At 37.7% G+C, this 57,671-nt stretch carries 21 protein-coding genes (1 of these 21 running past the window's edge); 12 read left to right on the forward strand and 9 right to left on the reverse strand.

All coding sequences use genetic code 11. The features are described 5' to 3' along the window. The 5 genes from mnmG to BBH99_RS19690 all read right to left on the reverse strand — a co-directional run. Window positions 1–1,713, reverse strand: a 1,713-nt coding sequence (gene mnmG, locus BBH99_RS19670) for a tRNA uridine-5-carboxymethylaminomethyl(34) synthesis enzyme MnmG (RefSeq protein ID WP_066699801.1), incomplete at its 3' end; no start/stop codon positions are given. 147 nt (window positions 1,714–1,860) lie between these two features. After that, window positions 1,861–2,280: an rRNA maturation RNase YbeY gene (ybeY, locus tag BBH99_RS19675; RefSeq protein ID WP_066699803.1), complete on the reverse strand. Its 420-nt coding sequence runs from the start codon at window positions 2,278–2,280 to the stop codon at window positions 1,861–1,863. A gap of 4 nt (window positions 2,281–2,284) precedes the next feature. Beyond that, entirely contained in the window at window positions 2,285–4,441 is a 2,157-nt protein-coding gene (locus BBH99_RS19680; RefSeq protein WP_066699805.1) for a patatin-like phospholipase family protein, read from the reverse strand. Between the two features lie 2 nt (window positions 4,442–4,443). Continuing rightward, a complete protein-coding gene (locus BBH99_RS19685) occupies window positions 4,444–6,888 on the reverse strand; it encodes a bifunctional UDP-N-acetylmuramoyl-tripeptide:D-alanyl-D-alanine ligase/alanine racemase (RefSeq protein ID WP_066699807.1) in 2,445 nt (814 codons plus the stop codon). A 185-nt stretch (window positions 6,889–7,073) separates the two neighbouring features. After that, entirely contained in the window at window positions 7,074–7,661 is a 588-nt protein-coding gene (locus BBH99_RS19690) for a thymidine kinase (RefSeq protein WP_066699810.1), read from the reverse strand. 61 nt (window positions 7,662–7,722) lie between these two features. On the opposite strand from BBH99_RS19690, the gene BBH99_RS19695 reads away from it, so the two are divergent. The 4 genes from BBH99_RS19695 to fabG all read left to right on the forward strand — a co-directional run bounded on the left by BBH99_RS19695 (window position 7,723) and on the right by fabG (window position 12,317). Continuing rightward, window positions 7,723–9,207, forward strand: coding sequence for a hypothetical protein (locus BBH99_RS19695; protein ID WP_066699812.1), 1,485 nt, complete (start codon window positions 7,723–7,725; stop codon window positions 9,205–9,207). A gap of 2 nt (window positions 9,208–9,209) precedes the next feature. Further along, entirely contained in the window at window positions 9,210–9,884 is a 675-nt protein-coding gene (gene rsmI, locus BBH99_RS19700; protein WP_066699814.1) for a 16S rRNA (cytidine(1402)-2'-O)-methyltransferase, read from the forward strand. 7 nt (window positions 9,885–9,891) lie between these two features. Continuing rightward, window positions 9,892–11,403 (forward strand): WG repeat-containing protein, encoded by a 1,512-nt coding sequence (locus tag BBH99_RS19705; RefSeq protein ID WP_123873227.1) that lies wholly within the window; start codon window positions 9,892–9,894, stop codon window positions 11,401–11,403. Between the two features lie 170 nt (window positions 11,404–11,573). After that, window positions 11,574–12,317: a 3-oxoacyl-[acyl-carrier-protein] reductase gene (fabG, locus tag BBH99_RS19710; RefSeq protein WP_066699818.1), complete on the forward strand. Its 744-nt coding sequence runs from the start codon at window positions 11,574–11,576 to the stop codon at window positions 12,315–12,317. A 71-nt stretch (window positions 12,318–12,388) separates the two neighbouring features. Here fabG and BBH99_RS19715 read toward each other — a convergent pair whose 3' ends face one another. Beyond that, window positions 12,389–13,426, reverse strand: a complete 1,038-nt coding sequence (locus BBH99_RS19715; RefSeq protein WP_066699820.1) for a GMP reductase — start codon at window positions 13,424–13,426, stop codon at window positions 12,389–12,391. Between the two features lie 61 nt (window positions 13,427–13,487). Here BBH99_RS19715 and BBH99_RS19720 point away from each other — a divergent pair, with 61 nt between their 5' ends. The 3 genes from BBH99_RS19720 to BBH99_RS19730 are packed head-to-tail and all read left to right on the forward strand — an operon-like array spanning window position 13,488 to window position 15,888. After that, complete coding sequence (locus BBH99_RS19720; protein WP_066699824.1) at window positions 13,488–14,228, forward strand: prolipoprotein diacylglyceryl transferase; 741 nt, start codon at window positions 13,488–13,490, stop codon at window positions 14,226–14,228. 10 nt (window positions 14,229–14,238) lie between these two features. Next, the gene (locus tag BBH99_RS19725; RefSeq protein WP_066699826.1) at window positions 14,239–14,466 is read left to right on the forward strand and encodes a hypothetical protein; all 228 of its coding nucleotides are present in this window, start codon (window positions 14,239–14,241) and stop codon (window positions 14,464–14,466) included. 18 nt (window positions 14,467–14,484) lie between these two features. Next, a complete protein-coding gene (locus BBH99_RS19730; protein ID WP_066699829.1) occupies window positions 14,485–15,888 on the forward strand; it encodes a radical SAM protein in 1,404 nt (467 codons plus the stop codon). A gap of 236 nt (window positions 15,889–16,124) precedes the next feature. Here the strand turns inward: BBH99_RS19730 and surE are convergent, their stop codons facing one another. After that, window positions 16,125–16,913 carry a 5'/3'-nucleotidase SurE gene (gene surE / locus BBH99_RS19735; RefSeq protein WP_066699831.1) on the reverse strand — a complete coding sequence of 263 codons (789 nt, stop codon included), beginning with the start codon at window positions 16,911–16,913 and terminating at the stop codon, window positions 16,125–16,127. A gap of 315 nt (window positions 16,914–17,228) precedes the next feature. Continuing rightward, complete coding sequence (locus BBH99_RS19740; RefSeq protein WP_123873228.1) at window positions 17,229–17,399, reverse strand: lmo0937 family membrane protein; 171 nt, start codon at window positions 17,397–17,399, stop codon at window positions 17,229–17,231. Between the two features lie 338 nt (window positions 17,400–17,737). On the opposite strand from BBH99_RS19740, the gene BBH99_RS19745 reads away from it, so the two are divergent. After that, window positions 17,738–19,867, forward strand: a complete 2,130-nt coding sequence (locus tag BBH99_RS19745; RefSeq protein WP_066699835.1) for a carboxy terminal-processing peptidase — start codon at window positions 17,738–17,740, stop codon at window positions 19,865–19,867. 55 nt (window positions 19,868–19,922) lie between these two features. Here the strand turns inward: BBH99_RS19745 and BBH99_RS19750 are convergent, their stop codons facing one another. Beyond that, window positions 19,923–20,426 (reverse strand): superoxide dismutase family protein, encoded by a 504-nt coding sequence (locus tag BBH99_RS19750; RefSeq protein ID WP_066699837.1) that lies wholly within the window; start codon window positions 20,424–20,426, stop codon window positions 19,923–19,925. Window positions 20,427–20,672: 246 nt separating this feature from the next. Here BBH99_RS19750 and BBH99_RS19755 point away from each other — a divergent pair, with 246 nt between their 5' ends. From BBH99_RS19755 to BBH99_RS19770, 4 genes are all read left to right on the forward strand, one after another. Next, entirely contained in the window at window positions 20,673–21,311 is a 639-nt protein-coding gene (locus tag BBH99_RS19755; protein WP_066699839.1) for a 4'-phosphopantetheinyl transferase family protein, read from the forward strand. Window positions 21,312–21,497: 186 nt separating this feature from the next. After that, entirely contained in the window at window positions 21,498–22,064 is a 567-nt protein-coding gene (locus tag BBH99_RS19760; protein WP_066699841.1) for a hypothetical protein, read from the forward strand. Window positions 22,065–22,289: 225 nt separating this feature from the next. Continuing rightward, on the forward strand, window positions 22,290–24,059 hold the full coding sequence (locus tag BBH99_RS19765) for a fibrobacter succinogenes major paralogous domain-containing protein (RefSeq protein WP_066699844.1): 1,770 nt from the start codon (window positions 22,290–22,292) through the stop codon (window positions 24,057–24,059). A gap of 465 nt (window positions 24,060–24,524) precedes the next feature. Continuing rightward, a protein-coding gene (locus BBH99_RS19770; RefSeq protein WP_083188886.1) for a non-ribosomal peptide synthetase crosses the window boundary here: on the forward strand, window positions 24,525–57,671 show its 5' portion. It continues 11,076 nt past the right edge of the window; the window shows 33,147 of its 44,223 coding nt (coding positions 1–33,147); the start codon lies at window positions 24,525–24,527; its stop codon lies beyond the right edge, outside the window.

The raw sequence follows: 57,671 nt of genomic DNA on the forward strand, positions 1-57,671 counted from the left end.
TTCCGGAATTTTAATATTTTCGAGACGATTTAATTTAGCTACGTTTTCTTTTTCCTTTTCAATATACCCTTTATATTTGATATTGATCTCTGCTTGTTCTCTTACTTCGTCGTTGTATTGAGAAGAAGTTTCTTTAATAAAATCAATTCCATCAAGTTTATCTAAAGTCATATTAGGTCTTGTAAGAATTTGAGCGGCTCTGTAAGCCTGATCTACAGGACTGCTTTCTATTGACTCTAAAATAGGGTTGATAACGCCTGGTTTTAAAGAAGTTTCACGTAAAAACTCTTCAAGTTGCTGACTTTCAGATATTTTTGTTTCTACTTTTCTTAATCTCTCTTCTTTTGCCAGTCCAAGTTGGTATGCTTTCTCAGTTAATCTGATATCTGCGTTATCCTGTCTTAATAAAAGTCTGTATTCGGCACGTGAAGTAAACATTCTGTATGGTTCTTCAGTTCCTTTTGTAATCAAGTCATCAATTAATACTCCAATATAAGCTTCATCTCTGTTCAGGATAAATTCATCTTTTTCATGAACTTTATTGTGAGCGTTGATTCCGGCAATCAGCCCTTGACCTGCTGCTTCTTCATATCCTGTAGTTCCATTGATCTGTCCTGCGAAATATAAATTGTCAATCAATTTTGTTTCCAAGGTATGCTTCAATTGGGTAGGAGGGAAGTAGTCATATTCAATGGCGTATCCCGGACGGAAGACTTTTACATTTTCAAATCCTGGAATATGTTTCATGGCTTTGATCTGAACATCCTCCGGAAGAGAAGAACTGAATCCGTTTACATAGATCTCAACAGTTTTCCATCCTTCCGGTTCTACGAAAAGCTGGTGTCTGTTTCTTTCTGCAAAACGATTAATCTTATCTTCAATACTTGGACAGTATCTTGGGCCTAAACTTTGAATCGTTCCGTTGAACATTGGACTTCTATCGAAACCTTCACGAAGAATATCGTGTACCGTTTCGTTCGTATATACAATATGACAACTTAATTGTTTGGTTAATTTCGGAGTATCAAGATAGCTGAACTTTTGTGGTTTTTCATCTCCTCTCTGTTCTTCCATTTTTGAATAATCCAAACTTCTTCCATCCACTCTTGGTGGAGTACCGGTTTTCATTCTTCCGGCTTCGAAGCCTAAGCTTACCAATTGTTCGGTGATCCCAAATGCTCTTGGTTCACCCATTCTTCCACCACCTAGTTGTTTGTCTCCAACGTGAATTAATCCGTTAAGAAAAGTTCCGTTGGTAAGGACTACAGATTTTGCTTTAATCTCAATTCCTAAAGAAGTAATTACTCCGGTTACTTTATTATTTTCAACAACCAGTTGTTTCACCATATCCTGAAAGAAATCAAGATTGGGAGTATTCTCTAAAGCCAGTCGCCATTCTTCGGCAAAAAGCATTCTGTCATTCTGGGTTCTTGGGGACCACATAGCAGGACCTTTTGAAAGATTCAGCATTTTGAATTGGATGGCAGATTTGTCTGCTACGATTCCGGAGTATCCACCCATTGCGTCAATCTCTCTTACGATTTGTCCTTTTGCGATTCCACCCATTGCCGGGTTGCAACTCATCTGTCCGATGGTCTGCATATTCATTGTAATCAATAGCGTTTTTGAACCCAGGTTGGCTGCCGCTGCTGCTGCTTCGCATCCTGCGTGTCCTGCACCTACTACGATCACATCATATATTTCTGAAATCATTTTTTATCTTGCTGTTTAAGCTTTAAACCTTCACTTTAACTACTAATGTTTCACGTGAAACATTTTTGAAGAATGCACTCTAGATAAACGTATATTGTTGCTAGAATAGAGTACTTTAGATGTCGGACTTTAAGTGATTATTTAATTTTAATTCTTAGAGTCTCTATATTTCGTTAAGTACAGATCTTCCATTCTCCGCATCTCTTTTTCCTCTTCTTCCGTCTTGTCTTTATAGCCTATAAGGTGTAAAACTCCATGGGCTAAAACCCTTCTTAATTCATCTTCATAATCTCGGGAAAGGGTAGAGGCGTTATCAGAAATGCGCTGCAAAGATACGAAAATCTCAGCGCTTATTGTCTTGCCTTTTACATAATCAAAAGTGATAATATCTGTATAATAATCATGCTGTAAATAATCCTGATTAATCTTCAAAAGATATTCGTCATCACAGAAAATGTAGTTGATTTCTCCTAGTTTTTTTCCTTCTGAAAGTATTAAATCTTCCAGCCATTGTTTGTAATCTGTATCTACCGACTCCGGTAAATTTTCATAAAAGAATTGTATCATTGTATTAAAACCAGTGTCCTAAAATAACACTGAATATGCCTTTTTGATTGTTTTTAAGTGAGTGGCTGAAGTTCACTTTAATCTGCCCGAAAGGAGATTTGTATCCAGCCGTAATGCCCAGCGAGCTATAATTTACTTTAACTGCATCTTCAAATTTAATGTCATTGGAAAGGTTGGCAAAGCTAAAATTCCCAATGATAAAATAGTTTTTATTAAACCTAAACTGAACATCATTAGATGCCAAAATTACGTTATTCGTATGCAATTGGGCAAAGTAAAATCCTCCAAAACGCTTGAAGTTGATAATATTCTGCTCAAATATTCCGCCCAATCTGTATTGATAATAGGCTGGAAGATCTTCTCCAAGAGTAATTCCACCAAATAAATTAAGGCGGTAAGTAAATTGTTTTCCCAAAGGAATATTGATTTTTAAATCTGCTTTTATCTGAACGATTCTTTTTTCAACTTCAGATTTTAAAAGATCTACAACTTTTCCTTCAGCAGCAAAATAGACTCCTTTAGTTGCAAATTCCTTGTCATCCTGCGTATCTGTCTTCAGGAATATATAAGGATTTAAAAATCGGCTGTAGCGTCTGTTATCACCATTAATTTCAGCTTTAAAGTAGTCGTGGCTTATACCACCACCAATAGCGTATTTATCCTTCCATACAGACTGTATATACGCTTCGTTCCTCATCCATTCCCATTTGTCAATTATGTTATTATCTGCATTTTTCAGGTCGAAACTCATTCCTGATGAGTAAATACCAAATCCGGGAATATAGCCGTTATCAATAAAATAATTAAGGTAATATCTTAATTTGTCACCTACCACTACATCTACTGAAAGGTTGGAATTTTTAAATAAAAGTCTTTTGGCTGAATAGTTCAGTAGTAAACCTGTTTTAAAAACTTCATCATAATGCAATCCGAATTTTAAGAAATGCCGGGCATCGTCTTCAGTAACATAAAGTTTTAAATAATTGGCATCATTCTCCTGGACAATATCATAGTTAATGAATTTATAGTTGTTGGTGGCAACAAGTTTATCCACCATTTTATTGATATTTCCATAGGTCTGCAAAGAGGGTAGACGTAATCCCATCTTTCCGAGAGTATAGTTTTTACCATATATTTTACTTCCTTCTATAGAAATACTGTCTATCTTATATACATTGGAATATATTGGATTTACACGCTGTCTGAGACGGTCAAACGAACGTTTTGGTAATTGATCCAGTATTTGAGAATATTTTAAACCTTCCACATAGCCGCTGTCGAGAATTTTTTTCTTCTCGTCGTAGCTTGTAGCAGACATTCCTTTAAGGTTAGGTTTAATGTTGATGTCAGTATATTTATATTGTTTTCTTGTATCTCTTTTGATCCCGAAATCAATAACCTGGTTAAGGATGGATATAATATTGTTTAAATCCTCTCTTTTGGATAGATCCTGGTTCAGGTCCACACCAATCACAATATCAATTCCACGGTCTTTTAAGGGCTTTGAAGGATAGTTTACCGTCATAGCTCCATCAATATAAATACTGTCTCCAATTTTAACAGGATCCATTAAAGAAGGAAATGCAGAGCTTGCCATAATAGACTGTACTAAATCTCCTTTCTCGAAGATCTGCATATTACCACTTTCGAGATTTGTTGCGACACATAAAAAGGGAATAGGCATTTTAGAAAAGTCTTCAATATTGGCAACATTTTTAAAAAGTTCCTTTAAAAGATAAACATTTCTCTGCCCGGTGCTGATGGAAGAAGGAAGTGTAATTTTCCCATTTTTTAAGGGAATGGATAAAAGATATTTGTCTACAGATTTATTGAAAAAGCTGGCTTCCTGTCTGGATTTCGGATCCATTATCAAAGAATAGAAATCCGTATCCATTACGATTTTTTCTATTTCTTTACCGGAATATCCGGAAGCATACAGGCCGCCAACAATAGCTCCCATACTGGTTCCGGCAATATAATCCACTTTTACTCCTAATGAATCTAATACTTTAAGCACTCCTACATGTGAAAAACCTTTGGCACCACCACCGGCAAGCGACAGTCCTATTTTGGGGTTCTTCGGAATCACAAGGTCTTTTTTTACCTGAGATTGGATCCACACTAATGGGAATATGAAAAGAAGAATCAGGAGTTTTCTCATAGTTAATCTTTTATATAGATCCGTTTCACCCGAGGCGAAATGGAGGTTAATACTTCATAGGTTATCGTTTTGCAGTAGCCTGCGAATTCTTTTAAACTTGGTTTGGCATTAAAGACGGTTACCATGTCACCTTCCTTTACATTCGGAACATTTTCCACGTTAATCATCATCATATCCATGCAGATATTTCCAACAATCGGAGCTAATGTTTTGTTGACGCTCAGGCTTCCCACCTGGTTTCCAATCAGTCTTGGGATACCGTCAGCATATCCAACCGGTATGGTAGCGATCTTTGTGGGATGGTCTGCTTTAAATCTTCTGCTGTACCCAACAGATTCACCATCTTCAACCATTGATATCTGTGAAATTACGGTTTTAAAACTTACCACAGACTGTAATTGTTTCTGAATTTCAGTATCCGGAGATTCTCCAAGCATTCCGATACCAATTCTTACCATGTCATATTGATGATCCGTATAACTTGTAATTCCGGAAGAATTTAATATATGTCGAAGAGGAGCATACCCCAGTTTTTCTATCAGATAGCTGGAGTTTTTATCAAATGTCTTTAATTGACCAAATGTAAACTCTTTTTCTTCAGGCATATCCGAAGAGGATAAATGACTGAATATACTCTGAACTTTAAGATTTTTCTCACTTAAAGTTTCACTTAGCTGATCCAGTTCAAAATCTTTAAATCCAAGACGGTGCATCCCCGTTTCCAACTTAATATGAATAGGATATTTTTTGTCATACCCGGATTTCTGTACAGCTTCATAGAACAATTCTAAAACCCTGAAACTATAAATCTCAGGTTCCAGGTTGTATTCTATGATGGTTTGGTAGCTGTGCTGCTCAGGATTCATCACAACAATAGGAGTGGTGATCCCTTTTTTACGAAGTTCAACCCCTTCATCAGCAAAGGCAACTCCCAGATAATCGATGTGGTGGTGCTGTAAAAATTCTGAAATTTCATAACTCCCCAAACCATAAGCATTGGCTTTTACCATGGCCATCATTTTTGTGCCTGGCTTAAGCAGCGATTTGTGGTAGTTGATATTATGAAGAATGGCATTCAGATTAATCTCTAAAACAGTATCATGCTTTCTGAGTTCCAGAATATCTTTCAACTTTTCAATTTCAAATTTTCTGGCTCCTTTCAGAAGAATGATCTGATTTTCTATTTCAGAAAGATGTTTACTTTCGATGAGTTCTCTGGTATCAATGAAAGTATAGGTTTTAGATTTAAATAATTCACTGAACTTTGAAATTTCATCACCGACCAGGAATACAGAATCAAAATTTTGTTCATTCACCAATTCTGAAACTTCGTCATATAATTCCTGAGAATTGGTATTCACTCCTACGATGTCAGTTAAGACCAGAGATTTTTTAGGTTTATTATATTCCTTTAAAAATTGAAGGGCAGTTTTCAGAGAATCAAGGTCAAGATTGAAAGAATCGTTGATGATAATATTTCCCTTAATTCCTTCGATCGCTTCAAGCCTCATTTCGACGGCCTTTAAAAGGTTGATTTTTTCAACGATCTTTTTATTTTCGACCTGTAACACCTTAAGGACTGCGATAAGCGCCGTAGCATTGGTTAACGTGGATTCGTCTCTCTGATGAGCCGGAAAACTGATTTCTTCGCCAAAATAATCAACAATGATATTCTCATCCTTCGTATTTTTTTTGATGAAGACCTGATTTTCTTTTTTGAACCCGTAAGAGATTAATTTTTTGTCAGTGTATAATTTTTTAATTTTTTGATCTACTATAGAATGGTCACCATTATAAATGATGATTTCAGAATCTTTGAAAAGTTTAATCTTTTCATCAATCAGTTCCTCCTCGGAAGAAAAATTGGCCGCATGGGCATTTCCAATATGTGTTAACAATCCGATCTGCGGATGGAAAATATTTTCCAGTTTTTCCATTTCATTCGGATGAGAAATTCCTACTTCAAAAATTCCCAGTTCATGAGAATGGTTAATTTGCAGAAGAGAAAGGGGAAGCCCAATCTGAGAATTAAAACTCTTCGGACTTTTTACGGTTGGAAATTCGTTCCACAGACATTGATATAACCATTCCTTTAAAATAGTTTTACCATTACTTCCTGTAATTCCGATGGATCGTAAATGAGAATTTTCAAAGTGATACTTGGCTAATTGCTGCAGAAAATCCACGGAATTTTTAACAATGATCCACGTTATGTTTTCAAACTGCGGATACTTATGTTCAGAAATAATGATATTGATACCTCTGTCTATTGCAGCTTCAATGAACTTTTCACCAGAATTTTTATGGGTGTTAATAGCAATAAAGGCAGTATTTTTAATAGAATAAATAATCCTGCTGTCATACGCTATATTTTTAACCACTAAATTCTTGTCTCCAATAACTTCTGCATTGGTGATCTCTGCAATTTGTTGTACTGTATAGTTCATTGGTACCCTTTCTGCTTTATTTTAATACGAAACGGCAAAAAGGTAAAATTGCAAAGAGGTCAGAAGAGCTCATTATTGTAAGCAGATCTCCTTTTTGAAATTTTACAATATTGCTTTTTCGTTTTTCATTTATATTATATGAAGTGAATATACTTTTATTGGATTTGAATTTTTATTCCAGTGAATTACTTCCTTTTTGAAAGCACTTCATCAATAAAAACACGACGGCTTACGGCTTCGTAGCTTTCGGTCTCTCCAAGCTCTACCAGATCATCTCCCTGGGAGGTTCTCATAGAGTAGTTGGCAAGGTTACCCGTTCTCTTGCAAATAGCATGCACTTTTGTAACATATTCTGCAGTAGCCATTAAATTGGGCATTGGCCCGAAAGGACGTCCCAGAAAATCCATGTCTAGTCCTGCAATAACGACTCTTATGCCACTATTGGCCAGCTGATTTGCTATCTCAACAATACTTTCGTCGAAAAACTGTGCTTCATCTATTCCTACTACATCGCAATTGGAGGCCAGCAGAAGAATTTCGTTCGGATTATCTACTGCGGTACTGCGGATTTTATTCTGATTATGAGAAACAACGTCCTCTTCAGAATACCGGATATCCAGTTTCGGTTTAAAAATTTCCACATTCTGTCCTGCCATTTCTGCTCTACGTAATCTTCGGATCAACTCCTCGGTTTTACCCGAAAACATAGAGCCACAAATCACTTCCATCCAACCACTTTGTTTGGAATGATTAATTGTATTTTCTAAAAACATTTGTTAAATTAGCCGTATATTTTCAACATCAAAAGTAAGCAATTTTAATAAGAATCTTATCATGCAAAACATCCAAGATTTAAAGGAAAAGATTTTATTTGAGTCCAAGAATATCATTGATAATCTTGACAAAATAAATAACGTAGACGAATTACTTTCCAAGCAGGATCTTGTGGATGAGCTTGCTAACAGGATTTCTTTTTTGAAGCTGCTGGAAAAAAATATCGAATATTTTGTAACGGAAGAACCTGTACTGAACTCAGACAGTCATTCTGCTTCTTTTACTTCCGGTGAGACCGATCATCATCATGATTCAGGAAATGAAGTAACAGAAGAAGAAGCTATTTTTAATAATGAACTGAATGAAATTGATGAGCATGAAAATGACAGTTTTATTACTGGAGCTGATGAAGAAGAAGCTTTCAATAACCAATTGAATGAGATTGTTGAAAATGAATTTCATGAAAATATCATCAGTTTTGTAGCTGAAAATAATGAAGAAAGAGCGGTTGAAAACGTGCAGACTTCAACTATTTCTGAAGATATAACGGAAGAAGAGGCCATATTCAATAATCAGTTGAACGAAATTGAGGAAGATGAGCATTCCATTGCCCCTGAAGCTGTTTTAAGCTTTGTGGATGAAGAAAAAATCCTTGCCGATGCACACCCTGATTCAGATGAAGATATCAATGAAAATATGTTCGAGAATGAAGTGACAGAAGAAGAAACAATCTTTAATAATCAGCTGAATGAGATAGATGACGATGATGAAGCTGAGCATAAAAAACAGGTAGATTTTGCAGAATCAAGAGATACTAAAGAAAATAAAGTAAGAGAAACCATTCCAAGTATTTTTGATACTGAAATGCTTGATGATGAAATGCTGATTGAAGAGAGCGAAGAACAATTTGTAGCTTCCAATATCTCTTTAGAACAGGGAGAGTTAGCTACCGAAAATTCCAATGTGGAAAATATCGTGAATGATATTAAAAATGACCATCCTGAAGAAGAGAAAAAACAAGAAAATGTTCTTGCTGAAGTCTATGACCGAAGAAAAATTGTTGAAATAGATAAACCTGTTCCCGAAGAAACAGACAGACATCCTTCTGATGAGAGTTTTGAAAATTTAGACGAATATCATCAGGAGAAAAAAATAAAATTAGCCAATATTAAAGGGTTGAAAGCTGTTCAGACCCTATTTGATGATGATCCGCTGGAAAGAGAACTTCCAAAGGAAAACCAGTTTGAGCCTGTAAAAGAAGATACCGGAAGTATTCTGAAGTCTAATATTCCTACGAACTTTATGGAAGCTGATAAGCCCAAAACGGAGTTTAAGCTGGATTTAAATGACAGAATTGCTTTCTCAAAAATGCTATTTGAAGGCAGCCAGGCAGACCTGAATGAAACAGTAGCTCATCTGAACCAGTTCAAAACATTGGAAGAAGCCAAGGAATACCTGAGCGATCTTTATTATGAAAGAAAATGGAACAAAGTGGATGAATATGCCCAGCGACTTTGGATATTGGTGGAAAATAAATTCTTATAATTTTGAGCGGAATCCTATATTTTGTTCCCACACCCGTTGGGAACCTGGAAGATATGACTTTCAGGGCAGTAAATGTCCTTAAAGATGTTGATTATATTTTATGTGAAGATACCAGAACTTCCGGAATACTTTTAAAACATTTTGAAATCTCCAAGCCATTAAAATCCTATCATTTACACAATGAACATCAGGCAACAGAGAAAGTAATTACAGACCTTAAAAATGGTCAGAATATCGCCATCATTACCGATGCAGGAACACCCGGAATTTCAGACCCGGGATATTTATTGGCCAAAGCCGGAGCAGATAATAATATTGAGATGATCTGCCTTCCGGGAGCTACAGCTTTAATTCCGGCTTTAGTGGTTTCCGGGCTCCCCAATAATGAATTTTTGTTTGCCGGATTTTTACCGCAAAAGAAAGGAAGACAAACCAAATTGAAGCAGCTTGCCGAAGAAAAGAAAACCATTGTTCTGTACGAAAGTCCACACAAGATCAATACCACATTAGAACAGATCAAAGAATTCTTTGGTGAAAATACCAGAGCAAGTTTAAGCCGTGAAATCTCCAAGAAGTTTGAAGAAACCAAACGCGGAACAATCAGTGAGTTAATTGAATTTTCCAAGAGTAAAACTTTAAAAGGAGAGATCGTTCTTATTGTCAATAATTCTATTTAATTTTTAATTGAAAAAACTAATTTTTGTATTGTGTTCTACAGTTTGTATGGCGCAAACTAATCAATACACTAAAGTTCTTCTTTCCAAAAAAACAGGAAAGGAGGTAAGTTCGTATTCTGATGGATTTGGAATAGCCTATGATCCTGTTTCCAAAAAACAAGGTATTGTAGATTCCAAAGGAAATATAACCTTTGAATCACCTTCCAGAGGTAGCCTTTCCCATATTTTTAAAAACAGGTTTATTCTTTATTCCGAGGAAGGAAACAGAAGAAAATCTGCAATTATTGATGAAAAAGGAAATGAGCTGATTCCTTCGGAAGATCAGGACTTCAATACGCCCTGGTGGAGCAAAGAACGTATTATTGCTTCCAAACAGGGAAAAGAAGCTGTTTATGATTATAATGGAAAGCTCATCATTCCGGATTCAGATAAAATCCGATTTGCAGGGAAAGATGCTTTCTTTGTTTTGAAGGACAAAAAATGGTTCCTGTATGACTTTAATGGGAAACAGCTGAGCGACAGAGAATTTAAAGACGATTACAGCTTTGAAAATGGCAAGGCTCTTATCAGTAATGAAGAAAATCAGAGTGAGATCATTGGGAAAAACGGTCAAACTTTGCATAAGTTCTCAAAAAATGTGGTAGATATGAATGGCTATCCTTATCTGATTACCCAAAATAAAATAACAGGAAAATATGGTCTGATAGATGTTGAAGATAATACCATTGCTGACGAAATTTACAGTGATATCACACCGGAATACTTTGGCAAAAAGGAATACATTTATCTAAGAAAAAATAATAAAGTAACTATTTTCTGCAAGAAAGACCAGAAGCTCTATCCTAATAATTTTAAATATGTATATCCATTATCCAATCATCTTTTCAGGGTTTACAGCGATAAATCAGGCCAATCCGGTATAGTAGACCTGAAAGGGAATCTAGTGGTTCCTCAGGAATATGATTTTATTAAAAATTTTACAGTCTCAGGGAAGGATTTTATTTATCTTAAAAAAGGAAATGAGGAAAAGTTTTTGGATAATGAACTGAAAAATATCCTGAATGAAGGGGATCATGTAATTGGTTTTTATCCTGAAAATTTGATCATCAAAAGACAGGATCAGTACTACAGGTTTTTGACAGCCAGTAAATCTGTACTTGAACTTAAGCACGTGAAGCAAGTAAGAAATCAAGATCTTGAATACTTTACCATCCTGAACGAATATTCAAAACCCCTTGTATGTATGGATGATGCTGGCCTTTATGGGATTCTGGACGGGAAAGGTAAGGAACTTGTTCCGTTTGCCTATGAAGATATTATTGCTTTTGAAAACTTTGAAAATGAAATTGTTGTCAAAAAAGAAGGGAAATATGGGGTATTAAATTTTCAGAATGAACCTTTAACGGATATTGTTTACGAAAAATTTACCTGGATGAAAGAAGTTTTGAAATTGAATAAAGATAAAAAAACAGACTTTATTTATTTCACCAGATTTAGAAATGATGCTGTGGAATTATAGCAAAATCATAGAAATTGAACAAAAAAGTTCAGTATTTTTATGTTTTCAATGCGTTGAATAACAATTTATAATATCTTTGCAAACCGATTAATTCTGAAAAAGAATTATGATACTAAGTAAGTCAGCTTTCATCAGCTGAATGAGTTATAAAAAAATAATCGTCAAGAGATATGAAATTATTAGAAGGAAAGGTAGCACTAATTACCGGAGCTACAAGAGGAATCGGGAAGGGTATTGCTGAAATGTATGCTCAACAGGGAGCAAAAGTAGCATTTACTTATGCCGGTTCTGTAGACAAAGCCAAAGAATTAGAAGCAGCTTTAAGTTCTGTAACCCAAATTAAAGGGTATCAGTCTGACGCATCAGATTATGATGCAGCTCAAAAATTGGTAGAAGAAGTAATGGCGGAGTTTGGGCAGATTGATATTTTGGTAAACAATGCCGGGATTACAAAAGATAACTTATTATTGAGAATGTCTAAAGAAGACTGGGATCAGGTAATTAAAGTAAATCTTGATTCAGTTTTTAATCTTACAAAAGCGGTTATTAAACCGATGATGAAAGCAAGATCAGGATCTATTATCAATATGACTTCAGTAGTGGGTGTAAAAGGTAATGCCGGGCAGGCTAACTATGCAGCTTCTAAAGCAGGTGTAATTGGATTTACAAAATCTGTGGCACTAGAATTAGGTTCCAGAAACATCAGATGTAATGCTATTGCTCCTGGATTCATTGAAACTGAAATGACAGCTGTATTGGATGAGAAAACAGTTCAGGGATGGAGAGAAGGAGTTCCTTTGAAGAGAGGAGGACAGCCTGAAGATATTGCTAATGCTTGTGTATTCTTCGGAAGTGATATGTCATCATACATTACAGGGCAGACATTAAATGTAGACGGTGGAATGTTAATGTAAAAAATACAAAGAGGCTACACAGGTAGCCTCTTTTTTATTTATGCATATTTCTTCAATACATTCAAAATTTATCAGTTAAAAACCTGATTTTCCTGCTCCTGAACCCTGATAAATGTGGTTCTTTTAGAAAGTTCTTTAAGTTTGGATGCCCCTACATAAGTACAGGTAGAACGTACTCCTCCTAAAATATCCTTCACGGTTTCAGCAACTGCCCCTTTATACGCTACTTTTACGGTTTTTCCTTCAGAAGCCCGGTATTCTGCTACTCCGCCAGAATGTTTATCCATAGCCGTTTTTGAACTCATTCCATAAAATAGACGGTATTTTTTACCATCTTCTTCAATCATTTCACCACCACTCTCATCATGGCCGGCAAACATCCCGCCTAACATGACGAAATCAGCACCGCCACCAAACGCTTTAGCAACATCTCCAGGAACTTTGCAGCCTCCATCTGCAATAATATGACCTCCTAAGCCATGAGCAGCATCAGCACATTCAATGATAGCAGATAACTGCGGATAGCCAACTCCGGTTTTTACACGGGTGGTACATACAGAACCAGGCCCTATACCCACTTTAATGATATCTGCACCTACCAAAAGAAGCTCTTCCACCATTTCTCCGGTCACTACATTTCCTGCAATGATGATCTTATCAGGAAAATTAGCCCTTGCGGTCTTCACAAACTGAACGAAATGCTCAGAATAACCATTGGCAACATCTATACAGAGAAACTCAATTTTTGGATGCTTTTCGAGGATGATTCTGATCTTTTCTTCATCTGCTTTTCCGGTACCTGTACTTAATGCAATATACTGATGAATACTTTCAGGCTGGCTTTGCAGGAACTGATCCCATTCTTCAGGAGTATAATGTTTGTGTACCGCAGTGATAATCTTGTCTTTTGCCAGTTCAACAGCCATTTCAAAAGTTCCCACGGTGTCCATATTGGCCGCGATAATAGGAACTCCATTCCATTTTTTTTTGGTATGTTTGAAGATAAATTCTCTTTCCAGATCTACTTCAGAACGGGATTTTAATGTGGAACGTTTAGGGCGGAACATTACATCCTTAAACCCCAGTTTTATGTCATATTCTATACGCATTTTGTAATTATTTGTCAGAATAAAGGTAGTAAATAATCTGAAAAGGATTATTTTTGAAGCAATGGATTTTCCTGTAACCTTTCATATTTTCGGCCAAACTATTCTTGCGCATCCTCTTTTTGAAGCAGTTGGAATGTTTCTTGGCATGCGGTATTATTTTTATCTTAAAAGAAAATCAACGGAGAAACTAACGTTCAATACTTCCGCAGCTGTTTTGATAGGGGCAACGGCTGGAGCATTATTGGGTTCAAAACTCATTGGAAATCTGGAAAATCCTTATACAATATTTGAAAACTTCAGTTTCCAGAAATTTTGGTCCAGCAATACTATTGTGGGAGGACTGGCCTTTGGATTGTTGGGCGTGGAACTTGCTAAAAAAGCAGTTAATCACAAAGAAAGCACAGGAGATTTAATTGTTTTTCCTTTGATGTTGGCAATTATTATCGGAAGAATAGGGTGTTTTCTTACAGGAATTCATGAAGAAACCTATGGTATTCCCACAGATTCTGTTTTTGGAATGCATTTGGGAGATCAATTTCTAAGACATCCTGTTGCCTTGTATGAGATAGGCTTTCTGATTATGCTTTGGTTAGTTTTGAAGTTTATTCAGAGACAAAAGAAATATCCGTCAGGTTTTCTTTTTCAGATCTTTATGCTCAGTTATTTTACATTCAGATTCTTTCTAGACTTTATTAAACCGAGGGTGGAAATTGCAGGAAACCTTGGAACGATTCAAATAGTATGTATTTGTGTAATAATTTACTACATTTATAGTATTAAAAAAACTCAAACTACCCATTAAAATATTCAAGATGAAACCTTTAACACTTTTAGAAGTTGGTGATCTTACCGGCCTGGTGATCATTATTATTGGTATGATAATCCTGGGCGCCCTGTTTTTTTCTGTCATTGTTACATTTATTGTGAAGCTGATTTATGAAAGCAAGGATAACAGAAAATTCAGCAGAAAACAGTTTATACAGACTTTTGTTATTTGTTTATTGGTCTGTGGGCTCATCAGCGGATATATCTGTGGATAAGCATTTTAAAAATTAATTATGCCAGTAAGAAACTATACTTATTACGATTATACAATCAGTCTTTGCCCGGAATGTCTGAAAAGAGTAGGAGCGAAGATTATCATAGAAGATGAAGCCGTTTTCATGACCAAAAGATGTCCGGATCATGGCTTTTTCAAAACAAAAATTGCTTCTGATGTTCATTATTACAAGAATATAAGAAACTATAACAAAGCTTCGGAAATGCCTCTTCATTTCGGAACAGATGTAGAGTACGGATGTCCTTATGACTGTGGGCTTTGTGTAGATCATGAGCAGCATAGCTGCCTTTCCATAGTAGAAGTTACGGATCGTTGTAACCTTACCTGCCCAACCTGTTATGCCATGTCTTCTCCGCATTATGGAAGCCATAGAAGTTTGGAGGAAATTGAAGCCATGTTTGATGTGATTGTTAAAAATGAAGGCGAACCGGATGTGGTTCAGATCAGTGGCGGAGAACCTACCATCCATCCTGAGTTTTTCAAAATTATGGATATTGCCAAGTCAAAACCCATTAAACATTTGATGCTGAATACCAACGGGATAAGAATTGCCAATGACCCTGGTTTTGCAGAAAAACTGGCTACTTATGCTCCTGAATTTGAAGTGTATCTTCAGTTTGATTCTTTTAAACCTGAAGTTCTGGAAGATTTCAGAGGAAAAGATCTTACTTCTGTTAGGATGAAAGCTTTGGAAAAACTGAATGAACTGAATCTTTCTACCACATTGGTGATTGTTCTTCAGAAAGATAAAAACATTGATGAAATTGGGAAGATCATTGAGTTTGCTCTGAAGCAGAGATGTGTAAGAGGAATTACCTTCCAGCCGGTAGAAATCGCAGGAAGAAACAGGGAAGATTCTGCTCATGAAAAAATTACTTTAACAGAAGTAAGACAGGAAATTTTAAATCAGTTTCCACTCTTAAATTCAGATGATATTATTCCGGTTCCTTGTAATCCGGATGCTTTAGCAATGGGATATATTTTAAAACTTCAGGGAGAGGTTATTCCTTTAACCCGATATATCAATCCTGCTGATCTTTTGAATAATGAATCCAAAAATACCATCGTTTACGAACAGGATACAGGGCTTCATATGCAATTGCTGGATATCTTCAGTACCGGTATTTCCGTAGATAAGGTAAAACCTAAAGTGAACCAGTTACTTTGCTGTCTGCCGGAAGTATCTGCCCCGAATCTGGACTACGATAACCTGTTCAGAATTATTATTATGAACTTTATGGATGCCCATGATTTTGATGTAAGGGCAGTGAAAAAGTCCTGTGTTCATATCGTTAATAAAGACCTGAAATTAATTCCGTTTGAAACTATGAACCTTTTCTACCGTGATGACAAGAAAAGCTATTTAGAGGAACTTAGAAAAGAAGATAAGGTATTATTTTAACACAGAAATAAATTAGTATTTCTAGCTAATTTTAAGCATAATCATCTGTGTTGATCTGGAAAATCTGTGGTTCATCAAAGAATTTTTTTCCCGCAGATGACACTGATTTTCACGGATTATTGCGTATAAGTTATGGGCATAGCTAAATAAATCTGCGTTATCTGCATAATGCGAGATAAAAAACAAAAGCGTGAAATCATTAAATTTCACGCTTTTTCTATCTTTAAATAACAGTATTATTTAGATTCCTTCACGGCATCAAAAGCCATTACTTCTTCTAATGTTTTCATATACTCGTAGGCTGTAAGATCGAACTTTACAGGTACAATTGAGATATATCCGTTAGCTAAAGCTGTTTCATCAGCATCTTCAGAATCATCCATATTGTTGAAGTACCCTGTCAGCCAGTAATACTTTTTCCCATGTGGATTTACTCTTTCATCGAAGCTTTCTTCCCATTTTGCATGGGCTTGTTTGCAAACTTTTATTCCTTTTATTTCTGATGCAGGAAGTTTGGGGATGTTCACATTCAGAACAATTCCTTTCGGCATTGGATTTTCAAGTGTTCTTCTTACAATATTCTGAATAAACTCTTTAGCCTGGGTAAAATCTGCTTCCCAACTAAAATCCAGCAAAGAGAACCCAATCGCAGGAATTCCTTCTACACCTGCTTCTACAGCAGCAGACATTGTTCCTGAATAAATTACATTAATGGATGAATTAGCTCCATGATTAATCCCGGAAACCACAATATCAGGTCTTCTTTTCAGAATTTTATCAAGAGCCATTTTTACACAGTCTACCGGAGTTCCGCTACAGGAATAATCTGTTTGCGGGCCATCAAGGGTAACTTCTTCGTAGCTTAGCGTAGAGTTAATAGTAATAGCGTGGCCTTTACCACTTTGAGGAGAGTTAGGGGCTACCACCACTACTTCTCCGATTTCGTTCATAAAATTGATCAGATTTCTGATACCGGGAGCTGTAATTCCATCATCATTAGTAACCAGAATAAGCGGTCTTTCCATATATTATCTTAATTTTTTATACAAATGCAGGGCAATCTGTTCATTTGAGAATTGAACAAAAAGAATTTTTCAACACATCAAATGTAGTTAAAAATAAGACGCAATAAAACAGCAGGCTTATCATTTATTGATTTAATTTCAGCAATAAACGGTCTGTATTTTAGAAGGAAAGAACGTTGGATGCAGGAAATGGAAAGTTTTCCAGAGGAAAGAAAATATTGAATTTTAGCATAAGGTCTTCACCTTCCAAATAGTAATAACCATTGAAATTGGAAAATAGGTCTTTCCATCACTTATCATCCATCATTGTATTACTTATTCCAGCGGTTTTCTCCCTGTAATAATGTTATAAAGGATAACAATAATGGCGATAACCAATAAAACATGTATTAAATACCCTGTACTGATCCCCGGGACAATTCCCAGCATTCCTAAAAGCCATACAACGATACATATGACTGCAATTAACCATAATAAGTTTCTCATAATAATATTTTTTAAAGTGATTTGCTTAAATATCAGCATATTCTGTGCCTTTGTGAACTAAAATTACCTTTTGTGGTATCTCTTTATGAATTTTTAAGAAGCCTTTTTCATAAATATTTTTTCCCAGGATGAAAGAAATAGGTCATTATTCATTCTGTATTTTGTGATAGGGGGAGAGTTCACAAGATAAATTATAATGATCTTATTGAATAAAAATTCTTAAAACTGCCTGATATTTGTAAATAAGGTATTAAATTTGATCGTTTGTAACAGTCTGCAAATTATTGCTACTTATTACAATACTTATTTTTCAAAAATTTAATAAATAAAGACAGTTTATGTGGAAAAATTTCAAACTGAATAAATTTTTACTACTGATTCCATTAACCAGTCTAATGTTTTGCTTCAACTCGCCGAAGAACGATGATGAAAAGATGCAGACAATAATGGTGAGCGTAAAAAACACTCTTTCTTACCTGCATTATAGTCCGAAGCCTATCAATGATGCCTATTCAAAAGATGTTTATAAACACTATTTTGAATTAGTTGATCCTGCCAAAAGATATTTCCTTCAGTCTGATATGGATGAATTCAGCAAGCATGAAACAAAGCTTGACGATTATATCAACCAGGGAGATCTCAGCTTCTATAAACTTACGATCGACAGGCTTTACCAAAGAGTAGATGAGATCGATAAGATTACTCAGGACATTTTCAGTAAGCCTATTAACCTTCAGGAAGAAGAAACACTTACCCTGGAGCCAAAGCTTAAAAAAGTACCTGCCAACAAGCAGGAGCAGTATAATGAATGGAAAAAATTCATCAAATACAATATCCTTCAGGAAGTTGAATCGATGAACAGTAAAGAAGAGGCTCAGAAAGAGAAGAAAGATTCTGTTCAGAAATACAAATTAAAGGATACCATCAAGCTTAAAGTTCTTACTCAGGATGAGAAGATCAAAAAAGCTACAGATGAGGTGAAAGATCTTGTAAAAGAGACCTTTACCAGATTCAAAAAAAGAAAGAAAATGGATTGGTTCACCGTGTATATGAATGCTTATACCGAAGTATTCGATCCGCATACCAACTATTATTCTCCAAAGGATAAGGAAGACTTTGATACTCAGTTTACCGGAAAAGTGATTGGTATCGGAGCATTGATCCAGGAGAAAAAAGGAAACCTTTATCTTGGTGCTCTTACTATTGGTGCTCCGGCATGGAAATCCAAGCAGCTTTCTGAGGGAGATAAGATCCTGAAAGTAAAATCTAAACCGAAAGATGATGCTGTAAATGTGGTAGGAATGCTTTCTGATGAAGCCGTAAGATTAATCAGAGGAGAAAAAGGAACTCCGGTTACTTTAACCGTTCAGAAAAAAGACGGAACAATTAAAGATGTAACCATGATTCGTGAAGAGGTTGCTATTGAAGATACTTTCGCAAGAAGTATTGTTGTAAATGCTCCGAATGGTAAGAAATATGGATTTATCAACCTTCCGAGCTTTAACGCTGATTTTGAAAATTCAAAAGGCAGAAATGCTTCTGATGACATCAAAAATGAGATTGTTAAGCTTAAAGGTCAGAATATTGAAGGAATTATCCTTGATCTTAGAAACAATGGAGGTGGATCGCTAACGGAAGTAGGCGATATTATGGGGCTTTTCATGGATGCCGGGCCTTATGTACAGGTGAAGGACGGAAATGGAAAAATTCAGACTTTAAAGAACAAATATGAGACTCCAATCTGGACAGGTCCGCTTGTTATTATGCAGAACGAGCTTTCTGCATCAGCTTCGGAGATTTTAGCGGGTGTAATGCAGGACTATGGAAGAGCAATGGTAATTGGATCTCCACAGTCTTTTGGAAAAGGAACCGTTCAGACTTTTGTTGACCTAAACAGATTCCTGAATACTGAGGATGATTTCGGATCTTTAAAACTGACGATTCAGAAGTTCTATAGAATTACAGGAGAGTCTACTCAGAGAAAAGGAATTGTTTCAGATATTCAGATGAAAGATTTCTTTACTTATGCGGAAGTGGGAGAGCGTTATGACGATTTTGCCCTGGCTTGGGATAAAATTCCGGCTACTAAATTCGAGAAACTGAACTACTTTAACATTCAGGCTCTTGAGAAAGCAAGTGCAGACAGAATGGCTAAGAATAAAAACTACCAGCTGCTGTTAGAATCAGCTCAATGGAGAGAAAAACTGGATAAAGAAGAAACCATTACTCTGAACATCAATAAATTTAATGAAGTAATGAAGCATAGAAAATCTCAGATCGAAAAATTCAAAGTACTGACTAAATTTGAGAACGGATTACAGTTTATCATGTATCCAAGTGAAATTGAAAGAGAGAAAAAAGATGAAGCTTTCAAAAAGAAATCTGAAATGTGGATCAAGAATCTGAAAAAGGATCTTTACCTGCAGGAAGCAATGAATATTGTATCAGATATGGGTGTTAAATCATAAACATAAAAAAACCGATAATGAAAATTATCGGTTTTTTTATTGTGTAAATGAAGAATTACTTAATTTCTACACATCCCACTCGTCCGCCGGCATTTCCGGTAGGCTGAGTATGAAAATCGTCTGCTGCCGCATGTACAATAAGACCTTTTCCGATGATATTTTTAGATTCATCAGTACAACCTAAACACCATTTATCAGTCTTAAAGGTTAAAACAGCCGTTCCGTTCTGATCAGCCACCAAATTTCCTATATCTCCCATGTGGAAGTGTTCAGCCCCCCATTTTCCGTGATCGTTCTTAGATGGGTTCCAGTGTCCGCCTGTGGAGGTTCCGTCTGCTGCAGAGCAGTCTCCTTTTTCATGAATGTGTACTGCATGGATACCAGGAGTAAGGTTCGTTACATTCAGTTTCATGATGACATCATTTCCCTGTTGGGTAAACTTTGCTGTTCCCCCTGTTTGGGTTCCGCTTTTGGCATTTACGGCGTACGTTTTTGTAGTTCCGCACGAAACTGCCAAAAATGCAAATCCTGCCAATAATGCTAATGTTTGTACTTTCATTTTTAAATGATTTATAGTAATATTTAGGCTAAATTTATAAAAGATTTTCCAGAACACTTTATGATTGCAGTCTTTTTCTGAAAGAATATTTGATCTGGTGTTTTAATTTTATACTGTTTTACCTCAGGATGTGGAGGGTTAACTCCTTATCATTTAGATTGAAAAAGACTGATGAAATTGCTTATTTTTATTTTTTTGAGACAAGGGACCATATTAATCATATAACACATTTGAAGAGCATCAGGAATGGTTATTCTATATACTTTTATTCGTGAAGACAAGCACCAGTATCTTTTAGATCAATATTTAAAGACTTTTCCGAAAGACTTTCAGCAGGATGTTTTGAAGTACAGAAGGTGGCAGGATGCTCAGCTTTCCTTGCTGGGGAGAGTGCTTTTATATTCTGGGTTAAAGTCTCATTATAATATTGATGAAGTGCAGATTATGAGACATACTGATAATAAGCCTTATTTAAAAGACCATTATCTTCATTTTAATATTTCTCATTCTAAAGAGCTTGTGGCGTGTGCTATTGCAGAATTTCCGATTGGAATTGATGTTGAATTTATAGATCATAAAATCAATTATCTGGACTTTCAGTTTCAGATGACAGAACAGGAATTTGATAAAATTCATCACTCAGAGGATCAAATTGGGGAATTTTTCTTGTATTGGACTCAAAAAGAGTCGGTGATGAAAGCTCATGGGGGAGGAATGATGATTCCTCTGGATTCTTTTGAAATTGTAAATGATGAATGTAAAATTGAATGTAAAAAATTCTTTACAAAGAAAATTTTTATTGATGAAAATTATCAGACTTGCATAGCTTCTGACAATGAGAATATTAAAAATGTGATACCTTTTTTAATGCGTCTGAAAATTTGAGTTAATTGTTTTTTATATCTCTTAAATCCTTTTATTTGTGTGGTTTTCAGTTGTTTAAATTCAACTATAAAATCATTGTTTGGTGATAAAATTTACACATTTTAGTGTTTTTTTTTTGAAAATTCATTTTTAACATATATCTTTACTCGGAGAAAAAAATTATTTAAACACTAAGATTTAATACAAATGAAGAAAAAAATATTACTGATGATTACCTTCAGTTTTAGCGTGCTTTCCTTTGCGCAGGTAGGAATCAAAACAGACAATCCCAATCTCAGTTCAGACCTTGAATTGGGTTCTAATAACAAAACATTACTTTTAAACAGAGTTCCCACTACCGCTTCTGTTGCTAATCCGGTTAACGGGATGATGATTTATGATCAATCTGAAGAATGTGTAAAAGCATATCAGAATGGTAAATGGTCTAAATGCCTGGGGAAAGGGCTCAGCGGAAAGAAGACATTAATGAGTTCAGTTTCGTTATTATGCAACTCTGCTACTATCTCTCCCAATCCGGTTGCCGGCCAGCCGTTTAAAGGGACTTTAACAATCCCTTATACAGGTGGGAATGGAGGAAGTTATGGAGCACAATCTATTCAGGCCAATGGATTAACTGCTATTTTGCCTGTAGGAAACTTTGCTTTAGGAAACGGAACTTTGCAGTATTCTGTTACAGGAACTCCAGACAGAACCGGAAATATTACATTTAACACAAATATTGCAGGAAATACCTGCTCTGTTGCTTCTAAATAATGTAATAGATATTTTCCGGTGACCAGCTTCAAATCCTTGTGATATCTTTAAAGACTTCAATATGCATCTGTCAATACCCTAAGTATTATGCAGAATGCTTCTATTGCCTCTATACAGATATTTCAGAATCTGTTTACTGGAATTTGCTATTCCTTATTTTCATTGCACTTTCAATGCAAGATATTTATATAGACAAATTTTATTAAACCACAACAAAAATTCAACATGAAAAAAAAGTTATTCTTACCTATTTACATAAGTATTAGCTCTTTTTCACTTGCTCAGGTTGGGATTAATCAGCCCAATCCTAATCTAAGTGCAGATCTTGAACTGGGATCTACCAATAAGAGTTTATTACTGAACAGAATTCCAAATACAGGAGTGATTAATAATCCGGTAAACGGAATGTTGATCTACGATGTGTCAGAGCAATGTGTAAAGGCTTTTCAGGCAGGAGCTTGGTCACAGTGTTTTTGGAAAGATAATCCCGCCTTTGCTTTAAATTGTGGCGCCGCTACGTTTGCTCCTAGCCCGGCAACACAAGGCTTAGCATATACAGGAACTTTGACTATTCCTTATACTAATGGGGACGGAAGTGCTTACACAGGACAAACTTTTCAGGCCAATGGACTGACTGCTACACTAACTCCTGGTACTTTTGCTGTTGGAAATGGAACTTTGCAATTAGCAGTAAACGGGTTTCCTATAAGTTCAGGAAGTGCAACATTTAATGTCACTATAAATGGTAGCACCTGTTCTAATCTCACTCTTGCAGTAAATCCAGGAACACCAATAATCCCATCCAACATAACATTAGAAGGAAGGTATTTTATAGCATCTATTTATGATCAGGATTATTCTCCATTTACAGCTCCTACTGGCCCTGCTACTACAGCAAGACCTGTTGCTGCTGATGGAACTCCTGACACACTGGTCGATCTTCAGGGAGTAATTCCTACCTCAGGTCTTACTGTTTATATTCCTGCAACCGCTACCGGAAACGGAACTGTGGGTGCATATAGTCAAACCATTAATGTTCCTGCCAACCTTACAGAAGATGGAATTTCAAGAAACATTACTCTTTCATGGAACTCTCAATCATATAATGCTACAACTAAATCAATTACAGCAACACTTAAAGCTGAAGGTGGTACATTGAACGCTCGTAAATTGGATGTGAATGCCGGAATCGGAAATGATTATCTTGGAGTATTGCTAGGAAGATTCCTTATGCCTAATCAAGGAGCGCAAAAAGGATATGAAGTTCGTATCATCGCTGCTATTCCGGATAGAATGTTTAATGAACCTGATGCTCAGGGAAGCTTCACTCATAACTTCCTTTACCTCCCAATTCAAGCGGAGGATAATAATGTATGGCTGAATCATAATCTAGGGGCAGATTATACTAACGTGAATGATCCTAATTTTAATTTAGGAACAAGACCAACATCAGCAACTGATTTCCATGCTTATGGCTCATTGTTCCAATGGGGAAGAAGACCAGATGGTCACGATCTGATCAAATGGACAGCATCTAATGCAGGGGCAGGAGTGTATGGTACAACTAATGTTAGAACAGATATTCCTTCCAATCCATTATTTATTACAGCTGGTGGAGACTGGAGAACAGATGCGGGTACAAGTACAACGCTATGGCAAAATAGTACATCAACCAATAACCCTTGTCCTATTGGATTTAAAGTTCCATCACAATCTCAAATTCAATCTTATTTAAGTTCAGCTGGTATCAGCAATGGAATTACTGGTGCTGCTGCAAGTAAATTAGGATTGACAGCAGCAGGAACACGAGTTTCTACATCAGGAGATATATCACCTGTTACAACCGGAACTTCCGGACTTTATTGGAGCAGTACAGCAGGATCACTATCCAGCCCATCAGCATTTGCATTGCAAATTGGACAATTTGGCTCTCCTTCAGCAACATTTGGAGCGAGCAAAGCACAAGGTATATCTGTACGTTGTATAAAAGAGTAAAAAATCATTGAAATACCATTATTTAATAGCGACCAGCATTCTGTTGGTTGCTATTAAATAATTATTAAATAACCATTTACAGTAAAAAAACATCTTCTTAAAATATTATTTTTGAATAAAAAAGCGCACTTAATAGATAAAAACATCTCATTCTTAATGAGTTTAGATACTGTTAAAAATAATATTGATTTAAAACATTGATCTGATCGGCTAAATATCATCAGTTTCTTTTTTTTGACTCAATCATGCTGTTGGAAAAACAGTCTATACTCACTTAATCCTAAATATTCACTCTTATATGCAAAGCTTGTTATAAAACAGGCTCCGGTTATTCTCTTTTGTAAAATCTAAAGGGTGGCTGTTGCTTTGTGATATCCTAAAACATGTATTCAGAAAAATTCTAAGGCATGGAGTGAATAGAAAATGTACCTAAACCTAACCTAACGTCCTTCGGGATATATTGCTATGAAGCTAACACCTTATCAATCTACCTTTTATAATGAATGGATACTGAATCCATCCAGAAGTGACTATAATATAATCTTTGACCAGTCTATGTCCGGATATGTTGATATCCAGCGGCTGAATTCAAGTTTAGTCAGATTTGTTAACAATAATTTACTGTTGAACAGTAATGTTGTAAGTGTGTCAGAAAATTTAGTTTGGAAGCGCAGGCCTTTGCTTCCTGAAAGTACGCAAATACTAACCTTTATTGCACAGGAGCCTAGCCCTGATGAAGTTTTACAGCTTGCTTTACAGCCTTTTGATCTTGAAAAAGAGCAGCTTGCAAGATTTTATGCTATTAAACTAGATAATGGAGGCTATAGAATTATCCATATATTTTCCCATATTCTTGTTGATGGATTGAGTGCAAACAGTATTTATGCTGAACTCAGTACGTTTTACAATGATCTTAGCTATGAAAATCCTATTAGTCTTACAGAGCAGGAAATACGATACGAAAAACTGAGAAATCACCTTGAAGATATATTAGCCAAAGGAAAAACAGAAATGTCAGATTTTTGGAAATCCGGGTTGCAGGAAGTTGAAAATATTGGGTTTAAATTTTTACAAACCACAGATTCACCTCTGCCGGTTTCTCAAGAAAAAAGACATATTCCGGTTAATCCGGTAAGTGAACAGCGTTTTCATTTTCCTGAATCTGTATCTCTAAAAGTAAGACAGCTGATCTCAAAATATAAACTGACACCCTATACTTACGGACAGTTGGTTTTTGCCATCTTACTTCATAGGATTTCTGGGGTTAATAACTTGGTAATCAATTACCCTGTTGGGATTACAGAGGGGCAGGATTTTATTTTTGGGGCACACATTAATACGATTTTAAAAGGATACAGATTCGAGTCGGGATCTTCTCTGCAGGATCTTCTCCATCAAAATATAGAATATACCAATCAATTAAAGACAAGCAAGGCAAGATATCTGCCTATTGAAGAACTTATCAGCTATGCACCAACCTCCAATATATTAGAGTTCGGGTTTGTTCAAACCAGTCTTAAAGATGTGGTTATTCATTATGAAGGAGCCAGTAATGTGATCATTAACAGTGACTTGAATGTTGATTTGGTTGGAAAATTATCATTTGAACAGGAAGTAAAAGATGGTCAGATTAATTATAAGGTTCGTTATGCCAATCAAAAGCTTGATGCTGAACTAGTTGCTGGTTTTGTAGACATTTATCAAAGGCTGTTTATTGAAATACTGGACGATTTATTAGAAGGAAATTCAGAAAAGCTAATCTCCCAATATGAGCTGTTAAATGAAGATTCTTATCAGGAAGTAATAAATAGCTGGGATACGATTGATTTTGATCCTCAAACTGTTACAACAATTCATCAGGCATTTGAAGATCAGGTTTTAAAAACTCCTGAAGATACTGCATTAGTCTATCAGGATGTAAAACTCACTTATAAGGAGCTTAATGAGCGCTCAAACCAATTAGCACATTATTTAATCAACACATTGGGTCTTAAACCAGATGAATTGGTTCCATTATGCATGGAAAGGTCAGAAAATATGTTGATTGCAATTTTAGCGGTACTGAAATCCGGAGCGGCCTATGTTCCAATGGATCCTTCATATCCTGCGGACAGAATTGAGCATATTCTCAAAGATACAGGAGCAAGAGTAATTCTTGCAGAAGAGAGCGCTGTAGAGAAGGTTAATCATCTTTCTATTCAATATTTATCTTTAAATGATCCTAATTTCAGAATTCTGATGGCTGCACAGAGTCCATTAAATCCTGTAACAGATGTTTCTGCAGATCATTTGGCTTATGTGATTTATACCAGTGGAACTACAGGACTTCCAAAAGGGGTAATGGTAGAACATCAAAGTGTTATTAATGTTGTAGATAAAGTAAGAGAAGCCTATGGCTTTGCAGAAGGAGAAAAAATAACGGCCTATACTTCTTATGTTTTTGATGTTTCCGTATCCGAATTTTTCAATGCTTTGCTATACGGAAATGAACTTCATTTATTGGATGAAACTACTAAAAAAGATGCAGATCTTATCAGTAAGTATTTGTTGGAAAATGAGATTGCATATACGTATTTACCGCCGGTAATGCTTTCTGTTTTGCCACGAGTAGATTATCCTTCACTGAAAAACATTCTTTATGCAGGAGAACCATGCGATTATGAAACAGGAAAATACTGGTCGGAAAAAAAGATGCTTTATAACCTGTATGGTCCTACGGAAGCAACTATTTATGTAATTTATAAACAGATAAAACATGGAGATGTTCATGTTATCGGTAAGCCTGTAGGAAATGGTTCTGCCTACATTATGGATGCATACCATCAATTGTTACCGGTAGGAGCCGTTGGAGAATTATATCTGGGTGGAACAGGAATCGCAAGGGGCTATCTGAACCGTCCTGACCTTACTGAAGAACGTTTTATCAATAATCCTTTTCAAACGGAAGTCCAAAAACAAAAAAGAGTAAACGGAAGATTATATAAAACAGGAGATTTAGCCAGATGGCTTCCTGATGGAAATATAGAATACATTGGCCGAAACGATTTTCAGGTAAAAATCCGAGGGTACAGAATAGAATTGGGAGAGATTGAAGAAAGATTATCCCAGCATCCAGAAATCAAACAATCAGTAGTGCTTGCGAAAGAAAATACTGCAGGAATGAAATACCTGGCGGGTTATTATGTATCTGAAGAAGTGCTGGACGCTGAAAAGCTAACAGAATATTTGTCAGAAACATTACCAGAATACATGGTTCCAGGTGTTTTTGTTCAGTTAGCAACCCTGCCTTTAACGATCAATGGAAAACTGGATAGAAAACAGCTGCCTGAACCTGAATTCAGTGGCGAAAGAGAATACACAGGCCCTGAAAATGAGCTGCAAGAGAAATTATGTAATATCTATGGGCAAATTTTAGGATTGCTCCCTAAATCTATTGGTATTCACGATGATTTCTTCCGTCTTGGAGGAAACAGTATTATGGCTATTAAGCTCATTAGTAAGATCAGGCAGGAGCTGGAACTTCCGGTAAATGTATCCATGGTATTTGGGCATAAAACAGTAGCCTCATTATCTCATGCACTTGACAAAATCAACGACGTTTCTGAATCGATAATCATCAACCCGGAATCTATTTCTCAACCAGAAGAACAGCGCTTATCTTTTGCTCAGGAAAGGCTTTGGTTCATAGAGTCTTACGAAGGAAGCAGCAGTGTTTATAATGTTCCAATGGTGTTTAAATTAAGGAAAAATACTTCCCGGAAACTTCTTCAGAAGGTTTTCGATATGCTGATGCAGCGTCATGAAGTATTGAGAAGTATCATCCTTACTACAGAAGATGGAGTAGGATATCAGAAGATAACCGATCAAAAGCTCGAAATTCATTTCGATAAGGTTGAAACCAGAGCAGTACTTGATCAGGCTATAGATTCCGTGGCGAATAAAGTCTTCCATTTAGATCAGGAACTTCCGATAATTGCTTCTGTTTTCAGCTTGAACGATGATGATTATTTATCTGTTGTCATTCATCACATTGCTTTTGACGGATGGTCTACAGAAGTTTTTATCAATGAATTTAATGCCATTTACGAGGCCCTTATTGAAGGAAGAGATCCTGAACTTCCGGTATTACCTATTCAATATAAAGACTTTGCGCTATGGCAGAGAAATTATCTTTCCGGCGAAATACTTAACGAGCAGATTTCTTATTGGAAAACTAAATTGGAGGGGTTCCAGACTCTTGATCTTCCTCTGGACTTTAAGAGACCAGCCCATGTCTCGTATACAGGAGCCACCACCTATTTTGATGTTCCGGAACAGCTCGCTTCTTCCTTACAACAGGTTTCAAAAGATCTGGGAGTAAGTTTATACAGCGTGATGCTGAGTGGATATTATCTGATGTTATCTGCTTATTCAGGACAGGACGACATTATTGTAGGAAGCCCCGTTGCCAACCGTCACCATGCTGGCCTTGAAAATATCATAGGATTCTTTGTCAATACCTTTGCTTTAAGAGAAACAATAGATCCTGATCAGCAGATAAAAGATTTTATTGTACAGGTTTCAGAATCTATCACCAATGCTCAGTCTCATCAGGATCTTCCTTTTGAAAAACTGGTAGAGGAGATGGAAGTAGAGCAGGATAATTCAAGAAACCCGATTTTCCAGGTGATGTTTGGGATTCAAAGCTTTGAAGAAAAAGTTTCCCATAACAATACTAATGCTGTCCTTCTTCCTTTTGATGGAGATTTGGATTATAAATCTGCCAAATTTGATTTAACGATGATGATTGATGTTCACGGAGACAGTATCCGGGGAATCTTCAATTATGCAGTAGCTCTTTTTAAAAACGAGACGATCATCCGAATGAAAGAGACCTATATGCTAATCCTGAAACAATTGGCTGAAATAGGAAATGTAGCTTCAAAAAATAATACAATTAAGAACCTTCAGCTTCTGAATGAAGAAAACTACCAGAAGATTACAAAGGATTGGAATACTGTTGAATACGATTATCCTGAAGGATATACCATCCACAAATTATTCGAAGCTCAGACAGAAAAAACTCCTGATGCAACAGCATTAGTGTATCAGAATGTCAGACTATCTTATCAGGAGCTTAATGAAAGAGCCAATCGCTTGGCTAACCATCTTATTGAAGCATATGATGTACAGCTTGATGATCTGATTCCTATATGTTTAGAACGTTCAGAAAATATGCTTGTAGCCATTTTGGGTGTTTTAAAAGCTGGTGCTGCTTATGTGCCGATGGATCCTCAATATCCCGCAGACAGAATTCAGCATATTCTTCAGGATACCCAAGCAAAAGTAGTTCTTACAGAAGATGCTTCGAAAGATAAAATAGAAGCAGAGAACATATCCATTATATCCTTAAATGATCTTGTATTTAAAGCAATTCTGGAAACAGCATCTTCTGGTAACCCTGTTACAAAAGTCACTCCGGAGCATCTTTCATATGTAATTTATACCAGCGGAACTACTGGAATGCCTAAAGGTGTAATGATTGAGCATCAGAATGTAGTTAATGTAGTTTCACAGATCAGAGATGCTTATGGTTTCAGTGAAGGAAAAAAAATAACCGCTTATACTTCTTATGTTTTTGATGTATCCGTATCCGAATTTTTTAATGCCCTGTTATATGGAAATGAGCTGCATCTTCTTGGTGAAACTCTTAAAAAAGACGCAGAATCCATAAGCCAATACCTTTTAGATAATGATATTGCTTATGCTTACCTGCCACCTGTGATGCTTTCCGTATTACCAAAAATAGAATATCCTTCTCTGAAAGGAATGCTATATGCAGGAGAACCTTGTGATTATGAAACCGGGAAATACTGGTCAGAATATACCAGTTTATACAACCTTTACGGACCAACGGAAGCAACCATTTATGCAACTTACAAACAGGTTGAGCATGGAGATGTACATCTTATTGGGCAAGCTGTTGGTAATACTTCTGCCTATGTATTGGATGCCTATTATCGTCCCGTTCCTATAGGAGCTATTGGAGAACTTTATCTTGGCGGAAACGGAATTGCAAGAGGATATCTGAACAGACCGGACCTTACTTCCGAACGTTTCATTACAAATCCTTTCCAAACTCCGCTACAAAAAATAAGAGGGAAAAACGGGAAAATGTACAAAACAGGAGACCTGGTACGTCTTCACGCAGATGGAAATATTGAATATATAGGCAGAAACGACTTCCAGGTAAAAATCCGTGGATACAGAATAGAATTAGGTGAAATTGAAAGTAGATTGCAGCAATATTCTGGTATAAAGCAGGCGGTGGTTCTAGCCAAGGAAAATAAAGCAGGAATGAAGTTTCTGGTCGGATATTATGTATCTGATGAAGCCGTAGTCGAGGATAAACTTGCAGCATTTTTATCAGAAACATTGCCGGAATATATGATTCCTGCTGCTTATGTACAGCTTGATGCCCTTCCTTTAACAATTAACGGAAAATTAGACAGAAGAGCTCTACCGGAGCCAGAGCTTACCGGGATCAAACAATATACAGCTCCACAAACAGAGCTTCAGGAAAAACTTTGCCGTATTTATGGAGAAGTATTAGGGCTTGATGCTGAAGAGATCAGTATTCATGATGATTTCTTCCGTCTGGGAGGAAACAGTATCATGGCCATAAAGCTGATTAGTAAGATTAAAAATTATCTTGATCTGCGCATTCAGGTAACTGCTGTATTTCATCATAAAACAATTGCTTCTCTTGCCTCTTTTCTGGAAACCGAATTCCAGGAAGAAAATATACATATAGAACCTGTGAAGGTTTCCTCACCAGAGGACCAGCGTTTATCTTTTGCTCAGGAAAGATTGTGGTTTATTGAAGCGTATGAAGGGGGAAGCAGTGCCTATAATATTCCGATGGTACTCACTTTGAGTCCGGAGGTACAGTTAATAGAACTTCAACAATCTCTGGAAACAGTTATTATGCGTCATGAAGTCCTGCGTTCTGTAATTAAAACAACAGAGGAAGGAATAGGATATCAGGTTGTTACGGACTCTATTCCGGAATTTAAAAGAGTAAACGTAAATACCAGAGAAGAGTTGGAGACAGCTATTAATACTGTAGCCAATAAAATATTCCGTCTGGAAGAAGAACTCCCTTTGGATATGACCCTGTTTAGGCTGAAAAACCAGTACTATTTATCACTGGTAGTTCATCATATTGCATTTGACGGATGGTCTGTAGATATTGTATTGGAAGAAATTCAGGCAGTATATGAAGCCTTACTTAATAAAACCCCTCATCAACTTCCTGAGCTTGCCGTTCAATATAAAGACTTTGCCCTTTGGCAGAGAAATTACCTGAAAGGAGCCGTTCTGGATAAGCAAATTAATTATTGGAAAGAAGTATTAAAAGACTTCGAGTCTCTTAATTTACCTCTTGATTTCAAGCGTCCGGCCCAAATTTCTTACGAAGGAGCTGCCATTTACTTTGACCTGTCTCCGGAGGTGTCCTCAGGATTGAGACTGATTTCCAAAGACCTTGGAGTAAGCTTATATAGTGTGATGCTGGGCGGATACTATCTGCTGCTTTCTGCTTATTCCGGTCAGAAGGATATTATTGTGGGAAGTCCGATTTCCAACCGTCATCATGCAGGTCTTGAAGATATTGCCGGGTTCTTTGTCAATACTCTGGCACTGAGAGGAAATGTTAATGCCAATCAGGATTTTAAAAACTTTATTCTTCAGATTTCTCAATCTGTTGCAGAAGCACAATCTCATCAGGATCTTCCGTTTGAGAAGCTGGTTGAGGAACTGGGTGTAGAGCAGGATATGTCCCGTCATCCTGTATTCCAGGTGATGTTTGGGGTTCAAAGTTTTGGAAGGAAAACCGGAAAAGATGCTCTATTCTCTCTTTTTGAAGGGGAAATAGATTATCAGGCTGCGAAATTTGACCTTACAACAATGATTGATGATGGAGAGGAAAAGATAAGAGGAATGTTCAATTATGCCGTTTCTCTTTTCAATAAAGATAGCATCCTGAAAATGAAGGATACCTATGTTCTGCTTTTAGAGCAGATTGCAGGGATAGGTGCAGAAAATGCAGAGAATATTAAAATTAATGATTTCCAGCTCCTTAAAACGACAGATTATAAAACAGTAATAGAAGAGTGGAACAATACAGATTCCGAATATCCATCCGACAAAACCGTTCATCAGCTATTTGAAGGTCAGGTGGCAAAAACTCCGGACCATACAGCTTTGGTATATCAGGATGTTAAGCTTTCCTATAAAGAATTAAATGAAAAGTCAAACCAATTGGCTCATTATCTGATCGGGAAATATAATATTCAACCGGACGAAATTATTCCATTATGTCTGGAGCGATCTGAAAATATGCTGATTGCTATTTTAGGCGTTCTGAAATCAGGAGGAGCCTATGTACCGCTTGATCCATCATATCCTTCAGACAGGATCAGACATATTCTTGAAGATACTCAGGCCAGATTGGTGATAGGTCAGGAAAGTACAGTTGAGAAATTAAAAGATCAAAATGCAGAACTTATTTCTCTGGATGAGGTTCAATGCAAAGCACAGCTGGAAATATCAGATCCCAATAATCCCGTTACCAAAACAACACCTGAAAACTTAGCGTATGTAATTTATACCAGTGGAACAACAGGGCTTCCGAAAGGAGTAATGGTAGAGCATCGGGGAGTTTCAAACCTTGTGACTCAATTTGCAGAAGCCCTGGAGCTGAATACCCTGGGCTCTGTGATGAAAAGCTGTCTGTGGTATGCCAATTATGTATTTGATGCGCATGTTGCAGAACTTTTCCCTGTCATTACTCATGGTCATAGCATTTATCTGCTGGATAAAGAAAAACAGACTGATATTGCAGCATTACAGCACTATATTCGTAAAAATGATATCCGGATTGCAACCATTCCGCCTGTACTTCTTACCAAAGATTATATTTTGCCTTTAGAAAAACTTATAGTAGCAGGAGATGTTACCAATCCTCAGTTAATGGCTCTTTATCAATCAGAAGGAGTAGACATTATTAACGCTTACGGACCTACTGAGGGAACCGTATGTGCTACTCTCCATTATTACAAAGAAGACCATAATCCACTGAATATAGGTAGACCAATTGGGAATATGACTTCTTATGTTCTGGATGAAAACCTGCGTCCGGTTCCTGCTGGTGCAATTGGAGAATTGTATATCGGAGGAGCAGGTATTACCAGAGGATATCTGCATCGTCCGGAACTGACTGAAGAACGTTTCATCATCAACCCTTTCCAAAGCTTAGAAGAAAAATCTAATGGCTTAAACGGACGGTTGTATAAAACCGGTGACCTGGTGCGCTGGCTGGCTGATGGAGAGCTGGAATATCTGGGGAGAAATGATTTCCAGGTAAAAATCCGTGGCTATAGAATTGAATTAGGTGAAATTGAAAACACCTTAGTAGGTTACCCGGGAATTCGCCAGACAGCGGTTTTAGCTAAAGAAAATAAAGGTGGATTGAAGTATCTGGCTGGATATTATGTTTCTGATTCTGAAATAGATGCTCATCTTCTTTCCGAATATGTATCAGAATCTTTGCCGGAGTATATGGTTCCTGCAGTTTTTGTTCACTTAGAGGCATTACCACTTACGATTAACGGAAAACTGGATAAAAAGCAGCTTCCAGAACCTGAATTTACAGGCAGTAAGGATTACATCGCTCCACAGACTGACCTTCAAACAAAACTGTGTCAGATTTATGGCAATGTTTTGGGAATTGATGCAGAAACTATCGGTATTAATGATGATTTCTTCAGATTAGGAGGCGACAGTATCATCAGTATCCAGTTGGTAGGAAGAATCAGGCAACAGTTTGACGTAAAGATTAGTGTGAAAGAGATCTTTACATCCCGAACAGCCGCTGCATTATCCTTGCTTATAGAAGAAAAGAAACAGAGTGAACAAACACAGATTGCAGCAGAACAGGGGCTTCTTACGGGGGAAGTTTCATTACTTCCTGTTCAGGAATGGTTCTTCAGTCAGAAAGAACAGGGATATCTTGAAGACTTCAACCATTGGAATCAGGCCTTCCTTGTGAATGTTCCCGAATTGGATAAAGATTTACTGGAAGAATCTATTCAGCATTTGATAGAAAGACATGATGCATTCAGATTGAAATTTGAGAGAAGTAACAATGGCTATATTCAAACCTATGGAAATGATCAGATTTTCCCTTCTCTCAGATATTTGGATGCTTCCGCTCTGGATAAAGAAGAACTATCGGAAATCCTTACAGAATGGCAATCTGGTTTTGATATTGAAAAAGGACCATTGTATCAGATAGTATATATGAGTGGATATGATGATGGCAGTGCCAGACTTTATTTCGCTTTCCACCATTTGATTATTGATGCGGTAAGCTGGAGAATTATTACAGAAGATATCAAGAATATATATCAGTCCCTTGAAAAAGGAGATAAAGAAACAGTTCTTTCCCACACAAAAGGAAGCAGCTATCGTCAATGGGTGAATGCGGTAAAAAATTATCGTTCTGAGGATGCAGAATCCAGAGCCCAGGAATTATTATACTGGAATACATGTGCTGATGCCACAGAGGTTCAGAATAAAGTTCTGGATCGTTTCATCATAAAAGATTCTTACCGCAGTAGTCTGATTTTAAATAAAGAAATAACTGAAGCTTTAATCCGAAATACTCATCATGTTTACCAGACTCAGATTAATGATCTGTTACTGTCCGCTTTGTCAGTTTCTCTTTCAAAATTAACAGGTGAAGATTCCCATGCTGTTCTTTTAGAAAGCCATGGCCGTGAGGAAGTATTTCAACAGCTTGATATCACAGAAACGGTAGGATGGTTTACTACGATGTTCCCTTTACTTTTGAAAAATGGAAAAGGAGTAGCAGATACCATCATTTTGACTAAAGAATCACTGAGAAGTATTCCTCATAACGGAATTGGTTATGGCAGTTTGGTAGGATATACAGATCGCGGTCTTCCAAAAATAAGTTTCAACTATTTAGGACAATTAGACCAGGAAACAGAAGAGAAAAGCTGGTTTATTGCAGCCGAAGACGCTGGATCAGGAATAGGAAAAAATAACCGTGACAGCCAGTATATCAGCATGAACGGAGCTGTTGTGAATGGACAATTACGGTTTGAAATTGCAGGATATCTGCCGGAAGAACAGATTAAACTGTTTACAGAAGATTTTAAAACCAATATTGAAACCATTGTAGAGACCCTTTCTCAGGAAACACAATGTTATCTTACTCCATCCGATGTAGATCATGTGGTAGACTTTGAGCAGCTTACAGAGATCCAAAAGACAGTAGAAATTGAAGGAGTATACCTTGCGAACAGTTTGCAGGAAGGATTTGTGTACCATGCCTTGAATCAGGGAGAAAAAGATGATGCCTACAGAGTACAGCTATTATGGGATTATAATGCCGTTCTTAATATTGAAAGCCTTAAGAAAGCCTGGAGTCTTACCCAAGCTGCTTATCCTTCATTGAGGATGAGGTTCGATTGGAATGGTGAGATTGTTCAGGTCATCAATAAAAATGGAAATGTAGACTGGCGTGATCTGGATATCAGCAATATGACTGAAGCTGCTCAGGAAACATTCATTAAAGAGATTACGGCAAAAGACCGTTTTGAAGGATATGATCTTTCCAAAGGTGATCTTTTCAGAGTATACCTGTTTAAACGTTCAAAAGATCAGTATACCTGTCTTTTCAGTAACCATCATGCTATTTTGGATGGCTGGAGTATACCTGTACTTCTTAACAGTATTCATACCCATTATCTGAACCTTACTAAAGGGCAGGAAATTACTGTTGTACAGGACCGAGCCTATACAGACACCCAGAAATATCTTCGGGACCATAAAGAAACAGGCAGAAAGTTCTGGGATACTTATATGAAGTCTTTGGAAGATCAGGAAGACTTAAGTGGATTAATTAAAGAATCTCAGAGATCTATTGATTTGGCTACCTATCGCCATACCCAGGATCATCAGCAGGTAAAAATGATGATAGCAGGGGATCAATATGACTTGCTTAAAGCCTTTACAAAATCTCAGGGATTAACAGTAAATGCCATATTACAATACCTGTGGCATCAACAGCTGAGAATTTATAGCGGTTTGAGCACAACAGTTGTAGGCACAACAGTATCAGGGCGAAGCTTGCCGGTAGATGGAATAGAATCATCAGCAGGATTATACATCAATACATTACCATTGATTGTTACTCATGAGGAAGGGAAAGTGGTAGATCATATCAAAGAAATTCAGAACAGAATCAGTGATATTAATACCCATAGTGATATTAATCTGGCAGAACTTCACCATGACGGACGCAGGATTTTCAGCAGCTTATTTGTGTTTGAAAACTATCCTGTACCGGAAGGACAAGATCAAAATGAACTTGGTTTTGTATTCAGGGATTCAGTGGAGAAACTGGATTATCCACTAGGTATTGTCGCTTTTGAAAGAGGAAACGAGGTCTCATTAACCCTAAACTACGAAGGCTATCTGTTTGATCATGAAATGATGGTTCAAGTAATTGAAGGAATGCAGGTTTCACTTAATCAGATTCTTGAAAATGAAAACATTATATCATCCGGATTACAGCTTCTTACCCAGGAAAAGTATAAAAAGATCACAGAAGACTGGAATGATACCTGGTATGATTTTCCATCTGATAAAACAATCCATGAGCTTTTTGAAAAACAGGTGGTAAAAACTCCGGAGAATGTTGCATTAATATATCAGGACTGTAAGCTTTCATATAACGAGCTAAATGAACGTTCAAACCGCTTAGCCCATTATCTTATCAGAACATATAATCTTCAGCCTGACGAATTGGTTCCTTTATGCTTAGAACGTTCGGAGAATATGGTCATTGCTATTTTAGCAGTTTGGAAAGCCGGAGCAGCCTATGTTCCGATGGATCCCTCATATCCAGTAGATAGAATAAAACATATTCTGACAGATACAAAAACCAGAGTTGTAATTGCTCAGCAAAGTACAGTAGATCAGGTACAACTGATAGAAAATGTAAATATTGTATCTCTCGATAACACTACGATTCAAGATAACATTAAAGAAATGCCTTCTGCAAACTTACCTGTCAATATAAGTTCTGCCAATCTTGCGTATGTAATTTACACAAGTGGAACTACAGGACTTCCGAAAGGAGTAATGGTAGAGCATAAAAACGTAGTGAATCTTGTTTCTGACCTGTATTCCCGTTATGGATTGGATGATAAAGATGTTATTCTTCAGTTTGCCAACTATGTGTTTGACCCGTCTGTAGAGCAGATACTATTAGCTATTTTAAATGGAAACAGCATGTTTCTTAGTGAAGATAAAAGCTATTTAAATGAAGAAGCTTTCTTAAAAACGCTTAATGAGCATAAAGTTTCTTATATAAACCTTACTCCTTCTGTCTTGCAGAACATTGATATTACACAGGTTAAAACAATGCGTAAACTGGCTTCGGGAGGAGAAGCCTTAACCGCAGATCTGTATAATAAATTAAAAAGTGAGAATTTCAATTTCCTTAACTGTTATGGTCCCACTGAAGTTACCGTTACCTCAATTGTTAACAACAATAGAAGAGCAAACAGTATAGGACGTCCTATTGGAAACACAAGTGTATATATATTAGATGCTCAGTTCAGGCCAGTTCCTGTAGGTGCTGCTGGTGAGCTTTATATCGGAGGATCAGGGGTCTCCAGAGGATATCTGAATAGACCTGATCTTACCGATGAACGTTTTATTTTCAATCCTTTTCAGACGGGAGAGCAAAACAATAAAAACGGAAGGTTATACAAAACAGGAGATCTTGTTCGTTGGCTTCCGGATGGAAATATAGAATACATAGGCAGAAATGATTTCCAGGTAAAAATAAGAGGATACCGTATTGAGCTTGAAGAAATAGAAAACAGGTTGCTCCAACATCCGGAAGTCCGTCAGGTGGCTGTTCTGGCCAAAGAAAATAATGCAGGAATGAAATATCTGGCAGGATATTATGTAGCTGATTCAGAACTTGATACTCGTCTGCTTTCAGATTTTCTGTCAGAAACCTTACCTGAATATATGATCCCTGCAGCATTTGTACATCTTACCGAACTTCCTATTTCGATCAATGGTAAGCTTGACAGAAAACAGCTTCCTGAACCTGGATTTACAGGGATGGATGCATATACTGCACCAGAAAATGAACTTCAGAAGAACCTGGCAAAAATCTATGCAGAAGTATTAGGGTTAGATATTAGCCGTATTAGTATTCATGATGATTTCTTCAGATTAGGAGGAAACAGTATCATGGCGATCAAACTGATCAGCAAGATTAAACAGGTTCTTGGAATTAGGGTAGAAGTAGCCGCAATTTTCAGCCATAAAACAATTGCTTCTTTAGCTGAAGTGTTAATGGATGAAACTCATATTGAAGAGCAGGCTGCCATTACCTCTATAAAAGTTAATACTCCTGAAGAACAAAGATTATCGTTTGCTCAGGAAAGACTTTGGTTTATTGAAACTTATGAAGGTGGAAGCAGTGCCTACAACATTCCAATGACGGCAATTCTGGATCAGAAAACGGATATTTCTATTTTACAGAAAGCTTTCGAAGAAGTTATTAAGCGTCATGAAGTTCTGCGTTCCATCATTAAAACAACAGAAGATGGAATAGGCTACCAAGTGGTTACTGATAGCATTCCTGAATGGAAAGTGACTAAAATAAGCACAAGAAAAGATTTAGATGAAGCCATCAACAAATGTGCTAATAAAGTCTTCCGACTTGATACAGAGATTCCTGTTGAAATTAACATTTTCAGATTTGAAAACCGATATTATTTATCAGTAGTCATTCATCATATTGCTTTTGACGGATGGTCTACGGATATTTTCCTCAAAGAAATTCAGACGAGATACAAAGCTATTCTCAATAACGAAAAAGCAGAGGAACTGTCTGACGTAAAGGTTCAGTACAAAGACTATGCTTTATGGCAGCGCGATTACCTTTCTGGTCAACGTCTTGAAAAACAGATTAGTTATTGGAAAGATCAGCTTCAGGATTTCCAGAATCTGGATCTTCCAACAGATTTCAGAAGACCTTCCCAGATTTCTTATGAAGGAGAAAATCTATATTTCAGTTTAGATGGAGAACAAAGCGAAAAGCTGAGAACGCTGTCTAAAAACCTTGGAATAAGCCTGTATTCTGTCATGTTAGGAGGGTATTATCTGATGCTTTCTGCATATTCAGGACAGGATGATATTGTGGTAGGAAGTCCTATTGCCAATCGTCATCATGCAGGACTTGAGGATATTATAGGATTCTTTGTCAACACACTGGCATTGAGAGAAACGCTGGATCCTAAACAAAACCTTAAAGACTTCCTTCTTCAGGTTTCAAAATCAGTTACCGAGGCACAGTCTCATCAGGATCTGCCATTCGAAAAGCTGGTAGAAGAACTTGGAGTAGAGCAGGACACGTCAAGACACCCGGTTTTCCAGGTAATGTTTGGGCTTCAGAATTTTGGAAGTGATTCTTCTTCTCAAAATAATCAGGACAGGCTGTTTTATCCTTTTGATGGAGAATTGGATTATCAGGTGGCTAAATTTGATCTGACAACCATGATTGATGATGGAGAAGATCACATCAAAGGAATGTTCAACTATGCTAAAGCCATTTTCTCAAAAGAAACGGTTGGAAACATGATCCATTCTTATGAGTTTTTACTGGAGCAGATAGCAGAAGGTGATGGTCAGAAGGAAATGACACTTTCTGATTTGAAGCTGGTTCCTCAAGTTCAATATAAAAAATTAACAGAAGAATGGAATGCCACCTATAAAGCATATCCATCAGAAATAACAATCCATCAGCTTTTTGAAGATCAGGTAAAAAAGTGTCCTGCTCAAACAGCTTTGGTGTACCAGGATATCCGTTTCTCTTATCAGGAATTGAATGAAAAAGCCAATCAGTTGGCTCATTATCTGATTGAGAATTATGATTTGCAGCCAGATGATCTGGTCCCAATATGCCTGGAGCGATCTGAAAATATATTGATTGCCATTCTTGCCATACTAAAATCCGGAGCAGCTTATGTTCCGATGGATCCTTCTTATCCATCAGACAGAATACAGCATATTCTTCAGGATACTCAAGCGAAATTGGTGATCGGACAGGAAAGGATAGCAGGAAAACTGGAAAATATATCTGTTGAGGTTCTTGCTTTAGATGAGGTGAGCCTTCAAGCACAACTTGAAATAATGTCATCTGAAAATCCTGTTACCCAGATAAATGCCAATCATCTTGCTTATGTGATCTACACCAGCGGAACCACAGGATTACCAAAAGGAGTGATGATTGAACATTCAGGAGTGATAAACCTCATTGAATCAATGATAAAAGCTCACCGACTTCAAGAATATAAGGAAGTAGGATGTTACTCAAACTATGTATTTGATGCCTTTGTATATGAAGCCTTTCCGGTGTTATGCAACGGAAATACTTTGTGGCTGTACAGTAATGACCTCAGAACATCAGTAGGAGAACTTAATGAGTATATCAAAGAAAATAATATTGAAGTTTCATTCATTCCACCTGTTCTTCTGAGAGAAGTTGTTGAGCATGGAACGGATCTGAAACTCATATTTTCAGGAGGAGAAAGTTTCCCTGCTTTAGATAAAAATACTGATGATATTGTCTTTGTAAATGAATATGGTCCTACAGAAGGAACGGTCTGTGCAACACTACATTACTATAAAGAAGATAGAAATCCATTGAATATCGGTGGCCCGATTGCCAATACTTATGCATACGTTCTTGATCAGCAAAATCGCCTGGTTCCAGTAGGAGCTGTAGGAGAGCTGTTTATTGGCGGAGCAGGTATTGCAAGAGGATATCTGAACCGCCCTGAACTTACCGAAGAACGTTTCATTTCAAATCCTTTCCAGACTTCAGATCAGAAAGAAATAGGAGAGAACAGCCGTTTATACAAAACCGGAGATTTAGTTCGCTGGTTACCGAATGGAGAACTTGAATATGTAGGAAGAAATGACTTCCAGGTAAAAATCCGTGGCTATCGTATCGAATTAGGAGAAATTGAAAATACACTGTTAGGATATTCTGAAATTCGCCACGTTGCTGTATTGGCCAAAGAAAACAAATCCGGATTGAAATATCTGGCAGCGTATTATGTTTCTGATGAGGCTATAGATTCAGAACTGCTTTCAGAGTATCTATCTGCATCCCTTCCTGAATACATGGTTCCCGGTGCTTTTGTGCATTTAACAGCTTTGCCAGTAACGATCAACGGTAAATTAGACAGAAAAGCACTGCCTGAACCGGATTTCACAGGCAGCAAAGAATATACAGCTCCGGAAACAACTCTTCAGAAGCAACTTTGCCAGGTTTATGGGGAAGTATTAGGATTGGATGCAGACACCATCAGCATTCATGATGATTTCTTCAGACTGGGTGGAAACAGCATCATGGCCATCAAGCTTATCAGTAAGATTAAACAGGTTCTACAGATACAGGTAGAAGTTGCCAAAATATTCAATCATAAAACCATTGCTCTATTATCAAATGTTTTATCGGATGAAAATCATAGCAATGAACAGATTACGATTACTCCTGTAAAAGTTAATGCCCCGGAAGAGCAGAGTTTATCCTTTGCCCAGGAAAGATTGTGGTTTATTGAAAATTATGAAGGCGGAACCAGCGCTTATAATATTCCAATGGCCTTCCTTCTGGATAAAAGCACAGATATTACAATCCTTTGCAAAGCACTGGATGCTATTGTAATGCGTCATGAAGTGCTTCGTTCAGTGATTCGCATGACGGACGAAGGAAAAGGCTGGCAATTGGTGATGAATGATATTCCTGTTATTCATCAATATGAGGTGAAAACAATGCAGGAACTGGAAGAAAGAGTGAGTCATGCAGCCAACAAGATTTTCCGCTTAGAAGAAGAACTGCCTGTAGATATCAACATCTTTAAGTTTGAAGAAAATTACTATTTATCAGTTGTGATTCACCATATCGCATTTGACGGATGGTCCACAGATATCTTCTTAAAAGAATTAATCAGTATTTATAATGCCATTAAGGAAGGGCATCCACACGAATTACCAGCACTAAAGATCCAGTACAAAGATTTTGCACTATGGCAGCGTAATTATCTTACCGGAGAAAGACTTGAACAACAAATCGGTTACTGGAAAAATAAACTCAGCGGTTTCCAGAATCTTGATCTGGCAACAGACTTCAAGAGACCGACTCAAATATCCTACGAAGGAGAAAATATCTATTTCAGCCTTAATGAGGAGCAAACCCAGAAGTTGAAAAATCTGTCAAAAGACCTTGGGGTAAGCTTGTATAGTATTTTGTTAGGTGGATATTACTTAACACTTTCCGCTTATTCCGGGCAGGATGATATTATTGTAGGAAGTCCTATTGCGAACCGTCATCATGCAGGGCTTGAAGATATGATCGGATTCTTTGTCAATACACTGGCACTCAGAGAAACTATTGATCCGAATCAGCAGATAAAAGACTTTATTTTACAGGTTGCTCAATCAGTAACAGAAGCACAGTCTTATCAGGATCTTCCTTTTGAAAAATTAGTGGAAGAACTTGGTGTTGAGAAAGATACTTCAAGACACCCTGTGTTCCAGGTGATGTTTGGGCTTCAGAGTTTTGGAGAAGAAGTATCTCAGCCGGAAAATGAAACCACACTGCTATATCCTTTTAATGGAAATATTGATTATCAGGTTGCTAAGTTTGATCTGACGACGATGATTAACGATATTGGTCATAGCTTACAGGGAATGTTCAACTATGCGAAATCTGTTTTCTCAAAAGAAACCGTTCAGAATATGCTGAATACGTATCTGTTCCTGCTTGGTCAGATCGCAGAAATCAATGATACAGAAAGCTTTGCTATTTCCGAATTGGACTTGATTTCTGAAGAACAGAATACAGCAGTTTCCAAGCTATGGTCTTCCGGAGTTCACTATCCGAGTGATACCACCATTCATCAATTATTTGAAACCCAGGTTAAAAGAACACCAGATCATACGGCAATAGTACATCAGGATGTTAGATTATCTTATCGTGAACTCAATGAACGTGCCAACCGTTTGGCGAATTATTTAATTGAAACATATGATATTCAGCCTGATGATCTTATTCCTTTATGCCTTGAGCGTTCCGAAGAAATGCTTGTGGCTATTCTTGCTGTGCTAAAATCCGGCGGAGCTTATGTTCCGATGGATCCATCATATCCTGCCGATAGAATCAAACATATTCTTATCGATACAGGTGCAAAAATTGTGATTACACAAGGCGGTTCTGAGCTTAATGTCCTTGAAGCTTGCGGAGAAGCCACTTCCATGCTTATTTTGAACGATCCAGAGTTGGAAACTGTTCTTGAAAATAGTAGTATTGAAAACCCTGTTACTTCCGTAGCTTCCAACCATTTGGCATATGTAATCTATACCAGTGGAACGACAGGAATGCCAAAAGGAGTACTCCAGGAACACCGTAATGTAGCCCGTTTATTCAGTGCGACAGATCACTGGTATCAGTTCAATGACAAAGACGTATGGAGTTTATTCCATTCCTATGTCTTTGACTTTAGTGTATGGGAAATCTGGGGAGCTTTATTCTATGGAGGAAAATTATTAGTTCCATCCTCTGAACAAACCAAAGACACGAATTTATTCTTCAGTCTATGTTTAGAAGAAGGTTTAACGGTACTCAACCAAACTCCAACTGCCTTCTACCAGTTTATTGATACAGCACTTCAAAGAGAGGAGATATTAAGCAGTCTTCGTTATGTGATTTTCGGAGGAGAAGCCTTAAATCTTGCTTCCTTAAAACCTTGGTATGAACGCTATCATTCTTCTCCAACACTGATTAACATGTATGGAATTACCGAGACAACTGTCCATGTAACTTACAAGAAATTAAGTGCGGAAGACTTGGATAAAGCTTCATTGATCGGAGAGAATATTCCAGACCAGGGCATGTATATCCTTGATAAACATCTTCGAGCCGTTCCGGTAGGCGCTGTAGGAGAACTGTATGTAGGAGGAGCAGGAATAGCAAGAGGTTATCTGAACCGTGAAGAACTCACCGCCGAACGTTTCATCAGCAATCCTTTCCAGACCTTGGAAGAAAAGAATCAGGGAACGAACGGAATCCTGTACAAAACGGGAGATTTGGTGCGCTATCTTGCCGATGGAGAACTGGAATACATCGGAAGAAATGACTTCCAGGTGAAAATCCGTGGATACAGAATTGAGTTAGGAGAAATTGAAAACAGACTTCAGGAATACCCGGAAGTAAAACAAGCTGTGGTTCTGGCCAAAGAAAACAAAGCTGGACTGAAATACCTTGTGGGATACTATGTCTCAGAAAAAGCGAATGAAGTAAGTGATCTTACCGCATTTTTATCAGAGGTGCTGCCAGAGTACATGGTTCCTGCAGCGTTTGTTCACTTAACCTCATTACCGCTGACCATCAATGGAAAATTGGACAGAAGAGCCTTACCTGAGCCTGAATTTACAGGAGGCAGAGAATACACTGCACCAGAAACCGAATTACAGGAGAAATTATGTCAGATCTATGGTGAAGTCCTTGGATTAGACGCTTCTGGTATTGGTATTCATGATGATTTCTTCAGATTAGGCGGTGACAGTATTATCAGTATCCAGCTTGTCAGCAGAATCAGACAAAGACTTGATATAAGAGTAAGTGTTAAAGATATTTTTACCACCAGATCAGTTCTGAAACTTTCCGAATTAATGGAAAGTAAGGCCAAAGAAGAGCAAACTCAGATTCTGACAGAACAAGGTCAGCTTACCGGAAGTTTATCCTTCCTACCTATTCAGGAATGGTTCTTCAATTTGGTTGAGGAAGGCTATGTAGGAGATCTTAATCACTGGAACCAGTCTTTCCTGATTACCGTTCCTGAGCTTAATCCAGAAGTACTGAAACAAAGTATAAAGCTGCTGATTGAAAAGCATGATGCCTTCAGAATCTATTATCCTAAAGAAAATAATAGATACACTCAACAGTACGGAATAGAATATATACCGGAAATTAAAGATCTTGATATTTCAGGAATCTCATCGGAAGAACTTTCCAAAGTATTCACAGAATGGCAGTCTCATTTTGATATTGTAACCGGACCTTTATTCCAGGTTGGATATGCTCACGGATATAAGGACGGAAGTGCAAGAATCTTCTTTGCACTACATCACTTGATTATTGATGCCGTAAGCTGGAGAATTATTACAGAAGACCTGAAAAATATATATCAGAACCTGGAAAAAGGAAACCAGCCTGAAACATATGTAAAAGGAAGCAGCTACCGTCAGTGGACTGAAGCTGTAAAAGGATATCTTCTAGATAATCATGAAGCCAGAACCAAAGAACTTGTCTATTGGACTCATACTGCCGGAAATGTTGCGAAAAACAATAATATTTTAGCTGAAGTATCTTCTGAGGAGTATCATTTTGCTAATCTTAGTCTTGAAGAAAGCTATACAGAGAAACTGATTAGAGAGATTCATCATGTTTATCATACACAGATTAATGACATCTTGTTATCTGCCCTTGCTTCCGCGCTTTCAGACCTTACCGGAACATCAGGACATGCCGTTCTCCTGGAAGGTCACGGCCGTGAAGAAGTGTTCAATAATCTGGATATTACAGAAACAGTAGGATGGTTTACTTCTATGTATCCATTGCTGTTACAAACTGGAAAAGATGTAAAAGATACCGTAGTTTTAACCAAAGAATCACTGAGAAGTATTCCAAATAATGGAATTGGATATGGCTGCCTTGTCGGATATACCGAACAGGCCCTTCCAAAAATCAGTTTCAACTATCTTGGGCAGCTTGACCAGGAAGAAAGTACAGGAGAGAAAACCTGGTATATTTCTGGAGAAAATAGCGGAAACTCAATGGGTGATAAAAACCGGGACAGCTATATCATTAGTGTCAACGGAGCCATTGCCGATGGGCAGCTTCGCTTTGGGATCTCAGGATATCTTTCACAGGATCAGGTAGATCTGCTTACTCAAAAATTTGAAGACTATATAAAACAAATTGTTGATGAGTTAACAGCAGAACAAAAAACCTGGTTAACGCCATCAGATACAGAGAATATCGTTGGTAAAGATCAGCTGATGTATATTCAGGAATCTGGAGCAGTAGAGGGAGTATATCTGGCCAACAGTTTACAGGAAGGATTTGTATATCACGCATTAAATCAGGGAGATACTGATGATGCCTACCGTGTACAGCTGGTCTGGGATTATCTTTCTGAAATGAATCTTGAACAGTTGAAAAAAGCATGGGTATATACTCAAAATCAGCTTCCTACATTAAGGCTGAGATTTGACTGGAGTGAAGAAATTGTTCAGATCATCGACAAAAAAGGAAGTCTCGACTGGCGTTATCACAATCTGTGTGAAATGAACAAAGATCAACAGGAAGATTTGATTGCAGAACTGACCCAGAAAGACCGTTTTGAAGTATATGACCTTGCAAAAGGAAGTCTTTTCAGAATATACCTGTTCAAACGCTCAGAGCAGCATTATACCTGTCTTTTCAGTAATCATCACGCCATTCTTGATGGATGGAGTATGCCTATATTCCTGACCCTTATTCATGAAGCTTATTTAAAACTCATTAAAAATCAGGAGCTTTCTCCGGCACCGGATGAAGCGTATGCAGAAGCCCAAAAGTATCTTCAGAACCATAAAGATGCGAATGATGATTTCTGGAAAGACTATATGGGACTTCTCGAAGACCGTGAAGATATCAGTGGCTGGATTAAAGAATCTAAAAAACAGATTGATCTTTCCGAATACAAGCAGATTGTAGATCACCGCTCGATCAAAATGTCGATTGTGGGTGAACAGTATCAGCAATTGAAGAAGTTTACAGCAAAGAACGGATTTACCATCAATGCTGTGCTTCAATATTTGTGGCATAAACAATTGGCGATTTACAGCGGAACGCTGTCTACGGTGGTAGGAACTACGGTTTCCGGAAGAAGTATACCGGTAGATGGCATTGAATCATCAGTTGGTTTGTATATCAATACCTTACCATTGATTGTGAGCCATACTGAAGGTAAAGTAGCCGATATTATTTCAGAAATTCAAAACAGGATCAGTGAGCTTAATACCCATAGTAGTGTAAACCTGGCAAGCCTTCAGCATGACGGACGTAGAATTTTCAGCAGCTTATTTGTATATGAAAATTACCCGGCTCCGAAAGGAGATGAGGATAATGAATTATCATTTGTCTTCAAAGGTTCGGTAGAGCGTCTGGATTATCCGTTGGGAATAGTAGCTTACGAAGCAGGTGATGAGATTTGGCTGAATATCAGCTATGAAGGATATCTGTTTGAGGAAGCCATGATTCAGCAATTAATCAATGGTATGAACACTGTTTTGGATCAGATCCTTGAAGATTCGGAAATTTCAACTGAGCAACTATCTTACCTGACTCAGGAAGAATATAAAACGGTTTCTAAGTTGTGGTCTTCCGGAGTTCACTATCCGAGTGATACCACCATTCATCAATTATTTGAAACCCAGGTTAAAAGAACACCAGATCATACGGCAATAGTACATCAGGATGTTAGATTATCTTATCGTGAACTCAATGAACGTGCCAACCGTTTGGCGAATTATTTAATTGAAACATATGATATTCAGCCTGATGATCTTATTCCTTTATGCCTTGAGCGTTCCGAAGAAATGCTTGTGGCTATTCTTGCTGTGCTAAAATCCGGCGGAGCTTATGTTCCGATGGATCCATCATATCCTGCCGATAGAATCAAACATATTCTTATCGATACAGGTGCAAAAATTGTGATTACACAAGGCGGTTCTGAGCTTAATGTCCTTGAAGCTTGCGGAGAAGCCACTTCCATGCTTATTTTGAACGATCCAGAGTTGGAAACTGTTCTTGAAAATAGTAGTATTGAAAACCCTGTTACTTCCGTAGCTTCCAACCATTTGGCATATGTAATCTATACCAGTGGAACGACAGGAATGCCAAAAGGAGTACTCCAGGAACACCGTAATGTAGCCCGTTTATTCAGTGCGACAGATCACTGGTATCAGTTCAATGACAAAGACGTATGGAGTTTATTCCATTCCTATGTCTTTGACTTTAGTGTATGGGAAATCTGGGGAGCTTTATTCTATGGAGGAAAATTATTAGTTCCATCCTCTGAACAGACCAAAGACACGAATTTATTCTTCAGCCTATGTTTAGAAGAAGGTTTAACGGTACTCAACCAAACCCCAACTGCCTTCTATCAGTTTATTGATACTGCCATTCAGAGAGACGAACAGTTAAGCAGCCTTCGTTATGTGATCTTTGGTGGAGAAGCCTTAAGTCTGGCCTCTTTAAAACCTTGGTATGAGCGTTATCATTCTTCCCCAACACTGATTAACATGTATGGAATTACTGAGACAAGCGTCCATGTAACCTACAAGAAATTAAGTGCTGAAGACTTGGATAAAGCTTCATTGATCGGAGAAAATATTCCAGACCAGGGAATGTATATCCTTGATAAACATCTTCGTGCAGTACCAGTTGGCGCTGTAGGAGAATTGTATGTAGGAGGAGCAGGAATTGCGAGAGGCTATCTGAACCGTGAAGAGCTTACTGCAGAACGTTTCATCAGCAATCCTTTCCAGACCTTGGAAGAAAAAGAACAGAGAACTAATGGAATCCTCTATAAAACAGGAGATCTGGTACGCTATCTTGCTGATGGTGAGCTGGAATACATCGGAAGAAATGACTTCCAGGTGAAAATCCGTGGTTACAGAATTGAGCTAGGAGAGATTGAAAACAGACTTCAGGAATACCCGGAAGTAAAACAAGCTGTGGTTCTGGCCAAAGAAAACAAAGCCGGACTGAAATACTTGGTTGGATACTATGTCTCAGAAAAAGCCCATGAAGTAAGTGATCTTACCGCATTTTTATCAGAGGTGCTGCCAGAGTACATGGTTCCTGCAGCGTTTGTTCACTTAACCTCATTACCGCTGACGATCAATGGAAAATTAGACAGAAGAGCCTTACCGGAGCCTGAGTTTACAGGAGGTAGAGAATATACAGCTCCTGAAAGCGAATTACAGGAGAAATTATGTCAGATCTATGGAGAAGTCCTTGGATTAGATGCTTCAGGCATTGGTATTCATGACGATTTCTTCAGTCTTGGAGGAAACAGTATCATGGCCATCAAATTAATCAGCTCCATCAAACGAACTTTGGATATGCAGGTTGGAGTAGCTGTGATATTTGGGCATAAAACAGTAGCCTCACTTTCAGAAGCATTAAATGATCAAAATAATATTGATGAACAGGTTACAATAATACCGGTAAAAGTGAATTCTCCTGAAGAGCAAAAGTTATCATTTGCCCAGGAAAGACTTTGGTTTATTGAAACTTATGAAGGAGGAAGCAGTGCCTATAACATTCCTATGACTGTCCGTCTGAATGAAAAAACAGATCTTTCAGTAATAGGAAAGGCACTCGAAACCATTGTAATACGACATGAAGTATTACGAACCATTATCCGTTCAACAGACGAAGGAAAAGGATATCAGCTGATTCTTGACCAGATTCCGGCTATTCATTTACACGAAGTAAATACAAAAGAGGAGCTGGACAGAGAAATCAACAGAGTTTCCAATAAAATCTTCCGTCTGGATGAAGAACTTCCTATAGAAATTAGCATTTTTAGGTTAGGAGACCACCATCATTTGTCAGTTGTGATTCATCACATTGCATTTGATGGTTGGTCAACGGATATTTTCTTAAAAGAAATACAAACAATTTACAACGCCCTTATCAAGGGTGAAGAACCTCAACTTCCTGAAGTTAAGGTACAATATAAAGACTTTGCATTATGGCAGAGAGATTACCTTTCCGGAGAAAGACTTGATCGTCAGGTAGAGTACTGGAAAACAAAACTGGATGATTTCCAGACATTGAATTTACCTGTAGATTTTAAACGACCCAACCAGGTTTCTTATGATGGAGAAACCATCCATTTTGTACTGTCTCCGAAACTAGCCCAAGGTCTGAGAAAAACATCTAAAGATCTTGGAGTGAGTTTATACAGTGTGATGCTTGGAGGGTATTATCTGATGCTGTCTGCTTATTCCGGTCAGGATGATATTGTAGTAGGAAGCCCTATTGCCAACAGGCACCATGCAGGTCTTGAGGATATGATAGGTTTCTTTGTGAACACATTAGCCTTAAGAGAAACCATTGATGCAGATCAAAACCTTAAAGATTTTATTCTTCAGATCTCTCAGTCTGTAATTGAGGCACAGTCTCATCAGGATTTACCGTTCGAAAAGCTGGTTGAAGAATTGGGGGTAGAACAGGATATGTCCCGTCATCCGGTATTCCAGGTGATGTTTGGCCTTCAGAGTTTTGGAAGAAATATTGATGATGCAGATTTGCTGTTCCATCCTTATGAAGGAGATACAGATTATCAGGTGGCTAAGTTTGATTTGTCTACTATGATTGATGATGGTGAAGAAACCATCCTGGGAATGTTCAATTATGCCAAGGCAATTTTTGCAAGAGAAACGGTTAAGAATATGATAGATTCTTATCTGTATCTGCTTGAACAGGCCTTTGGTAATGATGTGAATCTGGAAACAACCAAGCTATCTGATCTTCGTTTAATTACAGAAAACACGGGTAAAAAAATGATGGAAGAATGGAATGCAACAGACGTATTTTATCCTTCCGATACAACCATTCACAAATTATTCGAAAAACAGGTTGCAAAAACTCCGAATCAGATTGCAGTAGTATATCAGGACGTAAGACTGTCTTATCGTGAGCTTAATGAACGTGCTAACCGCTTGGCGAACCATCTTATTGAAACGTATGGTCTTCAGCCGGATGATATTGTCCCGCTATGCCTGAACCGTTCTGAACAAATGCTTATTGCCATCTTAGCGGTATTAAAATCCGGTGCAGCTTATGTGCCGATGGATCCTTCATATCCAGCAGACAGAATAGAGCATATTCTTCAGGATACGGCAGCAAAAATCATTTTGGCAGAAGAAAATACAGCTGAAAAAGTAAAAAATACATCAGTTGAGGTTATTTCACTGGATACAATCACTTTTCAGGCTATTCTTGAAACGGCATCTTCAGAAAATCCTGTAACGGAAGTGAAACCTGAGAACCTGGCGTATGTAATTTACACCAGCGGTACTACAGGGCTTCCAAAAGGAGTAATGATTGAACATAAAAGTGTAGCCAATTTAATAGAGCAGGAAGCCAAAGAATTTGGTCTGAAATCAGACACTGTTCATAAAAACTGCCTATGGTACGCTAATTATGTATTTGATGCGCATGTTTGGGAATTATATCCGTCCATTACTCATGGACACAGCATTTACATCCTGGAAAAGGAAAAACAGACTGATCTTATTGATTTACAGGAGTATATATATGAAAATAATATCAGTATTGCGACCATACCACCGGTACTTCTCACAAAAGACCATATTCTTCCTTTAGAAATAATGGTGGTGGCAGGAGATGTTACCAATCCTCAGGTCATGAAGCTATATAAAGAGCAGGGAATAGATCTTATCAATGCTTATGGACCTACAGAAAGTACAGTATGTGCCACATTACATCATTACAACGAAGATGGCAATCCGGTGAATATTGGAGGAGCTATTGGAAATATGACGGTGTATGTTCTGGATGATTATCAACGTCCTGTACCTGTAGGTGCAGCCGGAGAGCTTTATATCGGCGGAGCAGGTATTGCCAGAGGCTATCTGAACCGTCCTGAGCTTACCGAAGAACGTTTTATTTCCAATCCTTTCCAAACTTCTGAACAACACGTAAAAGGAGAGAACGGAAGGTTATATAAAACCGGAGATTTAGTACGCTGGTTACCAAATGGAGAACTGGAGTATATCGGAAGAAACGACTTCCAGGTGAAAATCCGTGGCTATCGTATCGAATTAGGAGAGATTGAAAATACATTGTTAGGCTATCCAGGCATTCGTCAGGTTGCTGTCATAGCAAAAGAAAATAAATCAGGAATTAAATATCTGACCGGATACTATGTTTCTGATGCAATGATTGATTCAGCATTACTTTCGGAATACCTGTCCGAAACCCTTCCTGAATATATGCTTCCCGGAGCTTTTGTTCATTTAACAGCTCTACCATTAACCATTAATGGAAAACTGGATAAAAGAGCTTTACCGGAACCTGATTTCACAGGAAACAAAGAATACTCTGCACCTGAAACTGCACTTCAGAAGAATCTTGTAGAAATTTATGGAGAAGTACTGGGAATCAATGCCGAAAGTATCAGCATTCATGATGATTTCTTCAGATTAGGAGGGGATAGTATCATCAGTATTCAGCTGGTAGGAAAAATAAAACAACGTCTGGAGGTAAGACTGAGCGTGAAAGAAATATTCTCCTCAAGAACAGTGGCAGCATTGGCTATCCTGATGGAAGAGAAAAAGTCAGGAACAGAAGTTGAGATCCTTACAGAACAGGGAATCCTTACAGGCGAAGTTCCGCTTCTCCCTGTTCAGGAATGGTTCTTTAGGGAAAAAGAAAAAGGGTACCTAGCGGATTCGAACCATTGGAATCAGGCGTTCTTGATTAATGTTCCTGAACTTGATACCCATATTTTAGAGAAAAGTATTGAACTCCTGATTGAAAAACATGATGCCTTCAGATTGTATTATCCTCTTGAAAACGGAAATTACAGTCAGTATTACAGTGATCAGAATATAGCAGCCAAAATCAATTATCTTGATGCTTCCGAAGTGAACGGAGAAGAGCTTTCCGGCATATTCACCACATGGCAGCAGCAATTTGATATTGAAAAAGGACCGCTTTACACGATCGGTTATATCACAGGATATCAGGATGAAACGGCAAGGATATTCTTTGCTTTCCATCACCTGATTATTGATACCGTGAGCTGGAGAATCATTCTGGATGACCTTAGAAGCATCTATCAGTCTCTTGAAAAAGGAGAAAATTATGAGATTAAAAAAGGCAGCAGCTACCGTCAATGGGTACAAGCTATTAAGAAGTATAAGTCTGAAAATCCTGAATCCAGAGATAAAGAACTGTCGTATTGGAATGGAATAGCCTCTCAGGTATACGAAAGCAATCAGACCCTTGAAGAAATTTCCGATACTGAATACCATCATGATATCCTTCTTCTGGATCAGAATACTACTGAAAAACTGATTAGAGGAAGCCATCACGTGTACCACACTGAAATCAATGATCTGCTGTTGGCTGCATTGGCATCTGCACTTAAAGATTTCACCGGAGCATCCCGACATGCTATTGTATTGGAAGGACATGGCCGTGAAGAGGTATTCACTAATCTGGATATTACGGAAACGGTAGGCTGGTTTACTTCAATGTATCCACTATTACTGACAACCGGAGCAAATGCGAGTGATACAGTAATATTGACCAAAGAAGCCTTAAGAGAAATTCCAGATCACGGTATTGGCTATGGAGGCCTTGTTGGCTATACTAACCACGAACTTCCGAAGATTGGATTCAATTATCTTGGACAGCTAGATCAGGAAGACCATTCTGGTGAAAAAACATGGTCTATTGCAGCAGAAGATACCGGTCTTTCAATAGGAAAAAGGAACAAAGACAGCCATATTATCAGTATTAATGGTGGAGTATTAAAAGGACAGCTTCGTTTCAGTCTTTCAGGATATCTCACTCAACAGCAGGTAGAACAGCTTGCTCAATCTTTTAAAGAGCAGATTATCCATGTGGTGGAAGAACTTTTTCAACATACCCGCAGCTTCCTTACCCGTTCGGATATTGACTATATCATAGAGGATCAACAACTCATATCAGTTCAGGAATCGGCAGAGGTTGAGAAAATATATATGGCAAACAGTCTTCAGGAAGGATTTGTATATCATGCCTTGAACCAGGGGGATACAGATGATGCCTATCGTGTACAATTGGTATGGGATTATCTTTCGGATATGAATGTGGAGGCCCTTAAAGAAGCATGGTCTTATACCCAACAACAGTTTCCGGCTCTGAGACTTAGATTTGACTGGAATGGAGAAATCATCCAGATCATTGATAAAAAAGGAAGTTTAGACTGGCGTTATCAGGATTTGAGTGCCATGAATGAAGAGGATCAGGAGAAATGGATTAGAGAAGCTACCCAAAAAGACCGCTTTGAAGTATATGATTTATCAAAAGTAGGATTATTCAGGGTATATCTGTTCAAACGTTCCGAGAAGCATTACACCTGTCTTTTCAGCAACCATCACGCAGTGCTGGATGGCTGGAGTATGCCTATTATACTGACCAGTATTCACGATATCTACCTGAAACTTACCAAAAAACAGGATCTGAATATTATCACAGATCATGCTTATATCAAAACTCAGGAATACCTTCAGCAGCACAAAGATAGCAGCCGAAGCTTCTGGAATGCTTATATGAACCTTCTCGAAGACCGCGAAGATCTTAGCAGTCTGCTTAAAGAGTCCCAAAAACATATTGATGTAGGAACGTATCGTCAGATTAAAGATCATCAGGCTGTAAAAATGACGATCATCGAAGAGGAATATCAGCAGCTTAAAAAGTTCACTGCGGAAAACGGGGTTACCATTAATGCTGTATTACAGTACTTGTGGCACAGCCAGTTAAGCGTATATGGTGGTGTTGAAACTACTGTAGTCGGAACTACTGTATCCGGAAGAAGCCTTCCTGTAGATGATATAGAATCTTCAGCGGGTCTGTTTATCAATACACTTCCGTTAATTGTACAGCATACTGAAGGTAAAGTGGTGGATATTATTTCTGATATTCAACAGAGAATCAGTGAATTGAATACTCATAGTGATGTAAACCTTGCGGAACTTCATCAGGATGCAAGACGTATTTTCAGCAGCTTATTTGTTTACGAAAATTATCCTGTGCCACAAGGCGGAGATGATAACAATGAACTAGGATTTGTTTTCAAAGATTCAGTTGAAAAACTGGATTATCCACTAGGAATTATGGCATTTGAACAGGGTGAAAGCGTAACCCTGAAGATCAATTACGAAGGTGTTCTTTTTGAACAGCATACCATGGAGAAGCTGATTGATGGTATGAAAACGGTTCTAACCCAAATTCTTGAAAACTGGACAATTACTTCCGATGAATTCCGGCATATTTCTGATAATCAGTTTGCTCTAATGGAAGGATGGAATGCCGTTGAATCAGAGTATCCTTCTGATAAAACCATTCATCAGCTGTTTGAAGGACAGGTACTGAAAACTCCGGAAAATACAGCATTGGTTTACCAGGATGTGGTGTTAACATACAGAGAACTGAATGAAAGAGCAAACCGCTTAGCCCATTATTTGATAAGCACTTATGATCTTCAGCCGGATGAATTAATCCCATTGTGTTTAGACCGTTCCGAAAATATGCTGATAGCCATTTTAGCGGTCTTAAAATCCGGAGCAGCCTATGTTCCAATGGATCCTTCTTATCCTGTGGAAAGAATAGAACACATTCTTCAGGACACTGGGGCAAGACTGATTTTAGGCCAGGAAAGTACAGTAGAAAAGCTGAAAAATGTAAGTACAGATGTGGTCTCTTTAGATGAAATTACCTTTAAAGCAATGCTTGAAACCTTTGATGCTAAAAACCCTGTTACTAATACTCAACCAGGAAATTTAGCATACGTTATTTTCACCAGTGGAACTACCGGATTGCCTAAAGGCGTAATGGTTGAACATAGAAATGTGGCCAACCTGATTCACCAGGAAGCCAAAGAATTCGGATTGCTGGAAACTGCTCAAAAGAACTGTTTATGGTATGCCAATTATGTATTTGATGCCCATGTTTGGGAATTGTATCCGTCCATTACCCATGGTCATGCGATCTACATTTTAGAAAAAGAACTTCAAACCGATTTAGCGGCTTTAAAAGACTATATCGAAACGAATACCATCAGTATTGCCACCATTCCGCCTGTACTTTTAACTAAGGAATATATTTTACCGTTAGAGATCCTTGTTGTAGCAGGAGATGTTACCAATCCACAGGTGATGGCGATGTACAAAGAACATGGAGTAGACCTCATCAACGCTTACGGGCCAACAGAAACGACTGTTTGTGCCACTCTGCATCATTATAACGAGGATGAAAACCCGGTGAATATCGGAGGCCCAATCGGAAATATGACCGTTTACGTGCTGGATAATCATCATCGTATTGTTCCTGTAGGAGCGATAGGAGAGCTGTACATTGGCGGAGCAGGAATTGCAAGAGGCTATCTGAACAGAACAGATCTTACGGAAGAACGTTTCATTGCAAACCCTTTCCAGACTGAAGATCAGAAAACGAAAGGAGAGAATGCACGTTTATATAAAACCGGAGATTTAGTACGTTGGCTATCCAATGGCGAGCTTGAATACATCGGAAGAAATGACTTCCAGGTGAAGATCCGAGGCTACAGAATTGAGCTTGGTGAAATTGAAAATCAATTACTGGGTTATCCTGAAATCAGTCAGGTGGCTGTTTTAGCCAAGGAAAATAAGGCTGGGTTGAAATACCTTGCCGGGTATTATGTATCTGATACAGCCATAGATTCATCCTTACTGTCAGAATACCTTTCAGAATCACTTCCTGAATACATGGTTCCGGGAATCTACATACATTTAACTTCTTTACCGTTGACAATCAATGGTAAACTGGATAAAAAAGCGCTACCAGAACCAGAATTTACGGGAAGCGCTCATTATGTTGCTCCTGAAAATGAGTTACAGGAAAAACTATGCAAAGTGTATGGTAATGTATTAGGAATTAACCCTGGAACGATCAGTACTCATGATGATTTCTTCAGATTGGGTGGGAATAGTATCATGGCCGTTAAGCTTATCAGCAAAATCAGACAGGATCTGGATCTGCAGGTTAACGTAGGAATGGTATTTAACCATAAAACGGTGATTTCTCTTTCCAATGCTTTAGCTCAGAATAATAATGATATACAAATAGAGCTTGTTCCAATCAAAGTTAATTCTCCTGAAGAGCAACGTTTATCCTTTGCTCAGGAAAGACTTTGGTTTATAGAATCCTATGAAGGAGGAAGCAGTGCCTATAATATTCCTATCGTTACAAGATTGGATGACAGCATTCAGCTCAATCTGTTTGAGGAATCTTTGAGAACGGTGATAATGCGACACGATATACTTCGTTCCATGATTCATACCACTGAAAATGGAGTAGGATATCAGAAAGTTACAGACCTTGTTCCTGAAATTAAAGTTTCAGAAGTGAAGAATGAGGAAGAATTAGAAAGTTCTGTCAATAAATGTGTGAACAAAGTCTTCAGATTAGATGAAGAGCTTCCTGTAGAAATCAATATGTTCAGGCTGAAAGGGCGGGTTTATCTGTCTATTGTGGTTCATCACATTGCTTTCGACGGTTGGTCTACCGATGTTTTCCTAAAAGAAGTAGCCTCTGTTTATTACGCTCTTGTTGAA

It is taken from the genome of Chryseobacterium contaminans (assembly GCF_001684955.1).
Taxonomy (GTDB): Bacteria; Bacteroidota; Bacteroidia; order Flavobacteriales; family Weeksellaceae; genus Chryseobacterium; species Chryseobacterium contaminans.

Excerpts from the sequence above, each read along its gene's own strand:
- BBH99_RS19755 (WP_066699839.1), top strand. The coding sequence starts at position 20,673 with ATGGTTATTCTATATACTTTTATTCGTGAAGACAAGCACCAGTATCTT.
- BBH99_RS19680 (WP_066699805.1), bottom strand. The coding sequence starts at position 4,441 with ATGAGAAAACTCCTGATTCTTCTTTTCATATTCCCATTAGTGTGGATC.
- BBH99_RS19725 (WP_066699826.1), top strand. The coding sequence starts at position 14,239 with ATGAAACCTTTAACACTTTTAGAAGTTGGTGATCTTACCGGCCTGGTG.
- BBH99_RS19765 (WP_066699844.1), top strand. The coding sequence starts at position 22,290 with ATGAAAAAAAAGTTATTCTTACCTATTTACATAAGTATTAGCTCTTTT.
- ybeY (WP_066699803.1), bottom strand. The coding sequence starts at position 2,280 with ATGATACAATTCTTTTATGAAAATTTACCGGAGTCGGTAGATACAGAT.
- BBH99_RS19730 (WP_066699829.1), top strand. The coding sequence starts at position 14,485 with ATGCCAGTAAGAAACTATACTTATTACGATTATACAATCAGTCTTTGC.
- BBH99_RS19690 (WP_066699810.1), bottom strand. The coding sequence starts at position 7,661 with ATGTTTTTAGAAAATACAATTAATCATTCCAAACAAAGTGGTTGGATG.
- BBH99_RS19740 (WP_123873228.1), bottom strand. The coding sequence starts at position 17,399 with ATGAGAAACTTATTATGGTTAATTGCAGTCATATGTATCGTTGTATGG.
- BBH99_RS19750 (WP_066699837.1), bottom strand. The coding sequence starts at position 20,426 with ATGAAAGTACAAACATTAGCATTATTGGCAGGATTTGCATTTTTGGCA.
- BBH99_RS19695 (WP_066699812.1), top strand. The coding sequence starts at position 7,723 with ATGCAAAACATCCAAGATTTAAAGGAAAAGATTTTATTTGAGTCCAAG.
- BBH99_RS19685 (WP_066699807.1), bottom strand. The coding sequence starts at position 6,888 with ATGAACTATACAGTACAACAAATTGCAGAGATCACCAATGCAGAAGTT.
- fabG (WP_066699818.1), top strand. The coding sequence starts at position 11,574 with ATGAAATTATTAGAAGGAAAGGTAGCACTAATTACCGGAGCTACAAGA.
- BBH99_RS19745 (WP_066699835.1), top strand. The coding sequence starts at position 17,738 with ATGTGGAAAAATTTCAAACTGAATAAATTTTTACTACTGATTCCATTA.
- BBH99_RS19720 (WP_066699824.1), top strand. The coding sequence starts at position 13,488 with ATGGATTTTCCTGTAACCTTTCATATTTTCGGCCAAACTATTCTTGCG.
- BBH99_RS19715 (WP_066699820.1), bottom strand. The coding sequence starts at position 13,426 with ATGCGTATAGAATATGACATAAAACTGGGGTTTAAGGATGTAATGTTC.
- surE (WP_066699831.1), bottom strand. The coding sequence starts at position 16,913 with ATGGAAAGACCGCTTATTCTGGTTACTAATGATGATGGAATTACAGCT.
- BBH99_RS19760 (WP_066699841.1), top strand. The coding sequence starts at position 21,498 with ATGAAGAAAAAAATATTACTGATGATTACCTTCAGTTTTAGCGTGCTT.